This is a genomic window from Pseudomonas panipatensis (assembly GCF_900099785.1).
Taxonomy (GTDB): Bacteria; Pseudomonadota; Gammaproteobacteria; order Pseudomonadales; family Pseudomonadaceae; genus Pseudomonas; species Pseudomonas panipatensis.
In genome coordinates, this window is record NZ_FNDS01000005.1 from 332,933 (window position 1) to 389,650 (window position 56,718).

Below are 56,718 nucleotides of genomic sequence, written 5' to 3' on the forward strand. Positions count from 1 at the left end.
ATCGAGCGCATCGACAACAAGTTCTCTGCCGACTGGATCGTGCAGCTCACACCCACCCAGCGCATCAGCAACATGAATGAAGTCCTCAAGGTGATTGAGGCGGCCAAGATCCCGGCTGAAGTGCTCGCCAGCAAAGCCTTCGATTTCGACCGCAAACAGTTGCAGGACCTACTGGACGGCGCCATCTACGGTCGGCGCTTCGCTCGATATATTCTGCTGCGCCTCGAGTACCTGCTGGCCAGCCATGCTGCGCCGTTGAACCTGCCGGATGATATTAGTGTGGAGCATATCCTGCCGCAGAATCCGGACGGTGCGAGCCAGTGGGTCAAGGACTTCAATGAGGAACAGCGCGATACATGGCTGCATCGACTGGGCAACTTGATGCTGCTCTCGCGGCGCAAGAACACCTCCTTGGGCAATCTGGATTTCGCGAGCAAACGGGTTCGCTATTTCGAGGATCGGGTGGAAAGTCTGCCAAACTCGCAGCGCTTGTTGGCGATGGGGAGCTTTACTCTGACTGACCTGGAGGCACGTCACAATGACCTGTTGCAGCGTCTGAAAGACTCTTACGAGCCGGGTGCCTGACTCAGCGCTCAGTAAAGCCACAGGAGCAGAGAAAATGGGGGTCACAGCGTGAGCAGCTATAGGCTGCTCATGCTGGCTTATTTCGACGTGCTGGAGTGAGTGCCAGGCGCTCTGGATCAGCGCTGCGAAGTGATGCGAAGCCTGGCCCAGTTGAACAGCCAGTTGCTGCTTCACCAACTGGTAATGCACCTAGATTGCCCAACGAGATCTCACAAGCTCGTCTATACGAGGCTAATGTTGGCTCTGCAGCACCCGGCAAACCTCGAGATTTGCGTCAACAAACTCCGCCCAACTGTATAGCGCTGCATAGTGCATCCGGTACTGCCGATCCACCTGGCAGATATCTGGTCGGGTCTGATAAATCAGACAGAGCCGTTCAGCATCACTGTAGTATCGACATGTGCCGTCTCCCCGATCCAGATAGCGAGTTTGCTCAGCCATATGTACATTGCGGCAGCACAGCCCGCATTGCGTACAGGGAAACGCTGGTAACGTCATACTAGCGAGGTCAGCCAGTTACGGGTACTAGCTGCATTCCCTATCTCGAACGGCAGTTCGATACCGCGGGCCTGCACTTCTTGCTGCAACACCACACTGCGCTGCAGTTCATCGTTGCAACTTTGTAGTTCGAGGCTGAAGGCTTGCAGTTCGTCCACGTCTAGGTTGAATTCCAGTCGGCTCAGTTCGGCCAGGTATCGATCCAATTCGGCATTGATCGCCTGAAACTGTTTGATTGTGCCTGCGTGCGGGGGCAGTGATTCGATAAATGCCCACAGCTTGAGCGCCACGCCGCTGTGCAGCAAAAAGTAGTTGAGCCCAAGGGTGATCACACCGGTGACCAAGGCGCTGGCGAAGGCGGCTAGCTCGGCGCCGAACGGGAAGCTGCACACCGGCAGAAGTTGGGCGTAGGCCATGGAGCCGACGACGGTAGCGGCACCTACGGACAACAGCGAAGTGACTGCTTGGCACAATTCAACGAAGCTGAGTTGGTCGGGGTTGAAGATCATCAGTTTGATGGCCTTGACCAGTTGGCCCCAGACTTCGCGAATGATCTTGATCGCCATCACCTGCGTGGTGGCGAGGATGTTGAACACTGTCGTGGTGAGGCTGCCGAGGATGCCTGCGAATAGGCCGTCTTTGAAAGCCACCAAGAAGTCACTGAAGCGTCTTTGCACTCGCTCCCAGATACCTTTGAGTGAGGCGGTGATGCTGTCTACGAATGCTTCGAAGCTGAACTGATGCTTGAGCTTGTCCAGCAGGGCGGGCAGTTGCTCGCGTAGTTCGAACCACACTTCAGCCATGACCATGCCGAGCATCTGCCGAGTGCCCATAGCCAGTCCGGCGGCGCCGGCAGCGCTAGCGGTTTGATGGAAAAACTTGCTGCTGGTGTAGTAGGTGTGGTTGATCTGCTGCTCGTATGGTGCCCGCGCTTCAGCATCGCGTTTGCGCATGGCGTCGGGATCTACCGCTTTGAGTTCGGTGATTTTGTTTTCGGTTTTACGGATCTTGTCTTCCAGTTCGCGGGCCATGTGTTGCTGCTGCGGTGTTTCACGCGGCAGAGCCGCCAGGCGAGCACGGTCTTTGGCTAGTGTTACTTCGTTGTCAGAAATCAGGCCAGGCAGCCTTTGCAGGTACTCGTTGATGGGCGCCTGCTTTTTCGATTTGTTTACGGTTTCGTGGGTGGATTGCAGATTGCTGCTCTGATTGGCCAGTTCTACGCCGCTGAGCCCCGCTAGTACCCGACCGGCATCGTCATGAATTTCCTTGGCGCTGATCACATGGTCGAGGTTGCGCTGTTCGTGTGCGCCCATCACGGCATTGCGATAGGGGTCGCGCAGGACGCCAGCGGCGTGCAGGGTTTTATCCTGCTGGCCGGTGGCGATGTAATTGTCGTGCTGATGGTAGGGGGTACTGTCGTATTCGCCGCGTTGCTCATAATGCTGCTGTTCGGCGGCGGTGGCCCACACGCCGTTGCGCACATTGTGAACTGTGTCTACGTTGCCTCCTTTCTGGTCTTTGAACAGCAGAAAGTCCAGTCCGAAACTGGTTACAAGGCTGTTAACGACAGTTTTCTCGAGCTCTTCAGCCCAGGGGAAGTCTTGCGCTGCGGCGTGCATAGTGGCGTCCGTGACAAGTGAGTAAGGTGCAGGGCGGAGGCGGGGCCGTTTGGCCCCGTACCCGGGTCAAGCCGGCTCTATGCGAGCTGCGCTGGCCTTGGTATCACCAAGTTGCTTATCCAACTGATCCGCGTTGAGGATCATCGATCCGTCTTCGTCCGTGTCCATCACCGGTACGCCATTTTCGTCTTTGATGACTTCGCCGTTGGCGCTCTTGACCTTGAACAGCGGCGTGGTGATCAGGTCGACGAGGATGGTTGCCAGTGCGAAGCCGTTGTTGATCAGGCGCAGAATGGAGTCGCCCAGCTTGGCCAGTTCTCTCTGCGGGTCGAGTTGGCGAGACCTGATGTCTTCGATGTGGCGGGCGATGAACTTGAGATGTTCGAAGTATTGATCGAATTGCGCGTAAACCGACTTCAGCACGTCGCTGATGTCGAACACGTAATCTTCCGTCTTGCTGAGTTGTTGCTGGGCTTTTTCCAGCTTCGCTACGGCGTTATCGACTTCACGGTCGGCCTTGCGCGCGTTCTTCAACGCCTCTTCGCCATGGCTGTCGTATGCCCAACCCGCGATGGCCAGCACCGGTCCGGCCACGGCTGCGCCGAGAATCGCGGTGCCGCCGGCCATGCCCAAGCCGCCGGTGGCCAGCGAGCCGCCTCCAATAGCCGCCAGCGTAGCGTTGGTCGCAGCAACGCCAGCTAACGAGGAGATGGCTGTGCCAGTAGAGGCTGCACCCAATGCCATCACGCCGCCATATACGGCAAATCCAGCCGCAGCGCCGGCTACACCCGCTCCAGCGGCAGCGCCCAGCACTCCGATGGCGGTGTAGCTGTAGTTCTCGACACGCTGCAGTTTGTGCTTGGGAATATTGATTTCCAGCTTGTCTTGGCGGCCGTTGTTGAGTTTTTGCAGCAAGTCTTCGGCGAGAGTTTTGAACTCGTTGAACTGCTGGCCGATGTTTAGTTCTTCCTGGCCCAGCGATTCGAGGGCGTCAGTGGTGGCCTTTTCCTGTACGTCGAACGCTTCCTTCTTCCCGGCGTAACGCTTTTTTGCGGCGTTGACGATGTCGTCGGCTTCGGAATGCTTCTGGTAACCGTCGTAGCCTTTCTTGGCACCGTAGGCTGCACTGGCCAGCGCCGCGGCGCCGAGAATGAGAGGAAGTGGCATGACAATATCCTTTTGAAGTATTGGGATGTTCAGGCAGGTTGCTGGATTGCGCCGGTTTCTCGATAGAGCGCTTGCATCGAGTTCAATCGCTCGCGAATCTCCTCCACCCACACCGCGGGTGCATGCAGGCGAATGTTTTCGTTCAGGGCAAAGATCCACCAGAGCGTTTCGCGGTCCAATGGCACTGTTGCGTGAAGGCGGTGCCAGCCATGACTGGCGGTATCGCTCAAGGTTTGCCGATGGCTCAATGGTGTTTCACTGAGCAAGGCCGCGATCTGTGGGCGGACATCGGCAACTAGCTCCACTTGTGCCTCTGCTTCCCGCTGGCTGAATACGCCGCTGGCGATGTAAGCATCGACATCGAAGCTCTCATGTTCTTGAGCGGCCTGCTCGAGTACGGTCACTTCGGTAATCCGGTGCAAGGCGAACTGACGCAGATCGCTGAAACCGTCAACAGAGGCAAGCAGGTAGCTCACGGCGTGGCGTGAGACCAGGCCGGCCGGGTGTAGACGAAAGTGCTTGAGTTCGCCTTTGCTGCGACTCAGATAAGCCACCTCGAGTTGCTTGCGCTCGAGCAGGCCCGCGGATACTTGCGCCCAGGTGTGTGCTCTGACCTGCGCTGGTAGCAGAGTTTTCCCATAGGGCAGTGTACGAACGCGTTTTGCCCAATCGGCTAGGCCGTTACCGCCCAAGCCGCTGAGGTAGTTGCGGGCTCGGCGAAACTGAGGGGCCAATTGATCCAGAACGCTCTGCGGTAGAATTGGGCTGAGGTGGCTTTCAGATAAGAAAAGCGCCAGGGCGGTCGGCGCGTCCATGTCCTCAAGCTTGAGCGGTGCCTCGCGCGTGAAGCTCCAGCGGAATGGCATTTCGCTGTCGTCGCACTGCAAGGAGAAGGGAACCGACAATCGATTCAGGTCGCGCTGAATCGAGCGCAAGGTCACCGAAAAGCCTCTATCGCGAAGCTTTTCGAGAAGGGTTGGCGTTGCGATACGCTGAGGTTCGGTGGGAATCAGGCGGAGTAATGCAAATAGCCTAAGCAGCGTATCCTTCGCTTGGGACATGATGACTACCTTGTTCTGTGTCACGACTGATCGCCAGTTACCTGACGCCAAGTTGATGTCGATCCTACTGGGTTTGATGGCTTTGTGCCACTGATTGAGTAGGTCCTACGACCAAATTCATTCGGCCGCGCACTTAAAACTTGAGATCTGGCTGCGGCTCGGTGTGTTCGTCAGCTGGAGGAGGGTTGCTGTGCCTCCTTTTCACGCTTCAGGTCGCTGTACTCGCGATACAGCTCATAACCTTTCTTCAGCACTACAACGAATCCGATAGCGGCAAATAGGTTTTTCATACAAGTGACCTCCTAGACTTCTTGGCTAGCTTCTCTGGTGGGTGCGACAGCTTATGTCGCACAGATGGAGGGTTACTCGTCCATATTGAGGAATTGCTCTAGGCGTGCTCTGAGTGCTTCCTTGTGGGTTGCATTGCGACGTTGAGGCGAGGGGGTGTAGCAGTTCGGGCAGACGGAGAACCAGTCGCGATGTAGCACTAATACGTCGCTGTTTGGAAGCATCGTCTTTTTCCAGGAACAGTGCTGGCAGGTAAGAGTAAATGGACGTGGCGGGGGCGGCATGGCTGCACCTTATAACTATCTGATGGCGCCAGATTGCTGCCGGCGGGCGACAATTCTCGTCGCGTCTGTTCATTTTTTTAGCGTGCTAACCGGCAGGCAGAGCCGCTATGGAATCGGAGATGGCACTGGTCGGGTCAAGCTCGGCCAGTGCTGTGATTGGTGGCCTATAGCTGGTCCTGGGCCGCCCTATTGAGGCAGACTAGGAATAACGCCAATTGAGCTCCTTTGCTCGTTACTTCTTATACGTAACGTGGATGCTAGATCCGAAGAAATTTTTGGCAATTTCGTAGTCAGGGTTCCAAGTGGCGATATTGTGGGCGGCAATCGCGATACCTGACAGCGCTCCAAAAATGCCTGTGAATCCACCTGCAACCGTGGCCCCCGCAGCTGCGATCCGGCCAGAGGTGTATATCCGGCACTTGAACCCCTGTGACTCGATGAGTCGTTCTAGAGTTTCAATGGCGGAGTTAAACTTCATTGAGTCAACTTTTTCCAATATAAAGCTTTCTTTCTTTTTGATTTTTTCTAAGATTTTTTCATTCGATATTTCATTGAGGCTGTAGACGTTAACATCCATGCGGCACCGCCATGATCTGAATTTGGTTTGGGGGAGTAAGAAAAATAAAATTCATAATTTTAGGGGCGTTAGCCCCTAAAATTTAGTGTTTATGGTTGTTTTCCTTCTTTGCACAGGCCTGCCCACTCCTGAAGCATGTCGTACATGATAGGAAGATTTTCGCCATTTTGTTTTCGGAAAACGGCCGCCCACTTGTCAACGCATGCTGAAACTTCAGGGCTGTTTTCTTCGTCCGTCGAGTCCGAAACCTTCAAGGGAGCCGCCATTTCACCGCCACTCTCAGGGCCGGTTCCTTTCAGGTAGGCCACAATTCGTCCGTCTTTGGCGTTGCCAAGGTAGTAGCCGCGAAGTAACACTATAAGTGTGCGTTCTTTCTTTTGTATTTGTCCTGCATATTCGCCCGTAGAGTCCCAGAGGCCGCTGGGCCTTTGGTAGTAATACTCGCATGTGCCATCTTTGCAGAATACTGTTCCGCGAGTCTCCAGAACTTGGATACTACCATCGTCCATTTTGTATGGAAGTCTGGCTGGAACATCTTCAGGAACACAGTCCAACCATGCCGAGTTTTGCTTGTTTACAGGGCATTCCAGAACATCTGCCGCCTGCCAAGCAGCTGCATCTAAGGCATAGAGGCTGGCGACCCAGCTGAAGAGAGAAGCTAAGAGGAGTTTCTTGTGCATTCGGACGTGTCCTTGTGCCGGGAGATCAGTGAGAAAGAGCATCAACAGTCGATTATCAACTTTTTGAGGTGATTCTCGACTTGTGATGTTCTTCATGTCAATGAGGGCGATGCCCAACCATTCAGGTTGAATGGGAGAGGCATCATGGTTGGTACAGATCAGAAGGCGCTGGCTGAAGCTGTGGGGCGGGCAATCGCCAAGCAGCGCATGCGCTGTGGAATGACGCAGGACGAGGTGGCGGAGATCCTGGGTGTTGGGAACGAGGCGGTGTCACGTATCGAGCGTGGAATCGTCATGCCCAATATTGCTCGGCTGTTCGAGTTCGCAACGATCTTCAACTGCAACGCGATGGAGTTGCTGAGTGAGGCCAGCTTGCGTGCCGATGATCAGGCCACGCGGATCAGTGGCTTGCTGAATGCCCTGGAGGAGAGCGACCGCCAGTTGGTGGTGGAGATGGTGGAACGGTTGAGCGAGCGGCTCAGTCGCGGGTGAAGGGATTCCGCCACTGCCAGGCGAGATTGAGCTAGCGGCGAGGGATGGGTTCGTCGTTGTACTTCGCTCCGCAGCGAAGGCAGAGGCAGTCGTACTCCATGAACTGGAAGCGGCGCACGTCGCGAATGAAGTCGCCGGTACTGTTCCAGTTCGCCGCCGCGCCGCAAATGCCATCGAGCATCAAGTTGAAGGCGCGCTCCAGCGGACTTTCGCAATGTAGGTCCGAGGTGATTGGTGGTTGCCGGGCTGGCGACTGCTGGATCCCGCGAAGAAAACCTTCCAGCTTGCCCATTAGCCGGGCCAGGGCTTTGGCCGCGTCCTTGGACAGCACCACGGAAGAATTACAGATCAGACACCGTGTGATCATGGTGAGTGCTCCTGTGTCAGGCAGGATGAAATGAGGCGAAATCAGCAAGCGAGCAGGGGGGCGGGTGGCTCCTGCTTATGCTGTCGGACGGATTAGTCGGAGATCCGAACACCGAGCCCCTGGATGAGCCGGTGGAACAGGATTAGCGCCAAGACGGTGACCAGTAGCACCGGCCAGAAACGCACCAAATTCATGGCGCGCTCCTCCTTTTTAGTTTAGCGGTGGTGCCGCGAATATCAGTCCGCGGCTCGTTGGGCCCTGGTTTCGGCGCGGGCTTTCAGCAGCGTCGACAAGGTGGGTTTTGGCGCAGCCTGCGGCTCTGATGCAGGAGCGGTCGAAGGGGGCGATTCAGGAGTTGGTTCCGGAAAGAACTCCTCGGCGATGGAACCGGTCTCCTCGTCACTGTCCTCGAAGGCACCATTGGCAAAGCCCAGCCGCGCAGTGGCATCCAGCGCCTCCTGGTCGAAGCCGGAGGCCTGGCGCGCCTCGTCGAGCTCCCGGGCTTGCAGTAGCGCCTCCTCCATCGACAATCCACTGCGTACTGTGATGTCGACGTAGAAGATCGGCGAGCCGTGACTTTGTCGGGTGGACTTGCCACGCAGACGCAGCTCCAGCGGCAGGCACGCCAGGCGATTGCCGGAGATGGCCTGCAGGTACTGCAGCCGAGCCGCCAGGGTGCGAATGCTGTTGAAACCGGTGGTGCGGAACACGAAGCTTCCCAACGTATCCTCATCGCCGATGGCGACATTGAGGCGACCGTAGGGCTTGCATGCACCGCCCTTGGCCAACGGACAACCATCCGGCGAAGGGCAGGGTAGCGAGATAATGCCGTCTGGGCTCCGACGCTTGCAGGTCTCGCCGTTGCCGACGCACACCGGTCGTCCTGACTGCCGATCGAACAGGCAGTACTCGGCGCGGAAGTTCAGCTCCGGGGCGTTGAACAGCAGGCGGATCGGAATACTGCGGATCTTGCCGCCCTGGGCTGTGCGTAGCTCCTCGTCCAAGGGATGGGCCAGCCAACCGTCGCGCAATTGCACTTGCGAGGTAAGGGTGAATTGATCGTCCTTTTCCGGCAGGCGCTTGCCGTTCTTCTCGACGACCTTGCCGATGGAAATCCGCCCGAGCACCGGCGGGGTAATGGCCAAACCTTTGAGCATGGTGGTTCTCCAGCGAATGAATAAAAAAGACCACCTCGACGCAGGGGAGCGCTGAGGTGGCCAATGGGGAAATGCAATCAGAGGATCAGGAAGCGGCGGCTACCGGTCTTGGTGGTGGGATAGCGTGCCAGCAGGTAGGGCTTTTCCTTGAGCAGCAGCGGTACATCGAGCACCACGCTGTCCTTGGCCTTGCGCCAGGACACCGCGCCGCTGGCAAACTGCGCCCGAGTAGCGTCGCCCATGGCCTGCTGCAGTTGCTGCTTCAGCTCGGCCTCGCGCTTGCCCTGGGCTTCCAGGTTGCCACGTACCGATTGCAGTTCATCGAAGGCCCCCGATAGTACTGGGTTCTGGGTGAAGTCCAGGGTGCTGCCATTGTCCTGCGGGTACAGGCAACGCAGCGCCTGCTCCGCCGAGTCGGAGCCATCCGCTGGTGGCGGCGTATCGCGTTGCACATAGCTCCAGAAGTCCCGCTCCAGTTCGATCAGCCGCGCAATGAGTTCGTCATCGCGTTCAATGCGATGGATCTCCAGATGCTGGCCGCCGAGCAGTACCGCCACGTCGGCGGCCTGCTTGCCAGTCACGGCCAGTTGGTGCATGACCTGCAACTGCACGTACACCGGCACGCCGTCCTTCCACAGACGCGCACCGTTGAGGCCGGCGGTCTTGCACTCCAGCACCTGGACGTCGTCTGCACCGATCACCTCGCGGTCGATGTTGGCGAGCATCCAGTCCAACTTGGGATCGGGATGCTGCAGTACGGCATTGATACGTCGTACTCGGTTGCCGGTACGGCGGGCGTAATGGTTGGCGACGATAGGCTCGAGGATGTTGCCCCAGTAAGTGGGGCTTTCCTCGTCGTTTGGATCGCTCTTGGGTAGCCCAGCATCGCGGCCGGTCTTCTCCAGCCACAGCTCCAGCTGCGATTTGTAGGGATTGAGACCGACCGCGGCGGCGGCATCTGAGCTGCCGATACCGTGTTTGCGTACCGCCAGCCAGTCGTCGCGGGACAAGTCCTTGGTGCCGACCAGGCGCAGGGCAGGGCGCTTCTTGCCGGTACTGCCGTTCAATGACGTTGCTTTCATGGTATTCACCTGCAGACATAAAAATGCCCGACCAGCGCAAGGCTGACCGGGCGCGAGGGGTGATGTGAGTGAGGGTTAAGCTGCGAGCTGCAGCGCGGCATCCAGGGCACGTTGCTTGATCTGCGCCCCCTGGCCGAACCAGGCCGAGTCCATGCGGTACTCGTTGCTGCGGGCGCGACGCTCGTGGTCGACGTACTCGGTAACGGCATTGAGCAACCCCCAGGTCGTGCCGCGTGCCGAGTCCAGCTGACTGCCCCGTCCTCGGCCCTCGTACAGCTCCTGGACTTTGCGCAAGGCGCGTTCGTTGGGCAGTTGCTCTGGCAGCGCGCCGGTCGGGCTGGTCTCGCACAGCACATTCATGAAGAAGCCCAGTGCCTCGTGCCACTGCACCTTGCGCTCGGCCAACGCGCGCATGCGATACATGAAGTCGTCCCATTGCGAGACAGCAATGCCGAGTTGCTTCTTCACTGCCTTCGGATCGAAGCGGGTGTTGTGCGGCACCTTGATCGCGCGACTGGTACCGTCCAGGGCTATGGTCAGGGTGTTGTTGCAGACCACGCGCACGGTGGTCGGCGTTGCCGTGGTGGCCAGGGTGCCGTCGCAGGAGGTGGCTAGCAGCAAGTAGCCGTTGACCTGATCGTTGCCCTTCAGTGCAGCCCCTTGCCCGGTACGCGCCAGCGCCCAGAACTTGCGCCCACCTTTGAGCACGCCAGCCGTTTCCAGCTCGTAACCGGAGACCTCGGTGAGATCCCGATAAAACTCCAGCACCTCGCGAGGTTGCACCGTGTGGTAGCGATTGGAGACCACCGACAGCGGAGCCTTGGTATCGGAGCGGTAGAGCACCTTCTGCTCGGGGAAGGAGTGGATCGTGCCTAGGTGGCCGACGGCATCCGACTTGAAGTGCACGGGGCTTTCCAGGATCTGCCAGTCCATCCCGGCTTCGCGTTGCCAGACTTCGATGGGCTGTTTCTGAGTAAGCTGATTGCCCAGGCCGTGCCACGGGGTAGCGCCAGCGTAGGCCATGGTTTCGACGAGATGCGCCATGTGAGCGATTCCTTTGGGTGCAGGCCGGCATAAAGCGCTGCGCGAGGCGCAGCACCGACCGGCGATTGAAATGAGAGGTGGGTAAGCGTCGATCAGGCCGGCAGGTTGAAGCGATGACCGCAGAGCAGACAGAGGTTGTGGGCGAGAACGTGGCGGTCGAGTGACTCGCCGAGCTGCGCGCCAAGTGCGCAACCGCCAACCCCGCCAGCCAAGCCGCCGAGGATGGCACCAGATACGGAGCCGAGGGTGACGCCGACTGGCCCAGCAATAGCGCCGAGCGCAGCGCCAGCCTGACCACCCGCGAGGGCCGCGCTGACGCCACGTGCCACACCGCCCACGGTACCGATGGCTGCGCCGACTTTCATGGCGTGGTTGAAGGAAGCGACTTTGGGGGAGTGGCAGCGAGGGCACTGCAATGACATGGGGCGAACCTCCTTGGTGCTGATGTCATTACGGTTATGTAGGGCCGAGATTTTTTCGAATCGAATGGCTGTGTTGTGAGTCGATCAGTCAAGTTATCCTTGCTGTCATCAGGGATCGAACTAGGGGCGTTTTACTGTGCTTGAGAAAGTCATCAGCATCGAAAATATCGGTGTCATTAAAAGTGGTGTTCCGCGCCCGCTTACTCTTGAGAAGGTCACGCTTGTATACGCCGACAACGCACGCGGCAAGTCAACCCTGGCTGCCTTGCTAAGTGCGTGTGCAGCGGCGAACGTACCCGAGCTGATCAAGCGCAAGACGGTTGGCGCCCAGAGCGACCAAAAGGTCTTACTGCGATTCAAGGCCCCCGCAGGCGACTTCAATGCCCAGTTCGATGGCAAGGTCTGGGCCGGCCAGCAGCCAAACTTGCACGTTTTCAACCAAGATTTCGTTGAACGTAACGTCTACACCAGCTCCGGCGTGACGCCCGATCAGCGTGCATCACTGTTGGAACTTGCACTTGGTGATGCAGCGGTCGCCGCCCAAGCCGAGTTCTCCAAGCAGAGCGAGCTGCAGCGTACTAAGGCAGGAGCGGTTCGGGAGGCTGAAGGAGCCCTGACCGGCTACCGCGGTGACCTGACTGTGGATCGCTTCATAGCGCTGCCTGAGGCACCTAATGCTGACGACGAAATTCAGGCCCTGGACAAGCAGATTGCGGACGCACAGGGAATTGCAGCCATCCTTGCCAAGCCGAACTTCAAAAAGCTGACTGCCCCCACTTTCGACTTGGCAAAGTTCAAGGCCATCGCGGGCAGCGAGTTCGAGCAAGTGCAAGACGGCGCGGAAGCGCTAGTCAAGAAGCACTTCGAGGCTCACCTTGGGGCGGAGACAGAGCGCTGGGTCTCCACCGGCCTGCATCACAAGCCTGAGCAAGATTGCCCTTTTTGTGGCCAGAAAACTGGAGGACTGGCACTAATTCAGGCCTACAAGGCCTACTTCAACCAAGCATACAAGGACCACCTGGCTGATATCGAGTCCCTGAAAGACCTGGTGATACGGGACATTTCTGTGGCCTCTATCTCAAGCTGGGCAGGCATCCAAGCCTTCAATGAAGGCGCCGCAGGTAACTGGAATGGATTCATTGAGTTCACTCTGCCGGCCATCGACATCGTCGCAGCGGAGAGGGGCATTCAAGAGGCCCAGCAGTCCCTGATTAAACTGGCTGAGCACAAGAAGGCATTCCCTCTAATAGCCATTGAAAGTGGGGCTGTGAGCGAGATTGAAGCCAGTCTGGGCCCCGTCAACGCGTTGGTGACCGCCTTCAACGCCGAAATCGACGCTATCAACGAGAAAATTGTCGCTCACAAGAAGACCTTGGCAGCAGCTGACGTGCAGGCGCTTAATGCAAGCCGAGCGACCATGAGGTTACAGAAAGTCCGCCACGACCCGAAGGTTAAGGCTCTGGTGGCTGTAGTGACGACCGCGCGGAGCGAGCATAAGAATGCGGAGAAGGCCAAGAACGACGCTAAGGCCACTCTCGATGGCTTGATGGCCAATCTGCTGACTACCTTTCAGACAGCTATCAACGGTTGGCTGAGTCGCTTTGGTGCGCCTTTCAGTATCGAGAAACTCACGACCTCCTACGCAGGTGGGGACCCACGCGGGCACTACGTCATCAACGTGCGAGGCGCGAAGGTCAACGTCGGCCCAGGTGCGGCCGGCGAACTTTCTTTTCATGCAGCCCTCAGCGAAGGAGACAAGCGCACCCTAGCGTTCGCCTTCTTCTTAGCTAGGCTGTTTGCCGATCCGAACCGGGCACTCGCTACGGTGGTGCTTGACGACGTGTTCACCAGCCTGGACCACCATCGCCGGCACAACACAGTAGAAGCGGCAGTAAAGATGGCCCAGGAGTGCGCCCAAGTAATCGTTCTGGGGCACGATGCTCACTTCCTGCGTGAGCTGCGCAAGCGTGTTAAGCGCAAGAGTGTCGGGGAGACCCTGGAGCTTTGCCTGCATCGCGACGCCGACAACTATAGCTTGCTCACCGGCTTTGACTTGGACGAGTTTTGCGCTTCGGACTACTACAAGAACTACGTGTTGACCGAGAGTTTCCTTGCTGGGGCAGTGCCCCAGGAGAAACTCTTGGATGTGGCAAAAGCCCTTCGTCCGCTGGTTGAAGGGCATCTGCACAAGTCGTTCCCCAAGCGTTTCAAGGACGGGCAGACAGTTGGACAAATGCTAGAGGTGGTGAAAAACGCCATTAGTCCCAATCCGTTGGTGGCTCTCCAGCCGCTGCATGGGGATCTTTGCGACTTCAATGACTTTGCTGCGTCCTTTCACCACGACACCTCAGGTGGCCATCCGCGAGTAGACATCAATGACGCCGAGCTGCGGCAGTACGCCGAGGCTGCTTTGAAATTCATCCAGTCGCGTAAGCTACGGTAGGCCTCCGAGCTATTTGAAGAGTGCAGTGACACCCGGCAGTTGGCCAAATCCAACGCGCGGGTCAGATTTGGGGCGGATATCAGTGGACGTGGCCATGCCGACATCGCTGAAGGTGGACACAATTGCGACGGCGCCAAGCGCTGAGTCGTGGTCGGACAATGAATTGATGGAGGACGCGCTATGCCAAAACCACTGAAGATTCTCCACCAGAGCTTTTCATCCCAGGCGGAAGCAGAAGAGTTTTTCTACGGCATTCGGGACAAGAACTTGATCAGTGGAGGGGATATCGCTGGTTCTGTTGATTTCGACCTGCTGTGCGAGCTTTATGTCAAATACTGCGAATACACTGATTGGCCTCTGCCAGCAGACCCAGTTGCTTTTTATGCTCGGAATATCGCGCGTGGTGTTGGACCCAACGGCGGCACGACGCAGGGCTTTGTCGTCAAGTTCAACGATGGGAGCGAGCAGGAGTTTTCTGCGAAGAAAGCCATAAAGGCAGTGGCAAGCAGATGAGGCTTTGGCTCAGAGGGTTGGCGGGCGGCTGCTTTCGACGCCACTGGGCTGTCCGTCTCTGCTGGTGAAAGTGGGCGGATGACGCAGGGATCTGAGCTGCTGCCGACATCCATCTGCTACAGATTTCGTGTAGCAACGCCTTAATTGGGCGTTTTCTTGGCTTTGTGCGAGCGAACCGAGACGGCACTGACTTTTTCAACAGAATCAACCCAAAGCAGACATGCACCGACCGCATGGCGTCCGCCCTGAGTATGTCTGCGCACATCTTGGTAGACACAGCGCCGGCCGGCCAAGCTGCTAGTGTAGGAGCGTGCGGATTATGAGCCTGTTGCTAACAGACCAAAGCGCCCGTTGCCTTCAAGGCCAGTAAACGTCTCGATCCTGGCCATATCGCGGACGGCAGTTGGCGGGTCAGAGTTCTCAATTACGATGAACTGCACGTCGCTCTTCAGGCTGTGGAGGTGCTTGTAGAAGTGCTCGGCGAGGCTGGTCGCCTTGAGCACCTCCTCGTCTGCAGCTAGCTCGCCGTGCCTCGATGTCATCGGTTCGCGATAAGTCAGCAGCGGAGTGTCGAGGACAAGGAAGCCTGGATGTGGCAGTCCATTCTCAATGCAATAGACTAAGACGGCGACGTTAAAGGCGGCATGCAGAATCGCCCGCACGCCTTTTCCGTTGGCGGCACGGCGCTTGCCTGCGACGGTGATGTCGTTGGTTTTCCCGTCGAACTGTACCTTATCCGCATCGGGGAAGTGCCAAGCGGTGAGAACTGCCTTCACGGTCTCACCGAACTTGAACAGGGTAGTTGAGTCTGGGCCTACCGGAGGTGCCTCGCCCTCGCGTTTGGTTGGTTCGGCATCGATCTCGGCCCGTCGGGCGACAAGCTTCGCCCGACGCAGGTAGAGGTCGAGGATTTTGCTGATTTCGACTCGCTTCGACGTGTACGCCTCATAGCTTGCTCGCAGTGAGGCTTCGTGCGGGCGTAGCGCCTCGATACTTACATCTAGTCTTTCAGTCTCGATCAAGAGCTGGACGATTGTCCGACGGAGGCCGCCGGCCTCAGCTTCGAGCGATGTAATGGTGTGCACCAACTCGCGCTGCTCCCGCTCGATTTTGCGAGCCTCAGCGGCTGCGGCTTTGTGGGCCATCGCCATTTCTTCGGCCGCGCGATTATGCTTCTGTGCCTCGGGCGGGGCGCCGCACACAGCGCAATCCATGCCGGCCATCGCCACGAGTACGTAGCCGCCTTCCTCGATTGACTGCAGGCGCTCCAGGTCGGAGCTGTAGACTGCCTGCAGCTTGGCGAAGCGCTGCAGCGTAAGATCGAGTTCCCCCGCACGTTCCTGCAACTCGCGGCAGCGATCATTGTCACTCCGCCGTTCGATGATGAGGCTGTCCAATTCCTTCTGGGCATCCTGAAGCCGAGCGAACAGACCCTCGGCGCTTTGATCAAGCCGTTCGAGTTGTTCTTTGGTTTCCTTTTCCTCAGGCGGGTCCTCGCCGAGTTCGGCATCGAGCTGAGCGATCATTTCATCTATCAATTCGATCTTGGCCGCCTTGGCTACCTTTCGTTCCGATGATTTCGGGACTGTTACGGCGGCAGAGTCATCAATTCCGGTGAGGAGGAGCTTGAAGAGGTTCTGTTCGAACGTGCGCTCGGATGGTGTTCCCGAGGCAAGAACGGGACTCTTCTCGGCGATGATGTTTTCCTCGGACACCACAGCGTAGGGAGACAGGAGATAGATAGACAGATTGTCCTTCGCGCCGTTGCCATCGCGAACGATCTGCTTGCCGGCAAGCCCCATGGCGTCGAGCAGAAGGTGCGAGACGGTATCGGTGCGCTTGGAGTCGTGCTGTTGGCGTAGTGCCACGCCGTCGACGGCGTCGTCGCTTTTGACCAAGCCTTCATAGAGTTTGAAGTGGCCGCCCCGGGTAGCGCGATAGAGCGTGACGTCGCGATTGTTGGGCAGCGTCAGGCCCAGCCAAGCAGCGTCGTAAGCTACGATCTGCTCGGTCTCGGGTAGGCTCTTGGAAACACCGAGCATGAACAAAATGGCCTTCGAGCTGAAGGACTTACCGGTGTTCGAGGCACCATAAACGATGTTGAGTCCATCCTCGAATTCAAGTTCGGCAGACTCAATGTTTGGCCCGGTGAATGTGAGGTGGCGCAGCCTGATACCTGTCATTTCGACGTCTCGTCGGCTCGAAATTCGGCAGTCCACCGTCCGATCCGGCTTTCAATTAGTGCCCGCATCTCGGTGGTCTTCAGCCCAGCAAAGTGGTTTGCTATCCACTTGGCTCGCTGCTTGAGGGCGAGTGAATAGGGCGCCTGCAGCAGGTCGAGATAGCTCGGTGCTTCCTCGCTGGCACAGAACTCGATACCGGCCTCAGTCTCAAAGACCTCGACGAGGTGTACCTGCTGCATCATGCGCAGGCTTCGCTCAACCAACTGGCGACGAACGAGGAGCTCGCCGGCGCGATTGGGCAGGTCGGGATGAAGGCTCTCGGGCACATCCTGACCATCGAGGTCGCCGGTATGGACGACAAGGTGGTCGAGCCAGGTCATCTCAATAAGATCACAGTGGCGTGGGTAGAAGGCCTCTAGCACCACCAGTGCCCGGATCCCTGTCTCGAGCGTACTGTTGAAAGGGTGTCCATCCGAAACCTTGCCTTCTAGCGATACCATGGCAGGCGTCCTTCGTTTGCGAACTGATGGCAGGTCCCCTGCTTGACCTGTGGCCCCGCATGCTTACCGAGTATGCCGGACGGTTGGAGGATGGCCGCTTGCCGCATTACTTGGCTGAGCCTTGCAAGGCCGTTTACATGATCGTCGTTATGGATTTCGACGACACCATGGTAGATCTCATCCTTGAAAGCGACCAAGTAGTCCTCCGGCGTGGAATCGCGGTAGAACCGATCGAAGGCTACCGAGTCGAAAAAACGGGTTCGTTGGTCGCGCAGATGCGTACTGAAATCCGGATTGGCCAGGGCTGTTGCAGCGTTAGGGTAAGTTCCGGGCCCTTTTTCCTCGTAAAGCTTGAGTAGCTGGCTGATATAGGCGGACTCGCTAGCCTGAATCTCGACTGGGACGACGCCTCGGGGTGAGGGACCAGGATCTTCGCCAAACCACTTGACAAGTGCGGGTTTGCACGCGGGATCGTCTACGAGCCGCGCCGCGTCAAGCCAATGGATTTGGGTAAAGTCGAAGGCTTGAATTTTCGCCTCTATCTTGGCTGTGAGCAGGATGGTCTTTTTTTCGACGAGCCGCCCGGCGATGTCAGTGTCCCATCGGTCGAGGAAGGCCTGCCTGAATCGCTCCGGGTGCGCAATGAATTGCTGCACGGCGCGGGCAACGCCGCACGGTGCTACAAAGGTGTAGGAATGCGGCAATGTGTACGCGCCGTCCGCCGAGTGCATGAAGATCTTGCCGAGCTCGACGAAGGTGGATGTTTCGGACAGCACTTTGCTGAGTTGCTTGCACTGGAAGTTGTCCCAAGGACCCTCCATGCGCTTGTTCGTCACGTAACCAGTAACGTCACGGCCCATATCACCAGTGCCGCGCCATAGTTCGTGGCTGTGGTAGTCTTTGCAACGCTGAGCTAGCCAGTCATTAACAAAGTCTTCGAGGCGGTCCGCGGGAAGTGCGCGGATCAAGATAGCGTGGTTGATGCGCAAAGATCACCCCCAGATCGCAGGTCCGCATTATGCGGTTCCATTGCAAACGGGGGCAATGATTGGTGTGCTCGCTACCGCCCCTTCTAGACCATTGTGCCTATCAAGGACAAATGTCCTCATCTGGCCGGCAGAAAACCATTGATCAGCGAAGCGACACGACTTTCCTGTCCCGATTTTCCTTGATAGCTGACACCGATAGATTGCCGGTAGCTGCTTCCTGAATGTGCTCGCTCCACCAGGTCATCATTGGGCGTCGGCGTTCGATATAGTCCGCCCGGTTGTAAGCGCTGCGAACCTCATCCTTGTCAACGTGGGCAAGCGCTACCTCGATCAATTCAGGATCCCAGCCGTGTTCGTTGAGGATGGTGCTCGCCATTGAGCGCATGCCATGGCTGACCAGGCGCCCTTCAAAGCCCATGCGCTTCAGCGCCATGTTAGCGGTCTGGCTGTTGCAGTGTGTGCGAGGATTCCGGTCTGCGGGGAACACATACTCGCGATGTCCACTGTAGGGCTTGATTGCTTCCAGGAGCGCGAGAGCCTGCTCTGTGAGCGGGACGATATGCGTACGGCGTTTCTTCATGCGCTCAGCGGGAATCGTCCAAATCTTCTTCTCGATGTCGATGTCCGCCCAGCGTGTGGTTGCCGCCTCCGCTGGCCGGGTCATGGTGTGAAGTTGCCATTCGATCAGGCAGCGAGTGGTCCTTTTGATGCTGGCATTGGCGATCGCCACCATGAGCTCTTTCAGTTCATCAGGGGGAAGCGCCGCCATGTTTTTTTTCTTCGGCTTCTTGAAGACGGAACGGATCCCGCTGAGCGGGTTCGCGTGAATTAGTCCCGAGTTGACCCCGTAAGTCATGATCTCGTTGAGCCGCTGCGTCAGCCGTTTAACGGTCTCAAGGCTGCCCTTGGTTTCGAGCGGCCGGAGCAGGTTGATGACCTGCGGTGCATTGATGGCGGAGATTGGGGTGGTGCCTAGGTCCGGGAAGATGTGCAGGGTTAGGGAGCGCCAGATGTCCTCGGCGTAGGCCTTCGTCACCGAGTCCTTTTTCAACTCATACCAAGCCGTCGCGATATTTTGGAAGGTGTGCTCGGTGGCGGCTTTTTTCGCCTGCCGTTCAGCGTTGCGCTGTTCCTTTGGATCTATCCCTTGAGCGACAAGCTCCCTTGCTTCCACGGTTCGCTTGCGTGCTTGAGCCAGGCTCACCTCTGGGAAGGTACCTAGCCCCATGTTGATCCGCTTCTTCGTTACGGGATGGATATAGTTGAAGTTCCACAGCTTAGAGCCATTGATTCTCACTCGCATCTGAAGCCCGTTGCCATCAGTCAACGTATAGTCCTTTTCCTTAGGCTTGGCAGCTTTGACTTTGAGGTCTGAAAGGCGCGTGGCTTGGGCACCCATGATGTATTCCAGAGCTGTTTGTGTATTCCAAAAAATATCAGCAGAGCGCTTGGAATACCACGTGGAATACACGAAGACGTAGATGTTGCTGGACGCTATCGGATCGTGATGATGCTGAAAGCCCCGTATTTACTGGGTTTCAGGCACAAAAAAAGACGTCCGAGGACGTCTTTAGATGGTTATTTGGTGGAGCCGGGGGGATTTGAACCCCCGTCCGCCAGCTCTCCGCTATTGGTTCTACATGCTTAGCCGTCTCTACTGAGTTAACTCCGCGCCGCCCGAGTGGCAGGGTGCTTGGAGCGAGCTGTATGAGTTTTAGCCGTTACGTCTACAGCGAACTTGGCGGCGATCCCGTTCTATATGACTGACCAAATCTTCGGGTTTACAGGCATCCCCTAGGGTCAGCTGGCGCCCTTAGGCGGCCAGAGCGTAGTTGTCGTCGTTGGCAACTATGAAAGTGTGGCAGCGGATTTACGAGAACTGTCACCTACTCGGCATGCCCCTCAAGTTTCGTTACCGGCGTCGAATCCTAATCGGCCCCAGAAACCTGTGAAGGTCGGGGCCGATTCTACGGGAAAGCCGCTCCAAGGTCCAATCGGAGCGGCGGGTGGTGCGTTTCAGCCGAGCAGCTTGAGCACGGCTTCGGCCACGGCCTCGGAGGAGGCGGGGTTCTGCCCGGTGATCAGCAGGCGGTCGACTTCGACGTGGCTCTGCCAGTCGTCGGCCTTGCTGTAGCGCGCGCCGTTGGCTTTGAGCGCGTCCTGGACTAGGAATGGCACCACCTGGCTGAGGCCGACGGCGTCTTCCTCGCTGTTGGAGAAGCCGGTGACATGGCGGCCGTTGACCAGGGGCAGGCCGTCGCCGTTCTTCGCATGGCGCAGTACGCCGGGGGCGTGGCAGACCGCCGAGACCGGCTTGCCGGCGGCGGCGAAGGCTTCGATCAGGGCGATGGAGTCGCGGTCTTCGGCGAGGTCCCAGAGCGGGCCGTGGCCACCGGGGTAGAAGATGGCATCGTAGTCCTCTTCGCGCACCTCGCTGAGGCGCCGGGTGTTGGCCAGCGCGGCCTGGGCCTCGGGGTCCTGGCGGAAGCGTTCGGTGGCCGGGGTCTGCGCCTCCGGGGCGTCGCTCTTCGGGTCCAGCGGCGGCTGGCCGCCCTTGGGCGATGCGAGCGTCAGGTCGGCGCCGGCGTCCTTGAACACGTAATAGGGCGCGGCGAATTCCTCCAGCCAGAAACCGGTTTTCTTGCCGGTGTCGCCCAGCTGGTCATGGGAAGTGAGCACTACCAGGATTTTCATGGCCTCTCCTTAACACGGTGTGGCGGCAGTCATCCGTGGGATGACTGCCGGACCCCGACAGTTTAGGCGCTATGCCCGAGCTTGCAGGACGCCGCTCAGCGGCTCAGGGTGATCGTCAGGTAGGCGACGTAGAGCACACCGTTGCCCAGCAGCACCCACACCGGCAGGCCGTTCTGGCGCACGTTCAGGCGCAGCCAGAGTGCCGCGCCCAGGGTCACCAGCACGCCGGTGAGGACTTCGATGCGCGGCTCCCAGGGGGTCAGCAGGATGCCGATGGCGGGCAGCAGGGTGCCCTGGAAGACCATGGCGCCGGTGATGTTGCCGAAGGCCAGGGTGTCCTTGCCGCGGCGCACCCAGAGGATGCTGTTGATCTTTTCCGGCAGCTCGGTGGCGATCGGGATGATCAGCAGCGAGAGCAGCAGGGCGGAGACCCCGAGCAGGTGCGACAGGCCTTCCACGCCGTGGATGAAGCCCTTGGCGCCGAGCACCAGCAGGAGCAGGCCGAGGGCCAGTTGCAGGACGATGGTGACGGCGTTGGTCGGCAGGCCGAGGCGCGACAGCAGCATGGGCGCTTCCGCTTCGGTGCCGTGGCCGTCTTCCACCAGGTCGCGCGAGGCGCGCAGGGTCAGGGTGATGTAGCCGATGTAGGTCGCCACCAGCAGGACGCTCAGGCCGATGCGGTAGCTGTGCAGTTGCGAGGGCACGAACATGGCCACCGCGGCGAGGCAGAAGGCGACCAGGAAGAAGTTCAGGTCGCGCAGCAGGCCGCTGCGTTCCGGTTGCACCCGACCACGCAGGCCACGGCGCTTGAGGATGGCCAGGGCCATCAGGCAGGTGGACAGGGTGGAGAGCATCAGGGGCGCGCCGAGGATGGCGCCGACGCCGACTTCCTCGTTGACCGATACGTTGCTGGTGCCGGCCAGCAGTGCCAGCAGCGGCACCAGGGTTTCCGGCAGGGCGGTGCCGATGGCGGCGAACAGGGAGCCGGTGACGCCTTCGGAAATCCCCAGGCGTTCGCCGAAGTGTTCCAGGGCGTTGGTGAAGAGTTCGGCGGCAACCAGGATCAGCAGGAGCATGCCGAGCAGTTCGAGGATGAAGGTCAGCATGCGGCGTACTCCTCGATGGCGAAGAGCGGGGCGGAAGCAACAGGGTGGATCACGGTGGAACTCCCGGCCGGTGTAGTACCCATGACCATGCACCTCCCCGGCCGTTGCGGAGGCTGCATGGTCAAAGGTCTTGCCAGGCTCGCGCTGACCACACCATGGCCTGCGGGCCAAGGATGTTGGCGTGGTCCCCACCGGCGTCTGCCGGTTGGGCGGCTACTCCCCAATGACGCCGCGCATTCTAGCGAATCGCGCGGCATGCTCAAGGCTTTGTTTCACCATGTGTCGATTAGCGGACGTTTCTTACCCGTGCGTCTTTCCGGCTTCGGCGTCGAGGCCAGGCCGCGCAGCAGCCAGCGGCGGGTATCGGCCGGGTCGATGACGTCATCGATTTCAAGGAAGCTGGCCATGTTCAGGCCTTTGCCGTTGCGGTAGGCGGCGGCGACCATCTTGTCGAACAGCGCCTGGCGTTCCTGCGGGTCTTCCACGGCGCCCAGTTCCTTGGCGTAACCCAGGCGCACCGCGCCTTCCAGGCCCATGGCGCCGAACTCGCCGCTGGGCCAGGCCACGGTGAAGAGCGCGGCATGGAAGCTGCCGGCGGCCATGGCCATGGCGCCCAGGCCGTAGCCTTTGCGCAGGACCACGGTGAAGAAGGGCACGCTGAGGCTGGCGGCGGTGACGAACAGGCGCGAGACGTGGCGCACCGTGCCCTGTTTTTCCGCCTCCGGGCCGACCATGAAGCCGGGGGTGTCGCAGAGCGACACGATGGGCAGGTCGAAGGCATCGCAGAGTTGCATGAAGCGCGCGGCCTTGTCGCCGGCGGCGGCGTCGATGGCGCCGCCCAGGTGCGTGGGGTTGTTGGCGATCAGGCCGAAGGGCTTGCCGGCGATGCGCACCAGGGCGGTGAGCATGCCTGGGGCGAACTGTCGGCGCAGCTCCAGCACCGAGTCCTGGTCGGCCAGGGTGTCGATGACCTGGCGAATGTCGTAGGCGCGCAGGCGGTTTTCCGGCACCGCATGGCGCAACCGGCGCTGGTCGGCGCATTGCCAGTCGCTCAAGTCGCCCTGGAAGTAACCGAGGTACTGACGGGCGATGCGGGTGGCTTCGGCTTCGTCCTCGACCAGCACGTCGATCACCCCGTTGGGCGCCTGCACCTGGCTCGGCCCGACCTCCTCGGCGGCGTAGCGGCCGAGGCCGCCGCCTTCGATCATCGCCGGCCCGGCCATGCCGATGCTGCTGTCGCGGGTGGCGATGATCACATCGCAGCAGCCGAGCAGCGCGGCGTTGCCGGCGAAGCAGCGGCCACTGGCGATGCCCACCAGCGGCACCAGCCCGGAGAGCCGGGCCATGCCCATGAAGCTGGCGCAGTCGAGCCCGGCGACGCCGAGGTAGTCCGTGTCGCCGGGACGTCCGCCGCCGCCTTCGGCGAACAGCACCAGCGGCACCCGCCACTGTTCGGCCAGGTGCAGCATGCGGTCGGTCTTCTTGTGGTTCATCACCCCCTGGGTGCCGGCGAACACCGTGTAGTCGTAGGCCAGCGCCAGGCAGCGTGCCTGCTCTTCGCCGAACAGCGCCGCGTTGACGCTGCCCAGGCCGCTGACCAGGCCGTCCGCCGGGCTGATCGCCTGGAGTTCGTCGAGGCTGCGCCGGCGCCGTTGCGCGGCGATGGCCAGGGCGCCGTACTCGATGAAGCTGTCGGGGTCGAGCAGGTCGTCGAGGTTTTCCCGGGCGCTGCGTTTGCCGGCCGCGTGGCGCTTGCCGATGGCCTCCGGCCGCCGCTCGTCGCGGCCCATGGCATGGCGTTCGATGACCTCGGCAAGGTCGGCGCGGATGTGCGCGAGGTCGACTTGCGCGGCCTGATCGACGGCCAGGCTGGCGACGTCCGCCGGCTCGATGAACAGCAGTGGCGTGCCGGCTTCGAGGCTGTCGCCGGGCGTCGCCGCCAGGCTGTGGACGATGCCGCTGGCGCTGGCCTTGACCTCGAATTCCATTTTCATGGCTTCGACCACGGCGATCGGCTGATCCTTGGCCACAGCCTCGCCGGGGGCCGGCAACAGGCTGACCAGTACGCCCGCGCTGGGGGCTTCGAGGGCCTGGCAGCCGGGCGGTATGTCCAGCACTGGCGTGGCGTGAGCCGCCGCGGCCTGGGCGAACCAGCGGTGCGGGTGGGCTTCGGGCTGCGCCGCCAGCAGGGCCGGCAGGCGTTCCTCGATGAGCCGCGTGTGCACCTGGTAGTCGGGCAGTTCGGGTTGGCGCAGCAGGTTGAGCAGCAGCGGGATATTGCTCGCCACGCCCTCCAGGTGGAATTCGCAGAGCGCCCGGTAGGCGCGGCGCAGGGCCTGTGGATAGTCCTCGGCCTGGGCGATCAGCTTGGCCAGCAGCGAATCGTAGCCGGCGCTGGTGCGATAGCCGGCGTAGCCATAGCCGTCGACGCGCAGGCCCGGCCCGCTGGGTGGCTGATAGGCGCTGAGCAGGCCGCTGGCCGGGTGCGGCGTGCCATCGGCGCCAAGGCTTTCCAGGTTGATCCGCAGTTGCACGGCGACACCGCGCGGCGGCGGGATGTCCGCCTGGCTTAGCCTGAGGTCGGCGAGGCTGGCGCCGCCGGCAATGCGCAATTGCGCCTGCACCAGGTCGATACCGGTGACCGCTTCGGTGACGGTGTGCTCCACCTGCAGGCGCGGGTTGGCTTCCATGAACAGGAAGTCGCCGCTGGCGTCGTCGAGGAGGAATTCGAAGGTGCCCAGGCCGCGATAGCGCACCGCTTCGGCGAGGCGCAGGGCGGCGGCGAGGATGGCACCGCGCAGGCGCGGATGCAGGCCGGGCGCCGGGGCGATTTCGACCAGCTTCTGCTGGCGCCGTTGCAGGCTGCAGTCGCGCTCCCAGAGGTGGCTGACCTGGCCGCTGCCGTCGCCGATGACCTGCACTTCGATGTGCCGCGCGCGCTCGATCAGGCGCTCGACGTAGAGCGCATCGCTGCCGAACGCGGCGCGCGCTTCGGACTGGCAGCGCGCATAGGCGTCGGCGATCTCCTCGCGCCGCCGCACCGCGCGCATGCCGCGTCCGCCGCCACCGGCCAGGGCTTTGATCATCATCCCAGCGCCGCTCGGCAGGGTGGCGAAGAAGTCTTCGGCTTCCGCCAGCGAGGTTGGCCGGTTGGTGCCGCTGGCCAACGCAACGCCATGCTGGCTGGCCAGTTCGCGGGCGCGGGCCTTGTCGCCGAGCTGTTCGAGGGTGTCCGCGTCAGGGCCGACGAAGCGCAGGCCGGCGGCCTCGCAGCGGCGGGCGAACTCGGCGTTCTCGGAGAGGAAGCCGTAGCCGGGATGCACGGCGTCGCAGCCCTCGGCCAGGGCCACCGCGATCAGTTGCTGCATGTCCAGGTAGGCGCTGGCGCCGCGCCCGCGCAGGGCCACGGCGGTGTCGGCCTGGCGGGTGTGCAGCGAGGCGGCGTCGTCCTCGGCATAGACGGCGACGCTGCGCAGGCCGAGTTCGCCGGCGGCGCGCGCGATGCGAATGGCGATCTCGCCGCGATTGGCGATCAGCAGGCAGGTGATGGGCGGGCTGGCGATAGGCTGGGGGGAGAGAGGCATGGGAGCGGTCCGTTTCTTGTTCTAGGTGGCCGATGGCCGGGCTCGCCCCATCTTAGGCGCTGGGCCGGGGTGGGGGAGGAACAGCGGAACCGCGAATACCCGATGCTCAGCCCGGCTTATCGTTGCTTGGCCCGGTACTGCCGTCGGCGGACGGCAGCTCGACGCGCACGCCGAGGCCCTGGCCGTCCAGACCGGGGTGCAGGCTGATCTGGCCGTGGTGGATCTCCACGATGCGCTTGACGATCGGCAGGCCCAGGCCGCTGCCTCCGCCGGCGGCGGCCGCGTTGGGGCTGCGGTAGAAGCGGGTGAAGATCGCCGCGTGTTCGCTCGGCGCCACGCCCGGCCCGGAGTCGCGCACCCAGAGGTCGACGCGCGGCCCGTCGGTGCTCAGGCGGATTTCCACCCGGCCGCCTTCGGGGGTGTAGCGCAAGGCGTTGCCGACCAGGTTGCCGAGCATGATGCCCAGCCAGACCGGCACGCCCATGACCACCGCGCCCTGGTTCTCCAGGGTCAGCTCGATGTGCTTGTCGATGGCCTGCGGCGCCAGGTCGGCGATGGTTTCCTCGCTGAGCAGGCCGAGGTCGACGCGATCGAAGTTTTCGTGCAGTTCTTCGTTGTCCAGGCGCGCGAGCAGGAGAATCTGTTCCATCAGCGTGCTGATGCGTTCGACGCTGCGGCTGACCTGCTGCAGGCCGTGGGCATGCACCGCCGGGTCGGCGGAACGCAGGGCGACCTGGGCGTGGGTGCGCAGGCTGGCCAGCGGCGTGCGGATTTCATGCGCCGCGTCGCTGGTCAGGCGGCGCTCGGCCTCCATGGCGATGTTCAGGCGTTCCAGCAGCAGGTTGAGTTCATTGACCAGGCTGTGCACTTCCACCGGCGCGTTGCTCAGGGCCAGTGGGTGCAGGCTGGTGGCGTTGCGCAGGTGGATCTGCGCCGTGAGGCTGCGTAGCGGCGCCAGGCCGCGGCTGACGCCCAGCCAGACCAGCAGGGCGAGCAGCGGCAGGGCGAGGATCAGCGGGAACAGTGCGCTGAGCAGCAGTTGGTGGAGGGTGTGGCTGCGGTGGCGGAGGTTCTCGAAGATCCAGATGCGCGCGTTATGGTCGCTGGTGCTGAGCTGCAGGACGCGCCAGTTGCGCTCGCCATCGCTGACTTCGGAGAAACCGGCGCCTTGTGCCTCGACCCCCATCGGCAGGTCGGGCGTGGAGAACAGGCGCTGGCCCTTGTACCAGAGCGAGTAGCCCAGGGCCGATTCGCGTTTGAGCAGCGGCAGGCCCTCGATGGCCTTGCGGCTGCGGGTGATGAGGTCGCCGAGGCTGTTGGCCTGGTCGTCGTCGTCGGCGATGTCGACCAGGCGCAGGGCGGCCGCGCCGAAGTCGATCATGTCCTCGTCGGAGAGGCGGTTCACCTGGCGCAGCATCAGGTGGTAGGTCAGCGCGCCGGCGAGCAGCCAGCACAGCGAAACGCCGCCGATCAGCAGCAGCAGCAGGCGCCGGCTCAGCGAGCCGACGCGGCGGGGGCGCTTGTTCAGGGAGGTGCCGTTGTTCAAGACGAGGCCTTGTCCGCCGGCCGGTCGATACCGTAGCCGATGCCGCGCACGGTACGGATCAGCTCGTTGCCCAGCTTGCGCCGCAGGTGGTGCACGTGCACCTCGATGGCGTTGCTTTCCAACTCGCCGTCCCAGCCGTACAAGGCTTCCACCAGGCGGGTGCGCGAGAGCACCTTGCCGCGCTGTTCCAGCAACAGGCGCAGCAGGGCGTATTCGCGCGGCGCCAGTTCGACCGGCGCGCCGGCCAGGGTGACCTGGTGGGTGGCGGGGTCGAGGCGCAGCTCGCCGTGCTCCAGCGCCGGCTGCGCGCGGCCGGTGTGACGGCGGGTCAGGGCGCGCACGCGGGCGAGCAGTTCGTCGAGGTCGAAGGGCTTGCTCAGGTAATCGTCGGCGCCGCTGTCGAGTCCGGCGACGCGGTCGGCGACCTTGTCGCGGGCGGTGAGGATCAGCACCGGGGTGAGGTCGCCGCGGCGGCGCATGCCGCGCAATACGTCGAGGCCGTCGCGGCGCGGCAGACCGAGGTCGAGCACCAGCAGGTCGAACTCATCGGTGCTCAATGCCTGCTCCGCGGCCAGGCCGTCGGTGACCCAGTCCACGGTGTCGCCTTCCAGGCCGAGGCCGGCGCGGATGCCGTCGCCGAGCAGCAGGTCGTCTTCGGCCAGTAGGATTCTCATGGTGCCCCCTTGTCGCGTGATGGCTCCGGCCATCCTGGAAAGATCAGGATAGCCGGAGCGTCGCCATGGTGGCACAGCCTCGCAGGGATCGCTTAAGCGTGAGTTAAGAGGCGCGCGGCCGGGTGACCCGATCCACCAGGTAGACCACCCCGTGGTAGTCGATGCCGCCGTGGGCGCTCAGGCCGATCTCGCAGGTGCGGCTGGTGGAAACGCCTTCCGTGCAGTACTGCACGGCATCTTTCAGGCTGCGCAAGGCGTGGGCGTTGAGTTCCGGGGTGGTGAAACCCTTGTCGCCGGCGAAGCCGCAGCAGTGGATGCCTTCCGGGATCACCACCTGGCGGGTGCAGCGCTGGACCAGGTCGATCAGCGCCTGGCTTTCGCCCAGGTGCTGGGTGCTGCAGGTGACGTGCACCGCCACCGGCTGGTCGAGCGGCTGGAACTCCAGGCGCTCGACCAGGTGGGTGCGGATGAACTTCACCGGGTCGTAGATTTTCAGCCGGCTGTCGGCCAGGTCCTGGACCAGGCGCAGGGTGCAGGGGCTGGTGTCGCAGTAGATCGGGTCGAGCCCGCCGCGGCTGGCCTGGAGCAGGGCGGCGAGCAGTTCGTCGCGCTTGTCGTTGGCTTGCCGGGCGTAGCCCTTGGAGGCGAACGGCTGGCCGCAGCAGAGGTTGTCGGCGTTGTCCGGGAAGACCACCTGGTAGCCGGCCTTCTCCAGCAGCTGGCGGGTCTTGTCGATCAGCGGCACCTGTTCTGCGTCGCTCGCCGCCGGGCCCATGGCGCGCGAGACGCAGGCGGTCAGGTAGACCACGCGCGGGCGGCTGTCGTCCAGCGTGCGCGGCGCGGCGGGCAGGCGCACCGCTTGCGGCATGGCTGGCGTCCATTGCGGCAGTTTGCCGTTGCTGGCCTCGTGCAGCGTGCTGCTGAGCCGCGCCAGGCGCGGCGCGCCGAGCAGGCGACGGGCGCCATTGGCGGCGTGGAGCATGAAGCGCGCGCCCTGCATCGCCGTGGCGAAATGGCGTGCCAGCCAGGTGGCGCTGCCGGCGTGCCCGGTCTGTTCGCCACGCAGCTTCTTAACCAGTTCGCCGGTATTGATGTTCACCGGGCAACGCTGGGCGCAGAGGCCGGTGGCGGCGCAGGTGTCGATGCCCTGGTACTGGTAGTCGCGTTCCAGTTGGCGGGTGTCGATGCCGGCGCGGCGCTTGGCCTGGATATCACGCCACATGACGATGCGCTGGCGCGGGCTGAGGGTGAGTCCCTTGGACGGGCACACCGGCTCGCAGAAGCCACACTCGATGCACTTGTCGACGATGGCGTCGGCGGCCGGCAGCGGCTTGAGGTTCTTCAGGTGCAGTTGCGGGTCGTCGGTCAGCACCACGCCGGGGTTGAGGATGCCGCGCGGGTCGAGCAGGCGCTTGAGCTGCCACATCAACTGGTAGGCATCGTGGCCCCATTCCAGTTCGACGAAGGGCGCCATGTTGCGTCCGGTGCCGTGTTCGGCTTTCAGCGAGCCGCCGTATTCCACTGCGACCAGATGCGCCACGTCGTCCATGAAGGCCGAGTAGCGGGCGACCTGCTCGGGCGAATCGAAGCCCTGGGTGAAGACGAAGTGCAGGTTGCCCTCCAGGGCGTGGCCGAACAGGATCGCTTCGTCGTAGCCATGCTTGTCGAACAGCGCGATCAGGCGGTTGACGCCCTCGGCCAGTTGCTCGACGGGGAAGGTGACGTCTTCGATGATCACCGTGGTGCCGGTCTCGCGCACCGCGCCGACCGCCGGGAAGGTGTCCTTGCGGATGCGCCAGAGCTGGTTGTAGACCTGCGGGTCTTCGCTGAAGTCGACCTGCTTCTCCACCGGAAACTCGGCGATGGACTCCATGATCTGCGCCAGTTGCTCGTGCAGCAGCGACTGGCTCGCCGCGCGCGATTCGATGAGCAGCGCGCAGGCGCCTTCGGACAGGCTCTTCACCCAGGCCGGCATGCCCTGCATGTTTTCCACCGAGCGCAGGCTGCGGCGGTCGAGCAGTTCGACGGCGGACACCGGCTGCTGCTTGAGCACCGGTACGGCCTTGCAGCAGGTTTCCACGTCGGGGAAGACGATCAGCGCGCTGGCCTTGTGCGGGTGGTCCGGCACGGTGTCGTAGGTCACCGCGCTGATGAAGCCGAGGGTGCCCTCGGAGCCGACCATCAGGTGGGTGAGGATGTCCAGCGGCTGGTCGAAGTCGACCAGGGCGTTGAGCGACAGCCCGGTGGTGTTCTTCAGCCGGTACTTGTGGCGGATCTTCGCCGCCAGCTCGGTGTTGGCGCGGGTCTGCCGGCCGAGTTCGGCGAGTTGTTCGAGCAGTTCGCCATGGCTGGCGCGGAAGGCCTCGACGCTGGCCGGGTCTTCACTGTCCAGCAGGCTGCCGTCGGCCAGCAACAGGCGCAGCCCGGCCAGGGTGTGGTAGCTGTTCTGCGCGGTGCCGCAGCACATGCCGCTGGCGTTGTTGGCGACGATGCCGCCGATCTTGCAGGCGTTGATCGACGCCGGGTCGGGGCCGATCTTGCGGCCGAAGGGCGCCAGCCAGGCATTGGCCTGGGCGCCGATCACGCCCGGCTGCAGGCGAATCTGCGTGCCGCTCTGGCGGATGTCGCGGCCGTTCCAGTTGTCGCCCAGGACCAGTAGCACCGAGTCGCTCACCGCCTGCCCGGACAGGCTGGTGCCGGCGGCGCGGAAGGTCACCGCGACCTGCTCGGCATGGGCCGCCTTGAGCAGGGTGCGGACCTCGTCCTCGCTCTCGACGCGGATCACCAGCTTGGGAATCAGCCGGTAGAAACTCGCGTCGGTCCCGAAGGCCAGGGTCGACAGGGGATCGTCGAAGCGTCGTTCGCGCGGGATCAGGTGTTCCACGCAATCGACGAACGCGGCGGGCAAGCTCATGCATTCTCCTCGGGCCTGGGCGTCTGTCGCGCCGTGCCCCAACAATCGGGCTTTCTGGTTTTCGCCAGGGCTCAGCGACCCAGCTCGCGAACCAGCGAATCGGCGCTGATTTCGCTGATGGACTTGGCGCCGGTCAGCACCATGGCCACGCGCATTTCCTTCTCGATCAGCTCCAGCAGGTTGCGCACGCCGGCTTCGCCGTCCACCGCCAGGGCATAAAGGAAGGCACGGCCGAGCAGCACGCTGTCGGCGCCGAGGGCGATCATGCGCACCACGTCCAGGCCGGTGCGGATGCCGGAGTCGGCAAGGATAGCCAACTCGCCCTTCACCGCGTCGGCGATCGCCGGCAGCGCGCGGGCGCTGGACAGCACGCCGTCGAGCTGGCGGCCGCCGTGGTTGGAGACGACGATGCCGTCGGCGCCGAACTTGACCGCGTCCTTGGCATCTTCCGGGTCGAGGATGCCCTTGATCACCATCGGGCCCTGCCAGAAGTCACGAATCCACTCCAGGTCCTTCCAGGAAATCGACGGATCGAAGTTGGCGCCCAGCCAGCCGATGTAGTCGGCCAGGCCGGTGGGGTTGCCGCGGTATTTGGAAATGTTGCCGAGGTCGTGCGGGCGGCCGAGCAGACCGACGTCCAACGCCCAGGCCGGATGAGTGACGGCCTGCCACATGCGGCGCATGGGCGCGTTCGGGCCACTCATGCCGGAGTGCGCGTCACGGTAGCGGGCGCCGGGCACCGGCATGTCGACGGTGAACACCAGGGTGGTCACGCCGGCGGCCTTGGCGCGCTCCAGGGCGTTGCGCATGAAGCCGCGGTCCTTGAGCACGTAGAGCTGGAACCACATGGGACGGTCGATGGCCGGTGCGACTTCCTCGATCGGGCACACCGATACCGTCGACATCGTGAAGGGGATGCCCTTGGCCGCTGCCGCGCGGGCGGCCTGGACTTCGCCACGGCGCGCGTACATGCCGGTCAGGCCCACCGGAGCGAGCGCCACGGGCATCGCCAGGGTCTCGTTGAACAGGCGGGTTTCCAGGCTCAGTTCGGACATGTTCTTCAACACGCGCTGGCGCAGCGCGACACCGGCCAGATCTTCGACGTTGCGGCGCAGCGTGTGCTCGGCGTAGGCGCCGCCGTCGGCGTAGTGGAAGAGGAAGGGCGGCAGCTTGCGTTGGGCTGCGGCGCGGTAGTCGGTCGAGGCAGAGATGATCATGGAGAAGCGCACCGAATGAAGGTAACGGCGGGGTGGAGGCGAATCCGCCCGGACGCCGCGCTGACGGAGTCCGGGCGGCGTGGCTTAGTGCACCAGCATGCCCGTGAAGACGTAGGCCTGGGCCAGGGTGATCAGGCCGATCACGCTGGCGAACAGCAGGCTGTGCTTCAGCGTGAAGCGGAACAGATCGGATTCCTTGCCGACCATGCCAGTCGCGGCGCAGGCCACGGCGATGGACTGCGGCGAGATCATCTTGCCGGTCACGCCGCCGGTGGTGTTGGCGGCGACCAGCAGGGTGTCGTTGACCCCGATCTGGTGAGCGGTGGTGCCCTGCAGGGAGCCGAACAGCGCGTTCGACGAAGTGTCCGAACCGGTCAGGAACACGCCCAGCCAGCCAAGGAACGGCGAGAAGAACGGGAAGGCCGCGCCGGTGCCGGCGAGGACCAGCGCCAGGGTGGTCGACATGCCGGAGAAGTTGGTGACGAAGGCGAAGGCCAGCACCATGCCGATGGAAAGAATCGGCCACTTCAGTTCCAGCAGGGTTTCCTTGAAAGTGGTCAGACCAATTTTCGCACCGATGCGCAGGATGCCCATCGAGACGATCGCCGCGATCAGGATCGCGGTGCCGGTGGCGGACAGTGGGTCGAACTTGAACACCGCGGCGATCGGCGTGGCGCTGGCGGCGATGGGCGCGCCCTTGATCACCAGTTGGTCCAGGCCCGGGATCGGCAGGTTGAAGACCAGGCTGTAGAGGGCGCCGCCCGGCAGGAACATGGCCTTGAACGGCTTCAGGGTCCAGATGGTGACCAGGATGGTGAGGATCAGGAACGGCGACCAGGCCTTGATGATCTCGCCGCCGCTGTAGGGCGAGGGTTCGGCGCGTGGTGCGCGTCCGCCGCTGCCGGCCACGGCGGCGCCGCCGGAGACACCGACCACCTCGGCGGCGCTGGCGGGTTGCCAGATCTTGAGGAACAGGGTCAGGGAGACCAGCGAGATCAGCGCGGAGGTGATGTCCGGCAGTTCCGGGCCGATGAAATTGGAGGTGAAGTACTGGCTGACGGCGAAGCTGCCGCCGGCGACCAGCGCGGCCGGCCAGGTTTCCTTCACGCCTTTCAGGCCGTCCATCATGAACACCAGCCAGAAGGGCACCAGCAGCGACAGCAGCGGCAGTTGGCGACCGGCCATGGCGCCGATCTTGAAAGCGTCGATGCCGGATACCTGGCCGGCGACGATGATCGGGATGCCCAGGGCGCCGAACGCCACCGGGGCGGTGTTGGCGATCAGGCACATGCCGGCGGCATACAGCGGGTTGAAACCGAGGCCGACGAGCAGGGCGGCGGTGATCGCCACCGGCGCGCCGAAGCCGGCCGCGCCTTCGAGGAAGGCGCCGAAGGAGAAGCCGATCAGCAGCACCTGCAGGCGCTGGTCGGAGGTGATCGACAGGACCGAGCTGCGAATCACCTCGAACTGGCCGCTCTTCACCGTCAGCTTATAGAGGAAGACCGCGGCGACGATGATCCAGGCGATCGGCCAGAGTCCGTAGAGGAAGCCGTAGACCGCGGCGGCCAGGGCCTTGTCGACAGGCATGCCGTAGGCGGCGATGGCGATGACGATGGATAGCGCCAGGGTGATGGTGCCAGCGATGTGGCCCTTCAGGCGGAAGACGGCGAGCGCGAGGAAGAAGAAGACGATCGGTATCACGGCGACCAGCGCGGACAGTCCGAGACTGCCGAGCGGGGTGTAGATCTGCTGCCAGGTATGCATGCTGGTTAGGCTCCTAATTGTTTTTGGTTTGGAGTCGTGCGCCGTGTCGTGGGATTTCCGTTGCGCGCCCGGCGCGAGGGAAAATTAGGCGGACCACTTGTCTCGGCAATATCCTTCATAAATTGGTAATACCAATTTACAAATGACGATGCTCAGGGTAAAAGCATGCCCGCTGGGCTGTCAATTTGTGCTGCTACAACTTTTGTCGCTCTGGCGGTTGGCGGCGTTATCAGGCTTGTTGTCACTGGTATGGCTGGTTAGGCTGCCGCCCCTTGCGCAATCGCGGGTGTTGGCGAGACGTCTGAAGAGGTAAGAAAAGATGGGCTTCAATCAGGTGCGGCAGCGCCGCTTGTCGGACGACATTGTCGAGCGTCTGGAGGCGATGATTCTCGAAGGCACCTTGAAAGCTGGCGAACGCTTGCCGGCCGAGCGCGTGCTGGCCGAGCAATTCGGTGTATCGCGGCCCTCTTTGCGCGAGGCGATTCAGAAGCTGGTCGCCAAGGGCTTGCTGGTCAGTCGCCAGGGCGGTGGCAACTATATCGCCGAGGCGCTCGGCTCGACCTTCAGCGATCCCTTGCTGCATCTGCTGGAGAGCAACCCGGAGGCGCAGCGCGATCTGCTGGAGTTCCGTCACACGCTGGAAGGCTCATGCGCCTACTACGCCGCGCAGCGTGCCACCGAGGTCGATCACCAGCGCCTGGCCAGTGCGTTCGAAACGCTGCAGGCGTGCTATCAGCGCAACGACAAGGTCAGTGACGAGGAGGGGGCCGCCGATGCCAGCTTCCACCTGGCGATCGCCGAGGCCAGTCACAACACGGTGCTACTGCACACCATTCGCGGTCTCTTCGATCTGCTCAAGCACAACGTGGTGACCAATATCGGTGGCATGTACGCTCAGCGCGAGGAAACCCGCGAAGAGCTGATGCGCCAGCATCGCGAATTGTACGAGGCGATCATGCAGGGGCGGGCGGAAGAGGCCAGGGCGATTTCCCATCGGCACATCCTGTATGTCCAGGAGGTGCTGGAAGAAGCCCAGGATGAGGCGCGACGCTTGCAGCGCGCACAGCGGCGGCTGGGCGTCTAGGGCGGAGCCGGTTGGTTGAGGGGCTGGGATCGCCTGGATGGGCGATCCCCATCGAGGCGCCTGGTCGGCGCTTGATGGGGTGCGTGGCCCGGTGTGCTCCGAGCCGAAGCGGTTTCAGTCGTCCTTGCCGTGACGAATGGCGCGCTGGATCTCGCGATTGGAGTCGCGTTCCTTCTCGGTGTCGCGCTTGTCGTATTCCTTCTTGCCCTTGGCCAAGGCGATCTCGCACTTGATCAGGTGCTTCTTCCAGTACATCGACAGCGCGACGCAGGCGTAGCCTTTCTGCTGCACGGCGCCGAACAGCTTGCCCAGTTCGCGCTTGTGCAGCAGCAGCTTGCGCGTGCGCACCGGATCGGCGATGACGTGGGTGCTGGCGGTGGTCAGCGGCGTGATGTGGCTGCCCAGCAGCCAGGCTTCGCCGTCCTTGAGCAGGACGTAGCTGTCGACCAGTTGGGCCTTGCCGGCGCGCAGGCTCTTGACCTCCCAGCCGGCCAGGGCGATGCCCGCCTCGAAGCGTTGCTCGATGAAGTAGTCGTGCAGAGCTTTCTTGTTCTGCGCGATGGTCCCCGCAGGGTGTTTCTTCTGTTTAGCCATAGGTCGCGCATTATAGGGAGTCGCTCGTCGCGCCGCTATCGGGGCGTTGCGCCGCAGGCGTTTTCCCGAATGGCTGAGGAGGCGAGCTTGAGGGGGCGTGGCTAATCTCGGAGAATGCGCGCTGTTTTTGCGCAGACGGATACCCGATCGGCATTGGCGAGCAGGGCATCCCACTATTGAAGAAAGCGAGACCCTTATGAGCACGCATATCCAGCGTTCGGCGCTGCTGCCGTATCCCGCCAGAGCGCTGTACGACCTGGTCAACGATGTGGCGCGCTACCCGGAGTTCCTGCCGTGGTGCTCGGCCAGCAAGGTGCTGGAGGCGAGCGAAACGGCGATGCGCGCGGAGTTGAGCGTTGCCAAGGGTAATCTGGCGCAGCATTTCAGTACGCGCAATGTGCTGGTGCCGGGTCAGAGCATCGAGATGAACCTGGAAGAGGGGCCGTTCACCGAGTTGCATGGCGTCTGGACCTTCAAGGCGCTGGGCGACAAGGCCTGCAAGATCACCCTCGACCTGACCTTCGACTATGCCGGTGCGCTGGTCAGGGCGACCCTGGGGCCGCTGTTCACTCAGGCGGCCAACACCATGGTCGATGCATTCTGCCAGAGGGCCAAGCAGCTCTATGGCTGAGCCGCGCAGCATCGCCGTCGAGGTGGTCTGTGCGCTACCCGAGCGCCAGCGCCTGATCCGCCTGAGCGTCCCCTGCGGCACGCGAATGCGCAAGGCGGTGGTGTTGTCGGGTATTGCCGCGGCCTTCCCCGAATTGGATGTGCTCAACTGTCCGCTGGGCATCTTCGGCAAGGCCGTCGCTGCGCCGGAGTCCCGCGCGCTGGAGGAGGGTGATCGGGTGGAAATCTACCGTCCGCTGATTGCCGATCCCAAGGAAGTGCGCAAACAGCGTGCGGCGCGTGCCAGGGCGGCCAAGGGCTGAGCGGAGACGGCGGAAACGAAAAAGCCCGGTATCGACCGGGCTTTTTTCATGCTGCTGGCGCTGCCTGTTACTGCGGGCTCTTTTCCAGCGGTTCCGGGGTTGGCACCGGTACCGTCTTGATCTGGTCGACTTCGCGCTGCAGTTGCTCTTCCACGGAGCCTGGCTTGGCCGGTTGCTCCTTGGGTTGCTCGGGCTTCTGCTGTTGCGTCTGGCTCGATGTGCTGGCGGGGCCGGCCTCTTTGCCGAGGATTGCCTCGTCGCGGCTCACGCCCGGGCGGAAGTCGCCGTTCAGGCCGATCAGTTGATCGTTGGCGTTGAACATCAGGCTGACGCGTTCCTGCTGGCGTTGGCCACCGCCCGGCTGAATGCTGTAGAGGTAGTCCCAGCGATTCGGGTGGAAGGTGTCGACAATCAGCGGGTTGCCCATGATAAACCGCACTTGGCGTCGGGTCATTCCCGGCTTCAACTGGTCTATCATGTCCTGCGTTACGACGTTGCCCTGCTGGATGTCGATCTTGTATACCCCCGGGAAAGAGCAACCGGCGAGTGCGGCTAGTCCCATCGCGAAAGCGAGACTGGTCAGCATGAGCTTGGCGTTTTGCATCGGGGTGTGACTTCCACTATCTTGGCTGGGCGATGAAACCCCGATCATACCTGCATTGAGGGATGCTGCGAAGCATCCTGCGCCGAGAAAGCACACATGGTTGAAAATAACGAACTGCGCAAAGTCGGTCTGAAAGTCACGCTGCCGCGCGTCAAGATCCTGCAGATGCTCGATTCCGCCGAGCAGCGGCACATGAGCGCAGAGGATGTTTACAAGGCGCTGATGGAGGCTGGCGAGGATGTTGGTCTGGCCACTGTGTATCGCGTGCTGACCCAGTTCGAGGCCGCTGGCCTGGTGGTTCGTCACAACTTCGATGGTGGTCATGCCGTGTTCGAGCTGGCCGACGGCGGTCACCACGACCACATGGTCTGCGTGGATACCGGCGAGGTCATCGAGTTCATGGATTCGGAGATCGAGAAGCGCCAGCGGGAGATCGTCAAGGAGCGCGGCTTCGAGTTGGTGGATCACAACCTGGTGCTCTACGTTCGCAAGAAGAAGTAAGCGCTTTCTTATTTAGCAAAACGGCGACCCAAGGGTCGCCGTTTTCATGTGTGCCGGCATCCAGTGCGTTCCGCGCGATGCCGTTTGTGCGTCGCTCGATGGTCAGCTCTGCACGGCGCTATCCACCATCTTGCGTGCGTGCGCCAGGGACTCCTTGGTCAGGTCGACGCCACCCAGCATGCGGGCGATTTCTTCGATGCGTTCGGCCTTCTTCAGGTTGGAAACCGCGGTGCGGGTTTCGCTGCTGCCGCGTTCCTTGTGCACGAACAGGTGCTGGTGGCCCTGGGCGGCGACCTGTGGCAGGTGGGTGACGGTGAGTACCTGACCGCCAGCGCCCAGGCGGCGCAGCAGTTGCCCGACCACTTCGGCGGTGGGGCCGCCGATGCCGACGTCGACTTCGTCGAAGACCAGGGTGGGCGTGCGCGAGGTTTGTGCGGTGATCACCTGGATCGCCAGGCTGATGCGCGACAGCTCGCCGCCGGAGGCAACCTTGGCCAGGGCTTTCATGGGTTGCCCGGGGTTGGCGCTGACCAGGAACTCCAGGTTTTCCAGTCCGTTGGCCTGTGGGTCCTCCTGGGTGATCTCGCTCAACTCGATGGCGAAGCGTCCGCCGGGCATGCCCAGGCGTTGCATCTCGGCTTCCACGGCGCTGGCCAGTTGGGGGGCGGCCTGGCGGCGCAGTGCGCTCAGTTCCGCGGCTTTTTCCTGGTAGTGGCGGGCGTAGGCGGCCAGCTCTTCGCCGAGGCGTTCGACGGCTTCGTCGTCGGCGTTCAGGGCCTCCAGCTCTTCCAGCAGACGTTGCTGGAGTTCGAGCAGCTCCTGAGGTTGGACGCGGTGTTTGCGCGCCAGGCTGTAGATGCTGTCCAGGCGCTCCTCCAGTTGCTGCAGGCGATTGGGGTCCGCGTCGAAGTTGTCGACGAAGCGGTTCAGTTCGCCGACCGCTTCTTCTACCTGGATTTGTGCGCTGGAGAGCAGGTTGACCGCTTCGCTCAGGGCGGCCGGCTGGCTCTGGAAGCTGGTCAGCCGGTGCAGGCTGGCGGTCAGTACCGAGAGGACGTTGCCGGCATCGCTCTCGCTGCACATGTCCACCACCTGGCGGCAGGCGCCGATCAGGCTTCCCGCGTTGCTCAGGGTCTTGTGCTCCTGCTCCAGGTTTTCCAGCTCGTTGTCGCCCAGCGCCAGGTTCTCCAACTCATCCAACTGGTAGCTGAGCAGTTGGTGGCGGGCGCGTTGTTCCTCGCCGCTGCGCGACAGGCGATCGAGTTCCTGGCGGGTCTGCTTCCAGCGCTGGGCGGCGAGATGCACCTGGCGCGCCAGTTCCTGGCTGCCGGCGAACTCATCGAGCAGGCGGCGATGGGTGTCAGCCTTGAGCAGGGATTGGTGTTCGTGCTGGCTGTGGATATCGATGAGCAGTTCGCCGAGGCTCTTCAGGTCGCCGAGCGGGCAGGGGCTGCCGTTGATGTAGCCGCGCGAGCGCCCTTCGGCGGTGATCACGCGGCGCAGGATGCACGGGCCGTCCTGTTCCAGGTCGCGCTCGGCGAGCCAGTCGCGCGCCTCGGCGATGGCGCTGACGTCGAAACTGGCGAGGATGTCCGCCTTGTCCGCGCCGGGCCGCACCACGCCGCTGTCGGCGCGGTCGCCCAGGGCCAGGCCGAGGGCGTCGAGCATGATCGACTTACCTGCGCCGGTCTCGCCGGTGATCACGGTCATGCCGGCGGCGAGCTCCAGATCGAGGTGTTCGACGATGGCGTAGTTGTGCACGGACAGGTGAACCAGCATGGTTGGTGGCTCCAGTGAAAGATCTGTTTATTTATACAGTATTTTTTCCGCCTGGCAATTCTCCGCCCTTCCCCCTTGAAGCGACGCAATTGCGCCCCATATAGACGGCAGAGCCGCGAGCCTTCTGGTTCGCTTTGTTTTCAAAGGCTTATTTCTTTTTAGGAGAGTGGCATGTCTGACGAGCAACAGACTCAGGATTCGCACCTGAACGAGCAGCCGGAACAGGTTGCCGGCGACGACCTGAACGCCCGCGTGCTGGAGCTGGAAGAGCAGCTCGCCGCGGCCAAAGACCAGAGCCTGCGCGCCGTCGCTGAACTGCAGAATGTGCGCCGCCGCGCCGAGCAGGATGTCGAGAAGGCCCACAAGTTCGCCCTGGAGAAATTCTCCGGCGACCTGCTGCCGGTGGTCGATACCCTGGAGCGCGCCCTGGAACTGTCCAGTCCGGACGATGAGGCGATCAAGCCGATGCGCGAAGGCATCGAGCTGACCCTGAAAATGTTCCATGACACCCTGAAGCGCTACAACCTGGAACCGGTCGATCCGCACGGCGAGCCGTTCAATCCCGAGCACCACCAGGCGATGGCGATGCAGGAAAGTGCGCATCTGGAGCCTGGCAGCGTGGTCAAGGTGTTCCAGAAGGGCTATCTGCTGCACGGTCGCCTGCTGCGTCCGGCGATGGTCGTGGTCAGCAAGGCGCCTGAACAAACTCCGCCTTCGATCGACGAGAAGGCTTGAAATCCACCACCCGGTCCCCATCTGGGTAATCAACCGAGCACAAGGTCCGCAGCGGGATCAGCACGGAATCTAATTTCTGGAGAGTGAATATGGGCAAAATCATTGGTATCGACCTGGGGACCACCAACTCCTGTGTGTCCATCCTGGAGAACGGTAACGTCAAGGTCATCGAGAACGCCGAAGGCGCTCGTACCACCCCGTCGATCATCGGTTACGCCAACGACGGCGAAATCCTGGTCGGTCAGCCGGCCAAGCGCCAGGCAGTGACCAACCCGAAGAACACTCTGTACGCGGTGAAGCGCCTGATCGGTCGTCGCTTCGAAGAAGACGTCGTACAGAAAGACATCAAGATGGTGCCGTACAACATCGTCAAGGCCGACAACGGTGACGCCTGGGTCGAGGCCAAGGGCCAGAAGATGGCGCCGCCGCAGGTCTCCGCCGAAGTCCTGAAGAAGATGAAGAAGACCGCCGAGGATTACCTGGGCGAGCCGGTCACCGAGGCGGTCATCACCGTTCCGGCCTACTTCAACGACAGTCAGCGTCAGGCCACCAAGGACGCCGGTCGCATCGCCGGTCTGGACGTCAAGCGCATCATCAACGAGCCGACCGCAGCCGCGCTGGCCTATGGCCTGGACAAGGCCAAGGGTGACCACACCATCATCGTTTACGACCTGGGTGGCGGTACGTTCGACGTGTCGGTGATCGAGATCGCTGAAGTCGACGGCGAGCACCAGTTCGAAGTGCTGGCGACCAACGGTGATACCTTCCTCGGTGGTGAGGACTTCGACCTGCGCCTGATCGACTACCTCGTCGACGAGTTCAAGAAAGAGTCCGGCATCGACCTGAAGGGCGACCCGCTGGCCATGCAGCGTCTGAAAGAGGCTGCCGAGAAAGCCAAGATCGAGCTGTCCTCGACCCAGCAGACCGACGTCAACCTGCCGTACATCACCGCTGATGCCAGCGGCCCGAAACACCTGAACGTCAAGGTGTCCCGCGCCAAGCTGGAGTCCCTGGTTGAAGACCTGGTCACCCGTACCATCGAGCCGTGCCGCGTGGCGCTGAAAGATGCCGGTCTGGACGTGTCGAAGATCGATGAAGTGATCCTCGTCGGTGGTCAGACCCGTATGCCGCTGGTGCAGAAGACCGTTGCCGAGTTCTTCGGCAAGGAAGCGCGCAAGGACGTCAACCCGGACGAAGCCGTGGCCATGGGTGCTGCCATCCAGGGCGCCGTGCTGGCCGGTGACGTGAAGGACGTGCTGCTGCTCGACGTCACTCCGCTGACCCTGGGTATCGAAACCCTGGGTGGCGTGATGACCGCGCTGATCGACAAGAACACCACCATTCCGACCAAGAAGTCGCAGGTGTTCTCCACTGCCGATGACAATCAGGGCGCCGTGACCATTCACGTGCTGCAGGGCGAGCGCAAGCAAGCCGCGCAGAACAAGTCGCTGGGCAAATTCGACCTGGCCGACATTCCGCCGGCCCCGCGCGGTGTGCCGCAGATCGAAGTGACCTTCGATATCGATGCCAACGGTATCCTGCACGTGTCCGCCAAGGACAAGGCCACCGGCAAGCAGCAGTCCATCGTGATCAAGGCGTCCTCCGGCCTGTCCGAAGACGAGATCCAGCAGATGGTCCGCGATGCCGAGGCGAATGCCGAGGAAGACCGTAAGTTCGAAGAGCTGGCGGCTGCGCGCAACCAGGGCGATGCGCTGGTCCATGCGACCCGCAAGATGGTCACCGAGGCTGGCGACAAGGCCACCGCGGAAGAGAAAGCGGCCATCGAGAAGGCCCTGGGCGAGCTGGAAGTCGCGGTGAAAGGCGATGACAAGGCTGAGATCGAAGCGAAGATGAACGCGCTGTCCCAGGCGACCACTCCGTTGGCTCAGAAGATGTACGCCGAGCAGCCGCAGCCGGGCGCCGAGGCTCACGCCGAGAACGCCGAGCACAAGGCTGGCGACGACGTCGTCGATGCCGAGTTCGAAGAGGTCAAGGAGAACAAGTAAGCCGCGTGCTTGCTTCCGCTCCGGCGCACCGACCAGCGTGTCGGTGCGTGTGAACCGTCACGCGGGGGCTTGCTCCCGCGTCGACGTGTCTGGGGGAGAGGTTTTCAAGGTGCAGGAAAGTTATGGCCAAGCGTGATTTTTATGAGGTGCTGGGTGTCGAGCGTGGCGCTAGCGAAGCGGACCTGAAAAAGGCCTATCGCCGGCTGGCCATGAAGCACCACCCGGACCGCAATCCCGGCGACAAGGAGGCCGAGGAGAAATTCAAGGAGGCCAACGAGGCTTACGAGATCCTGTCCGACGCCAGCAAGCGTGCGGCCTACGATCAGTACGGCCACGCCGGCGTCGATCCGCAGATGGGTGGTGGTGCGGGCGCTGGCTTCGGCGGCGCGAGCTTCTCGGACATCTTCGGTGACGTCTTCAGCGACTTCTTCGGTGGCGGCGGACGTGGCGGCAGTGGTCGCGGCGGCCCGCAGCGCGGTGCCGACCTGCGCTACACCCTGGATCTGGATCTGGAAGACGCGGTTCGCGGCACGACCGTGACCATTCGCGTGCCGACCCTGGTCGCGTGCAAGACCTGCAGCGGCAGCGGTGCCAAGCCCGGTACGTCGCCGGTGACCTGTACCACCTGTGGTGGTATCGGCCAGGTGCGCATGCAGCAAGGTTTCTTCTCGGTGCAGCAGACCTGCCCGCGCTGCCATGGCAACGGCAAGATGATCAGCGATCCGTGTGGCAGTTGCCACGGCCAGGGGCGTGTGGAAGAGCACAAGACCCTGTCGGTGAAGGTGCCGGCGGGCGTCGACACCGGTGATCGTATTCGCCTGACCGGCGAGGGCGAGGCGGGAGCGCATGGCGGTCCGGCGGGCGACCTCTATGTGGTGGTCAATGTTCGCGAGCACTCGATCTTCCAGCGCGACGGCAAGCATCTCTACTGCGAGGTGCCGATCAGCTTCGCCGATGCCGCGCTGGGCGGTGAGCTGGAAGTGCCGACCCTGGATGGGCGGGTCAAGCTGAAGATCCCCGAGGGCACCCAGACCGGCAAGTTGTTCCGCCTGCGCGGCAAGGGCGTTGCGCCCGTGCGCGGTGGTGGGGCTGGCGATTTGATGTGCCGTGTGGTGGTGGAAACCCCGGTGAACCTGGACAAGCGCCAGCGCGAGCTGCTCGAAGAGTTCCGTGGCAGCCTTCAGGGCGACACCTCCCATTCGCCCAAGGCCAGTGGCTGGTTCGAGGGCATGAAGCGCTTCTTCGACGACCTATGATTATGGCCCGGCGGCAGGCGGACCTTTCGCCTGCCGCCTGAGGCGTGCAGCTTGGAGCTGACTGTATGCGACGTATAGCCGTTATGGGCGCCGCCGGGCGCATGGGCAAGACTTTGATCGAGGCGGTCCAGCAGACGGGTGGAAGCGCTGGCCTGACTGCCGCCATCGATCGTCCGGACAGTACGCTGGTCGGCGCTGATGCTGGCGAGCTGGCGGGTCTTGGCCGCATCGGCGTTCCGCTGTCCGGGGACTTGGCCAAGGTGGTGGATGAGTTCGATGTCTTGATCGATTTCACCCATCCTTCGGTGACCCTGAAGAATCTGGACGTCTGCCGCAAGGCGGGCAAGGCCATGGTCATCGGCACCACGGGCTTCTCGGCCGAGGAGAAGGTGCTGCTGGCCGACGCGGCCAAGGAAATTCCGATCGTCTTCGCCGCCAATTTTAGCGTGGGCGTGAATCTCTGCCTGAAGCTGCTGGATACCGCTGCGCGGGTCCTCGGCGACGAGGTGGATATCGAGATCGTCGAGGCGCATCACCGGCACAAGGTCGACGCACCGTCCGGCACCGCGCTGCGCATGGGCGAGGTGGTGGCCAATGCCCTGGGGCGTGACCTGGAAAAGGTGGCGGTCTATGGTCGCGAAGGTCAGACCGGTGCTCGTGCTCGTGAGACAATCGGCTTCGCCACCGTGCGTGCCGGCGATGTGGTCGGTGATCACACCGTGCTCTTCGCTGCCGAGGGCGAGCGGGTGGAGATCACCCACAAGGCCTCCAGTCGCATGACGTTCGCCCGCGGTGCGGTGCGCGCCGCGCTGTGGCTGGAAGGGCAGACGAATGGCCTGTTCGACATGCAGGATGTGCTCGGTCTGCGCTGAGCGGTATGGCCGCGCGTCGTGCAAAAGGTGGACCATGATGTCGCCTTTCTGTAAACTACAGCTTTAGTGTGTCCACTAAAAGCAGCGCAGCATGAACCATATAAAAAGCGGGATGACCTCTTCAGATGTCATCCCGCTTTTTTACAACCTGCGTACGCCCAGCCAGGCTTGATTTACGGGAGGTCTTCTTGACTAAGCCAGCCATACTTGCACTTGCCGACGGCAGCATTTTTCGCGGTGAAGCCATCGGTGCCGACGGTCAGACCGTCGGCGAGGTGGTGTTCAACACCGCCATGACCGGCTACCAGGAAATCCTTACCGATCCGTCCTATGCCCAACAGATCGTCACCCTGACCTATCCGCACATCGGCAACACCGGGACCACTCCGGAAGACGCCGAATCGAACAAGGTCTGGGCCGCCGGCCTGATCATCCGCGACCTGCCGCTGCTGGCCAGCAGTTGGCGCGACAAGCAGTCTCTGCCGGATTACCTGAAAGAAAACGGTACCGTCGCCATCGCGGGTATCGACACCCGCCGCCTGACCCGCATCCTGCGCGAAAAAGGTTCGCAGAACGGCTGCATACTGGTTGGCGACGACGCCACCGAGGAAAAGGCTCTGGAACTCGCCCGTGGCTTCCCTGGCCTGAAAGGCATGGACCTGGCCAAGGTGGTTTCCTGCACGGAGCGCTACGAGTGGCGCTCCAGCGTGTGGAACCTGGTAACCGACAGCCACCCGGAGATCGCTGCGGCCGACCTGCCGTATCACGTGGTGGCCTACGACTTCGGCGTCAAGCTGAATATCCTGCGCATGCTGGTTGCCCGTGGCTGCCGCCTGACCGTTGTGCCGGCGCAGACGCCGGCCAGTGAAGTCCTGGCGCTGAATCCGGATGGCATCTTCCTCTCCAACGGCCCTGGCGACCCCGAGCCGTGCGATTACGCCATCCAGGCGATTCGCGAGTTCCTCGAGACCGAGATTCCGGTATTCGGCATCTGCCTCGGCCACCAATTGCTGGCCCTGGCCTCCGGCGCCAAGACCCTGAAAATGGGCCATGGCCACCACGGTGCCAACCACCCGGTGCAGGATCTGGATAGCGGCGTGGTGATGATCACCAGTCAGAACCATGGCTTCGCCGTGGACGAGAACACCCTGCCGGGTAATCTGCGTGCGACCCACAAGTCGCTGTTCGATGGCACCCTGCAGGGCATCGAGCGCACCGACAAGGTCGCCTTCAGCTTCCAGGGACACCCGGAAGCCAGCCCGGGCCCGCACGACGTTGCGCCGCTGTTCGACCGCTTCATCGCGGCGATGGCCGAGCGTCGCTGAGGCCGGAGGAGAGATTAGCGAAGATGATGCCGATCCTGGGGATCACCGACCTCTGGACCTACGTTCTGGGTACCCTGTTCATCGTCCTGCTGCCGGGGCCGAACTCGCTGTTCGTGCTCGCTACCGCGGCGCAGCGCGGTGTGGCGGGGGGCTACCGGGCGGCCAGTGCGGTGTTCCTCGGTGATGCGTTGCTGATGCTGCTGTCGGCCCTCGGGATCGCGTCGTTGCTCAAGGCTGAGCCGATGCTGTTCCTCGGCCTCAAGTACGTTGGTGCCGCGTACCTGTTCTACCTGGGTGTCGGCATGCTCCGTGGTGGCTGGCGGACGTTGCGCAGCCCCGTGGCGGATGCCGCTCCGGTGAAGGAAGTGGACGTCGCCCAGCCGTTCCGCAAGGCGCTGCTGCTGAGCCTGTCCAATCCCAAGGCGATCCTCTTCTTCGTTTCCTTCTTCATTCAGTTCGTCGACCCGGGATACGCCTACCCCGGTGTGTCGTTCCTGGTGCTGGGAACGATCCTCGAGATCATCAGCGCCCTTTACTTGAGCTTCCTGATTTTTTCCGGTGTGCGCCTGGCGGCCTGGTTCCGCCGGCGCCAGCGCCTGGCCGCCGGCGCCTCGAGCGGTGTCGGCGCCCTGTTCGTCGGCTTTGGCGTGAAGCTGGCCAGCGCAACCCTTTCCTGAATATTGCAACGAGAGTCCCATGCCCAAGCGTACAGACATCAAGAGCATCCTGATCCTCGGTGCCGGCCCCATCGTCATCGGCCAGGCCTGCGAGTTCGACTACTCCGGCGCACAGGCCTGCAAGGCCCTGAAGGAAGAAGGCTTCCGCGTCATCCTGGTGAACTCCAACCCGGCCACCATCATGACCGACCCGTCCATGGCCGACGCCACCTACATCGAACCGATCAAATGGCAGACCGTGGCCAAGATCATCGAGAAGGAGCGTCCTGACGCGCTGCTGCCGACCATGGGTGGCCAGACCGCGCTGAACTGCGCCCTGGACCTCGAACGCCATGGCGTGCTGGAGAAGTTCGGCGTGGAAATGATCGGCGCCAACGCCGACACCATCGACAAGGCCGAAGATCGCTCGCGCTTCGACAAAGCCATGAAATCCATCGGCCTGGCCTGCCCGCGCTCGGGTATCGCCCACAGCATGGAAGAGGCCTACGGCGTCCTCGAGCAGGTCGGCTTCCCCTGCATCATCCGCCCGTCCTTCACCATGGGTGGCACCGGTGGCGGGATCGCCTACAACCGCGAAGAGTTCGAAGAAATCTGCGCCCGTGGTCTGGACCTGTCGCCGACCAACGAGCTGCTGATCGACGAATCCCTGATCGGCTGGAAGGAATACGAGATGGAGGTTGTCCGCGACAAGAAGGACAACTGCATCATCGTCTGCTCCATCGAGAACTTCGATCCGATGGGCGTGCACACCGGCGACTCCATCACCGTCGCGCCGGCACAGACCCTGACCGACAAGGAATACCAGATCATGCGCAACGCCTCGCTGGCGGTGCTGCGTGAGATCGGCGTGGAAACCGGTGGCTCCAACGTGCAGTTCGGCATCTGCCCGAACACCGGGCGCATGGTGGTGATCGAGATGAACCCGCGTGTGTCGCGTTCCTCGGCGCTGGCCTCCAAGGCCACCGGCTTCCCGATCGCCAAGATCGCCGCCAAGCTGGCGGTCGGCTACACCCTCGACGAGCTGCAGAACGACATCACTGGCGGCCGTACTCCGGCGTCCTTCGAGCCGGCGATCGACTATGTCGTCACCAAGATTCCGCGCTTCGCCTTCGAGAAGTTCCCCAAGGCCGACGCCCGCCTGACCACCCAGATGAAATCCGTGGGCGAAGTCATGGCCATCGGCCGTACCTTCCAGGAGTCGGTGCAGAAAGCCCTGCGTGGCCTGGAAGTCGGCGCCACCGGTTTCGATCCCAAGCTGGATCTGAGCAACCCGGATGCCGCCAGCATCCTCAAGCGCGAACTGACCGTGCCCAGCGCTGATCGTATCTGGTACGTGGCCGATGCCTTCCGCGCCGGCAAGACCATCGCCGAGGTCTTCGACCTGACCCGTATCGACGAGTGGTTCCTGGTGCAGATCGAGGACCTGGTCAAGGAAGAGGAGCGGGTGAAAACCCTCGGCCTGTCCGCCATCGATCACGCCCTGATGTACAAGCTCAAGCGCAAGGGCTTCTCCGATGCGCGCCTGGCTAAGCTGCTCGGTGTCACCGAGAAGAACCTGCGCAGCCACCGGCAAAAGCTGAAAGTGCTGCCGGTGTACAAGCGCGTGGACACCTGCGCCGCCGAATTCGCCACCGATACCGCCTACATGTACTCGACCTATGAGGAAGAGTGCGAGGCCAACCCGACCGGTCGTGACAAGATCATGATCCTCGGTGGCGGGCCGAACCGTATCGGCCAGGGCATCGAGTTCGACTACTGCTGCGTACACGCGGCACTGGCGATGCGCGAAGACGGCTACGAGACCATCATGGTCAACTGCAACCCGGAAACCGTCTCCACTGACTACGACACCTCCGACCGCCTGTACTTCGAGCCGGTGACCCTGGAAGATGTGCTGGAAATCGTTCGTGTCGAGCAGCCCAAGGGGGTCATCGTGCAGTACGGCGGTCAGACTCCGCTGAAACTGTGCCGCGCCCTGGAAGAGGCCGGCGTGCCGATCATCGGCACCAGCCCGGACGCCATCGACCGCGCCGAAGACCGCGAGCGCTTCCAGCAGATGGTTCAGCGCCTGAACCTGCGCCAGCCGGCCAACGCCACCGCGCGCAGCGAAGACGAGGCCCTGGCTGCCTCGAAGACCATCGGCTACCCGCTGGTCGTGCGCCCGTCCTACGTGCTGGGCGGCCGTGCGATGGAAATCGTCTATCAGGAAGACGAACTCAAGCGCTACATGCGCGAAGCGGTCCAGGTGTCCAATGACAGCCCGGTGCTGCTCGACCACTTCCTCAACTGCGCCATCGAAGTCGATATCGATGCGGTGTGCGACGGGGAGACCGTGGTGATCGGCGCGATCATGCAGCACATCGAGCAGGCCGGCGTTCACTCCGGTGACTCCGCGTGCTCGCTGCCGCCGTACTCGCTGCCGGTGCACATCCAGAACGAGATTCGCGAGCAGGTCAAGAAAATGGCCCTGGAGCTCGGTGTGGTCGGCCTGATGAACGTGCAGATGGCCGTTCAGGGCGAAGACATCTTCGTCATCGAGGTCAACCCGCGCGCCTCGCGTACCGTGCCCTTCGTTTCCAAGTGCATCGGCGAGTCGCTGGCCAAGGTTGCCGCCCGCGTCATGGCTGGCAAGAGCCTCAAGGAAATCGGCTTCACCAAGGAAATCATTCCGCCGTTCTTCAGCGTCAAGGAAGCGGTGTTCCCGTTCGCCAAGTTCCCGGGCGTCGACCCGATTCTCGGCCCAGAAATGAAATCCACCGGTGAAGTCATGGGTGTCGGCGACAGCTTCGCCGAGGCCTTCGCCAAGGCCCAACTGGGCGCCAGCGAGATTCTGCCGAACGCTGGTTGCGCGTTCATCAGTGTGCGCGACGATGACAAACCGTTCGTCGAGCAGGTCGCCCGCGACCTGGTCGGCCTCGGTTTCGAGGTTGTCGCCACCGCTGGCACCGCGCGCGTGATCGAGGCCGCCGGCCTGCCGGTGCGTCGCGTCAACAAGGTGACCGAGGGCCGTCCACACGTGGTGGACATGATCAAGAATGACGAGGTCACTCTGATCATCAACACCACCGAAGGCCGCCAGGCGGTTGCCGACTCTTACTCCATCCGTCGTAACGCCCTGCAGCACAAGATCTGCTGCACCACCACCATCGCGGGTGGTCAGGCGATCTGCGAGGCGCTCAAGTTCGGTCCCGAGAAGACCGTTCGCCGGCTGCAGGATCTCCATGCAGGAATCAACGCATGAGCAAATTCCCGATGACCGTCCAGGGCGCTCGCGCCCTGGAAGAAGAACTGAAGCACCTGAAGACCGTTCTGCGCCCGCAGATCACCCAGGCCATCGCCGAGGCGCGTGAGCTGGGTGACCTCAAGGAGAACGCCGAATACCATGCCGCCCGCGAGCAGCAAGGGATGTCGGAAGCGCGGATCCGCGATATCGAAGCCAAGCTGTCCAATGCGCAGATCATCGACGTCACCACTATCCCGCATACGGGCAAGGTGATCTTCGGTACCACCGTGGATATCGCCAACATCGATACCGACGAGACGGTGACCTACCAGATCGTCGGCGATGACGAGGCGGACATCAAACGCGGCAAGATTTCGGTCAACTCGCCCATCGCTCGTGCGCTGATCGGCAAGACCGAAGGTGATTCGGTGCTGGTGAAGACGCCGGGTGGCGACGTCGAGTACGAGATCGTTGAAGTCCGCCACAGCTGACTTGCGTCCTTTCAAGGCGGCCACGGCCGGTTGGCTGCTGGCCCAGACATTCTGGGTCGGTGGCCTCTGGCTATTGCGCTTCGTACTGTTGCCGGCGCTGCAGCAGATAGGTCTGGCGCCATTGCTGGTGCAGTCGGTGGCGGACGCTTTGAGCCCCTTGCTGGTTGGGTTCGCGGGCGTTTGCGCGCTGTTGCAGGGAGTGGTGCTGGTGGCGGAAAGAGGCGTTTCCAGCCTCTGGCGCGACCTGCGCGGCCAACTGCTGTTGACGGTACTGGCATTCGTGCTGAGTTATCTGTCGGTCAGCCGGATGGCGCCGGATGCGCAGCGTTGGTTGTTGTTCAACTACCTGGTTCTTGCGCTTTGCGGTGTGCTGCTGGTGCTGCAGCCAGTGCCGGGAAGGGATGGGCGAAACTGAGGGAGCCTCGCAGGGGCGTCTCTTGGATGGCGCTGAGGGACCGCCGGGCGCCAGGGCGCCCGGCCCGTCCTACACTGTCACAGGCCGCTGTAGCGGCTGATATTCGACAGGTTGCGGTTCGGCTTGGGATTGCGGCGATAGACCAGAGCCATCTTGCCGATGACTTGGATCAGCTCGCAACTGCCGTTCTGGCACAGCTCGTCGATCAGCGCGCGACGGTCGTCGCGTTCGGTGATGCGGAACTGCACCTTGATCAGTTCATGATCATTGAGCGCGCGCTCAAGCTCGGCCATGACACCCTCGGTAAGACCGTTCTCTGCAACGATCAACACGGGTTTCAGATGGTGGCCGATAGATTTGAACTGTTTCTTCTGCTCCTGAGTGAGCGCCATAATCAGACCCCTGGGAAAAAAGGCGGATATCTTACCCGAGTTTCGGTTATACCGGGTGCCGCTCAGACGAGGTAATACGTGGCCCGTTCCAAGACTAGCCATCGCTGGCTGAAAGAACATTTCGACGATCCTTACGTGAAGATGGCGCAGCGCGACGGTTATCGCTCGCGCGCCAGCTACAAATTGCTGGAAATCCAGGAAAAGGATCGCATCTTGCGTCCGGGGATGACGGTGGTTGACCTGGGTGCCGCTCCAGGCGGCTGGTCTCAGGTCACCAGTCGGGTGATCGGCGACAAGGGCCGGCTGGTCGCATCGGACATCCTGCCGATGGATAGCATTCCGGATGTCACCTTCATCCAGGGCGACTTCACCGATGACGCAGTCTTTGCACAGTTGCTCGAAGCCATCGGGGAAAATCCGGTAGACCTTGTGATTTCCGATATGGCCCCCAATATGAGTGGTCTGAGTGCCGTGGATATGCCGCGGGCCATGTACCTGTGCGAATTGGCGCTGGACCTGGCGGGGCGTGTGCTGCGCCCGGGTGGCGACTTCCTGATCAAGATCTTCCAGGGCGAGGGGTTCGATACCTACCTGAAGAGCGTGCGGGAGAACTTCGACAAGGTGCAGATGCGCAAACCGTTGTCTTCCCGTGACAGATCCCGTGAGCAGTATCTGCTCGCGCGTGGCTTTCGCGGCGCCTAGACTGCGACGAATGGTCCGGTTGTCTGTCTACAGCACGCAAGTAGGGCTTGTGCCGGTTCGTGCCGGAGTTCATAAAGGGTTACAGACGGCTCCTGTCCAGGCTGGGGTTGTGTAGTAATTTTGGCCGGAAGGAGTCTGGCCGTCGTGCGAAGCGGTTTCCAGGGCGGAGCCGGCTTCAGAGGGTAGTCAATTGAACGACATGGCAAAGAACCTGATCCTGTGGTTGATCATCGCAGCGGTGCTGGTCACCGTGATGAACAACTTCTCCAGTCCGAGCGATCCGCAGACGCTGAACTACTCGGACTTCATCCAGCAGGTGAAGGAAGGCAAGGTCGAGCGGGTGACCGTCGACGGCTACGTCATCACTGGCAAGCGCCAGGACGGTGACACCTTCAAGACCATCCGCCCGGCGATCCAGGACAACGGCCTGATCGGCGATCTGGTCAACAACAACGTGGTCATCGAGGGCAAGCAGCCTGAGCAGCAGAGCATCTGGACTCAGTTGCTGGTCGCCAGCTTCCCGATCTTAGTGATCATCGCTGTCTTCATGTTCTTCATGCGCCAGATGCAGGGCGGCGGCGGTGGTCGCGGCGGTCCGATGAGTTTCGGCAAGAGCAAGGCGCGCCTGCTATCCGAGGATCAGGTCAAGACTACCTTTGCCGACGTCGCCGGTTGTGACGAGGCCAAGGAAGAAGTCAGCGAACTGGTGGAGTTCCTTCGTGATCCCGGCAAGTTCCAGCGCCTGGGTGGCCGTATTCCGCGCGGTGTGCTGATGGTCGGTCCGCCCGGGACCGGTAAGACCTTGCTGGCCAAGGCGATCGCTGGCGAAGCAAAAGTGCCGTTCTTCACCATTTCCGGTTCCGACTTCGTCGAAATGTTCGTGGGCGTGGGCGCTTCCCGGGTTCGCGACATGTTCGATCAGGCGAAGAAGCACGCACCCTGCATCATCTTCATCGATGAGATCGACGCCGTCGGTCGCCATCGTGGCGCTGGCCTGGGTGGCGGTCACGACGAGCGCGAACAGACCCTCAACCAGTTGCTGGTGGAGATGGACGGCTTCGAGATGAATGACGGCATCATCGTCATCGCCGCGACCAACCGTCCGGACGTGCTCGACCCGGCGCTGCTGCGTCCTGGCCGTTTCGACCGCCAGGTCGTGGTCGGTCTGCCGGATATCCGTGGTCGCGAGCAGATCCTCAAGGTGCATATGCGCAAGGTTCCGCTAGGCGATCACGTCGATCCGGCGGTGATCGCTCGCGGTACCCCGGGTTTCTCCGGTGCCGATCTGGCCAACCTGGTCAACGAGGCCTCGCTGTTCGCCGCTCGCGCCAACAAGCGCATCGTCGATATGCGTGAGTTCGAGCTGGCCAAGGACAAGATCATGATGGGCGCCGAGCGCAAGACCATGGTCATGTCCGAGAAAGAGAAGAAGAACACCGCCTTCCACGAGGCCGGCCACGCTATCGTCGGTCGTTTGGTTCCGGAGCATGACCCGGTTTACAAAGTCTCCATCATTCCGCGCGGCCGTGCCTTGGGCGTGACCATGTTCCTTCCCGAGGAAGATCGTTACAGCCTGTCCAAGCGTGCTTTGGAGAGCCAGATTTGCTCGCTGTTCGGCGGTCGTATCGCCGAAGAGATGACGCTCGGTTTCGAGGGTGTGACGACGGGCGCGTCCAACGACATCATGCGTGCTACCCAGTTGGCGCGAAACATGGTGACCAAGTGGGGGCTGTCCGAAAAGCTCGGTCCGCTGATGTATGCGGAAGAGGAAGGAGAGGTGTTCCTCGGGCGTAGCGCTGGCAGCCAGCATGCCAATGTTTCTGGTGAGACCGCCAAGTTGATCGACCAAGAGGTGCGCCGCATCATCGATGACTGCTATGGCACCGCCAAGCGTCTGCTGGAAGAAAACCGCGACAAGCTCGATATGATGGCCGATGCATTGATGAAGTACGAAACCATCGATGCGGATCAGATCGATGACATCATGACCGGGCGCGAGCCCCGCGAGCCGCGCGATTGGCAGGGTGGTGGCACGGGTTCTTCGGGGTCTGCCACGCCCAGTCGTGATGATGGCGGGCGCAAGGAAAATCCCATCGGTGGCCCCGCCGGCGAGCACTGAGAGCATTCAATGAGTTTCGAGCTGTACCCAACCCGGTTGCCTTGCGGCAACCGGGTTCTTGATTTAAAGCGTACCCATGTCATGGGGATTCTTAACGTCACCCCGGATTCGTTTTCCGATGGAGGGTGCTTCAATCAGTTGGATCAAGCGTTGCGGCATGCGGCCGAGATGGTTGCGGCTGGGGCTACGCTGATTGACGTTGGCGGCGAGTCCACCCGTCCGGGGGCGCGCTTGGTGTCGCCGACCGAGGAGTTGGAGCGTGTTGCGCCAGTCGTCGAAGCGATCTCCCGTGAGCTGGATGTGGTGATTTCGGTCGACACCTCTACGCCTGCGGTGATGCGAGAGACTGCGCGCCTCGGTGCGGGGCTGATCAACGATGTCCGCTCGTTGCAGCGTGATGGTGCTCTGGATGCGGCCGTCGACAGCGGTCTGCCGGTCTGTCTGATGCACATGCGCGGTGAGCCAGGCAACATGCAGGATGACCCGCGCTACCCAGACATAGTCGCTGAGGTGCGTGAATTTCTTGCTGGGCGCATCAGCGCTTGCGCGTCCGCGGGCATTCCGCGAGAGCGTCTGGTACTGGATCCGGGTTTTGGATTCGCCAAGACCCAGGTGCATAACCTGGTGCTTTTCCAGCGCATGGAGCAGTTGTTGGAACTGGGCTGCCCGTTACTGGTCGGAGTGTCGCGCAAGAGCATGATCGGTCGTGCGCTCGGGCGTGAAGTGGGCGAACGCTTATATGGCAGTCTGGCCCTGGCGGCGTTGGCCGTGGCAAAAGGCGCGCGCATCATTCGAGTGCACGACGTGGTCGAGACGGTGGACGTGGTCCGCATGATCGATGCGGTGGAACAAGCTAAGGAAGAAGGTCTACAGGCATGAGCAGGAAATACTTCGGCACCGATGGCATTCGTGGTCGGGTCGGCACGCCGCCGATCACTCCGGATTTCGTGCTCAAGCTGGGCTGGGCGGTGGGCATGGCCTTCCGTCAGCAGGGAAAATGCCGTGTACTGGTTGGCAAGGACACGCGGATTTCCGGCTACATGTTCGAATCAGCGCTCGAGGCTGGCCTTTCCGCTGCCGGCGCTGACGTGATGCTTTTGGGGCCCATGCCGACACCGGGTATCGCCTACCTCACCCGCACCTTCCATGCTGAGGCCGGCATTGTCATCAGTGCTTCGCACAATCCGCATGACGACAACGGCATCAAGTTCTTCTCCGGGCAAGGTACCAAGCTGCCCGATGAGGTCGAGATGATCATCGAGGAACTGATCGATACGCCGATGACGGTGGTCGACTCGGCTCGCCTCGGTAAGGTTTCGCGGATCAACGATGCCGCGGGCCGCTATATCGAATTCTGCAAGAGCAGCGTACCCACCAGCACGGACTTTGCGGGTCTAAAGCTGGTCCTGGATTGCGCCCATGGCGCGACCTACAAAGTGGCTCCCAGCGTATTCCGCGAGCTTGGTGCGCAGGTATCCGTGCAAGGTGTGCAGCCCAATGGCCTGAACATCAACGAAAACTGCGGTTCCACCCACATGGCCTCTTTGCAGGCGGCGGTCATTGCCGAGCAGGCCGACATCGGCATTGCCTTCGATGGCGATGGCGACCGGGTGATGATGGTCGACCATACCGGCGCAATTGTGGATGGTGACGAGATTCTTTTCCTGATCGCGCGTGACATGCTGGATCGGGGGCGCTTGCAGGGTGGGGTGGTTGGCACGCTGATGAGCAATCTGGGGCTGGAGCTGGCACTGGCTGATCTGCACATCCCGTTCGTGCGGGCCAAGGTAGGTGATCGCTATGTCATGGCCGAGCTGTTGGCGCGCAACTGGCATTTGGGTGGGGAGAATTCCGGACACGTGGTTTGTGGTCAGCACACCACTACTGGCGATGCGATCATTGCCGCGCTGCAGGTGCTGATGGCCTTGAAAACTCGCGGCCAGACTCTGGCCGAGGCGCGCCAGGGTCTGCGCAAGTGCCCACAGGTGCTGATCAACGTGCGCTACCAGCGCGGTGATCTGGACCCCATCGAGCATCCGGCGGTCAAGGAAGCCTGCGCGCGAGTCACGGAGAGCATGGCTGGTCGCGGTCGAGTGTTGCTGCGCAAATCCGGCACCGAGCCCCTGGTGCGGGTGATGGTGGAGGGGGATGACGAGAAACAGGTGCGCGCCTACGCCGAACAGTTGGCGAACGTGGTGACTGAGGTATGTGCTTGATTTCGCTTGCCAGTCTCGAATCTGTTGAGTAACATCTGCGCCCACTTTGCTCAGCGAGGTACAGCATGCGTCGACCCTTAGTGGCCGGTAACTGGAAAATGCACGGTACCCGCTCCAGCGTGACAGAGCTGATCAAAGGGTTGCGTCAATTGGCTTTACCGAGTGGTGTTGATGTGGCGGTGCTGCCGCCTTGTCTGTACATCAGTCAGGTTCTAGATGGCCTGCAAGGTAAAGCGGTTGCGGTGGGTGCGCAAAATTGCGCAGTCGAGCCGATGCAAGGCGCGCTAACGGGTGAGGTTGCTGCTAGTCAGTTGGTCGATGTGGGATGTTCGCTGGTTTTGGTTGGGCATTCCGAGCGTCGCCAGCTGTTAGGTGAAAGCGATGCTGTCGTGAGTCGCAAATTCGCCGCGGCGCAATCCTGTGGACTGGTTCCGGTGTTGTGCGTAGGGGAAACCCGCGAGCAGCGTGAGTCGGGCAGAACACTCGAAGTGGTAGGTCGTCAGCTGGGTTCGGTGATCGAGAGTTTGGGCGTTGGGGCGTTTTCCCGCGCCGTTGTGGCTTACGAGCCGGTTTGGGCCATCGGGACTGGGTTGACTGCCTCTCCCGAGCAGGCGCAAGAAGTACATGCGGCCATCCGTGCGCAATTGGCGGCAGAAAATGCCGAAGTCGCCCGCGGGATTCGTCTGCTCTATGGCGGTAGCGTCAAGGCGGCGAGTGCGGTCGAGCTGTTCGGCATGCCGGACATCGATGGGGGGTTGATCGGTGGTGCCTCCCTCAATGCGGATGAGTTCGGTGCGATTTGTCGCGCCGCGGGAAGCTGAGAAATGCTGGAAACAGTTGTAATCGTGATTCACTTGCTGATGGCGCTGGGTCTGGTTGTGCTGGTCCTGCTGCAGCATGGCAAGGGTGCTGATGCCGGTGCCTCTTTTGGTTCCGGTGCTTCGGGTACGGTGTTCGGTAGTCAGGGTTCTGCTACTTTCCTGAGTCGTTTCACTGGTGTACTTGCAGCGATTTTTTTTATTACTAGCTTGGGTTTAGCGTATTTCGCTAAAGAAAAATCTGATATGCTACGCCACGTTGGACTTCCTGATCCGGCAGTGATGGAGCAGAAGCAAGAGAAGGCTCCGGCAGCAAGCGATGTGCCTGCTTCTCAAGCGCAGAAGCCCGCTGGCAACGGTGACGTTCCAGTAGCTCCCGAGCAGAAGTAAGACGATTTTGCCGAGGTGGTGGAATTGGTAGACACGCTACCTTGAGGTGGTAGTGGCCATAGGCTGTAGGGGTTCGAGTCCCCTCCTCGGTACCATATTCGAAGGCCCGCGATGCGGGCCTTTCGTTTCAAGTGCGT

50 protein-coding genes, 1 tRNA gene, 1 other RNA gene and 1 riboswitch (1 of these 53 running past the window's edge) are annotated in these 56,718 nt (G+C 62.1%); of the genes, 24 read left to right on the forward strand and 28 right to left on the reverse strand.

All coding sequences use genetic code 11. The annotated features are described in order from the left end of the window. Window positions 1-585, forward strand: the 3' end of a protein-coding gene (locus BLQ74_RS14190; protein ID WP_090263228.1) for a DUF262 domain-containing protein. The gene continues 1,140 nt to the left of window position 1, outside the view; only the last 585 of its 1,725 coding nucleotides appear in the window; its start codon lies off the left edge, out of view; the stop codon is at window positions 583-585. Between the two features lie 231 nt (window positions 586-816). On the opposite strand, the gene BLQ74_RS28035 is transcribed toward BLQ74_RS14190, so the two are convergent. From BLQ74_RS28035 to BLQ74_RS27045, 6 genes are all read right to left on the reverse strand, one after another. After that, a complete protein-coding gene (locus BLQ74_RS28035) occupies window positions 817-1,083 on the reverse strand; it encodes a YkgJ family cysteine cluster protein (RefSeq protein ID WP_090263229.1) in 267 nt (88 codons plus the stop codon). Beyond that, window positions 1,080-2,702 carry a hypothetical protein gene (locus BLQ74_RS14200; protein ID WP_090263230.1) on the reverse strand — a complete coding sequence of 541 codons (1,623 nt, stop codon included), beginning with the start codon at window positions 2,700-2,702 and terminating at the stop codon, window positions 1,080-1,082. The genes BLQ74_RS28035 and BLQ74_RS14200 overlap by 4 nt, the downstream gene beginning before the upstream one ends. Window positions 2,703-2,768: 66 nt before the next feature. Next, entirely contained in the window at window positions 2,769-3,869 is a 1,101-nt protein-coding gene (locus tag BLQ74_RS14205; protein WP_090263231.1) for a chemotaxis protein, read from the reverse strand. 29 nt (window positions 3,870-3,898) lie between these two features. Next, the gene (locus tag BLQ74_RS14210) at window positions 3,899-4,930 is read right to left on the reverse strand and encodes a helix-turn-helix transcriptional regulator (protein ID WP_058487211.1); all 1,032 of its coding nucleotides are present in this window, start codon (window positions 4,928-4,930) and stop codon (window positions 3,899-3,901) included. A gap of 804 nt (window positions 4,931-5,734) precedes the next feature. Next, window positions 5,735-6,079: a hypothetical protein gene (locus tag BLQ74_RS14220; RefSeq protein ID WP_090263233.1), complete on the reverse strand. Its 345-nt coding sequence runs from the start codon at window positions 6,077-6,079 to the stop codon at window positions 5,735-5,737. A gap of 89 nt (window positions 6,080-6,168) precedes the next feature. Continuing rightward, a complete protein-coding gene (locus BLQ74_RS27045) occupies window positions 6,169-6,759 on the reverse strand; it encodes a hypothetical protein (protein ID WP_139199066.1) in 591 nt (196 codons plus the stop codon). Window positions 6,760-6,903: 144 nt separating this feature from the next. Here BLQ74_RS27045 and BLQ74_RS14225 point away from each other — a divergent pair, with 144 nt between their 5' ends. Further along, window positions 6,904-7,251: a helix-turn-helix domain-containing protein gene (locus BLQ74_RS14225; protein ID WP_090263234.1), complete on the forward strand. Its 348-nt coding sequence runs from the start codon at window positions 6,904-6,906 to the stop codon at window positions 7,249-7,251. Window positions 7,252-7,282: 31 nt separating this feature from the next. Here BLQ74_RS14225 and BLQ74_RS14230 read toward each other — a convergent pair whose 3' ends face one another. The 5 genes from BLQ74_RS14230 to BLQ74_RS14250 all read right to left on the reverse strand — a co-directional run bounded on the left by BLQ74_RS14230 (window position 7,283) and on the right by BLQ74_RS14250 (window position 11,323). Continuing rightward, a complete protein-coding gene (locus BLQ74_RS14230) occupies window positions 7,283-7,585 on the reverse strand; it encodes a hypothetical protein (protein WP_170842805.1) in 303 nt (100 codons plus the stop codon). A 269-nt stretch (window positions 7,586-7,854) separates the two neighbouring features. Then, on the reverse strand, window positions 7,855-8,775 hold the full coding sequence (locus BLQ74_RS14235) for a recombination directionality factor (protein ID WP_090263236.1): 921 nt from the start codon (window positions 8,773-8,775) through the stop codon (window positions 7,855-7,857). 77 nt (window positions 8,776-8,852) lie between these two features. Beyond that, the gene (locus BLQ74_RS14240; RefSeq protein ID WP_090263237.1) at window positions 8,853-9,857 is read right to left on the reverse strand and encodes a YqaJ viral recombinase family nuclease; all 1,005 of its coding nucleotides are present in this window, start codon (window positions 9,855-9,857) and stop codon (window positions 8,853-8,855) included. Window positions 9,858-9,932: 75 nt separating this feature from the next. After that, a complete protein-coding gene (locus BLQ74_RS14245) occupies window positions 9,933-10,901 on the reverse strand; it encodes a DUF932 domain-containing protein (protein ID WP_090263238.1) in 969 nt (322 codons plus the stop codon). Window positions 10,902-10,993: 92 nt separating this feature from the next. Next, on the reverse strand, window positions 10,994-11,323 hold the full coding sequence (locus BLQ74_RS14250) for a hypothetical protein (protein ID WP_090263239.1): 330 nt from the start codon (window positions 11,321-11,323) through the stop codon (window positions 10,994-10,996). A gap of 136 nt (window positions 11,324-11,459) precedes the next feature. On the opposite strand from BLQ74_RS14250, the gene BLQ74_RS14255 reads away from it, so the two are divergent. Continuing rightward, window positions 11,460-13,766, forward strand: a complete 2,307-nt coding sequence (locus tag BLQ74_RS14255) for an AAA family ATPase (RefSeq protein ID WP_090263240.1) — start codon at window positions 11,460-11,462, stop codon at window positions 13,764-13,766. A 180-nt stretch (window positions 13,767-13,946) separates the two neighbouring features. Then, window positions 13,947-14,279, forward strand: a complete 333-nt coding sequence (locus BLQ74_RS14260; protein ID WP_090263241.1) for a hypothetical protein — start codon at window positions 13,947-13,949, stop codon at window positions 14,277-14,279. 317 nt (window positions 14,280-14,596) lie between these two features. Here BLQ74_RS14260 and BLQ74_RS14265 read toward each other — a convergent pair whose 3' ends face one another. From BLQ74_RS14265 to BLQ74_RS14325, 13 genes are all read right to left on the reverse strand, one after another. Continuing rightward, a complete protein-coding gene (locus tag BLQ74_RS14265; RefSeq protein ID WP_090263242.1) occupies window positions 14,597-16,462 on the reverse strand; it encodes an SMC family protein in 1,866 nt (621 codons plus the stop codon). Then, the gene (locus BLQ74_RS14270; protein WP_090263243.1) at window positions 16,459-16,962 is read right to left on the reverse strand and encodes an ABC-three component system middle component 2; all 504 of its coding nucleotides are present in this window, start codon (window positions 16,960-16,962) and stop codon (window positions 16,459-16,461) included. The genes BLQ74_RS14265 and BLQ74_RS14270 overlap by 4 nt, the downstream gene beginning before the upstream one ends. Continuing rightward, window positions 16,950-17,951, reverse strand: coding sequence for an ABC-three component system protein (locus BLQ74_RS14275; RefSeq protein ID WP_212633143.1), 1,002 nt, complete (start codon window positions 17,949-17,951; stop codon window positions 16,950-16,952). The genes BLQ74_RS14270 and BLQ74_RS14275 overlap by 13 nt, the downstream gene beginning before the upstream one ends. A 142-nt stretch (window positions 17,952-18,093) precedes the next feature. Then, window positions 18,094-19,350, reverse strand: coding sequence for an integrase domain-containing protein (locus tag BLQ74_RS14280; protein WP_090263244.1), 1,257 nt, complete (start codon window positions 19,348-19,350; stop codon window positions 18,094-18,096). Between the two features lie 184 nt (window positions 19,351-19,534). Beyond that, window positions 19,535-19,891: a transfer-messenger RNA gene (ssrA, locus tag BLQ74_RS14285) on the reverse strand. Window positions 19,892-19,967: 76 nt separating this feature from the next. Then, window positions 19,968-20,645: a type 1 glutamine amidotransferase domain-containing protein gene (locus BLQ74_RS14290; protein WP_090263245.1), complete on the reverse strand. Its 678-nt coding sequence runs from the start codon at window positions 20,643-20,645 to the stop codon at window positions 19,968-19,970. A gap of 95 nt (window positions 20,646-20,740) precedes the next feature. Next, window positions 20,741-21,751, reverse strand: coding sequence for a sodium:calcium antiporter (locus BLQ74_RS14295; RefSeq protein WP_090263246.1), 1,011 nt, complete (start codon window positions 21,749-21,751; stop codon window positions 20,741-20,743). A gap of 63 nt (window positions 21,752-21,814) precedes the next feature. After that, window positions 21,815-21,985: riboswitch (yybP-ykoY riboswitch) on the reverse strand. A gap of 38 nt (window positions 21,986-22,023) precedes the next feature. Continuing rightward, window positions 22,024-25,335: an acetyl-CoA carboxylase family protein gene (locus BLQ74_RS14300; RefSeq protein WP_090263247.1), complete on the reverse strand. Its 3,312-nt coding sequence runs from the start codon at window positions 25,333-25,335 to the stop codon at window positions 22,024-22,026. A 106-nt stretch (window positions 25,336-25,441) separates the two neighbouring features. After that, on the reverse strand, window positions 25,442-26,881 hold the full coding sequence (locus BLQ74_RS14305) for a sensor histidine kinase (RefSeq protein ID WP_244507196.1): 1,440 nt from the start codon (window positions 26,879-26,881) through the stop codon (window positions 25,442-25,444). After that, on the reverse strand, window positions 26,878-27,555 hold the full coding sequence (locus tag BLQ74_RS14310; protein WP_090263248.1) for a response regulator: 678 nt from the start codon (window positions 27,553-27,555) through the stop codon (window positions 26,878-26,880). Before BLQ74_RS14310 ends, BLQ74_RS14305 begins: the two co-directional genes overlap by 4 nt. Window positions 27,556-27,658: 103 nt before the next feature. Next, window positions 27,659-30,469 carry an FAD-binding and (Fe-S)-binding domain-containing protein gene (locus BLQ74_RS14315; RefSeq protein ID WP_090263249.1) on the reverse strand — a complete coding sequence of 937 codons (2,811 nt, stop codon included), beginning with the start codon at window positions 30,467-30,469 and terminating at the stop codon, window positions 27,659-27,661. A gap of 71 nt (window positions 30,470-30,540) precedes the next feature. After that, window positions 30,541-31,686 carry an FMN-dependent L-lactate dehydrogenase LldD gene (gene lldD / locus BLQ74_RS14320; RefSeq protein ID WP_090263371.1) on the reverse strand — a complete coding sequence of 382 codons (1,146 nt, stop codon included), beginning with the start codon at window positions 31,684-31,686 and terminating at the stop codon, window positions 30,541-30,543. Between the two features lie 84 nt (window positions 31,687-31,770). Then, window positions 31,771-33,450 carry a lactate permease LctP family transporter gene (locus tag BLQ74_RS14325; RefSeq protein ID WP_090263250.1) on the reverse strand — a complete coding sequence of 560 codons (1,680 nt, stop codon included), beginning with the start codon at window positions 33,448-33,450 and terminating at the stop codon, window positions 31,771-31,773. 319 nt (window positions 33,451-33,769) lie between these two features. On the opposite strand from BLQ74_RS14325, the gene BLQ74_RS14330 reads away from it, so the two are divergent. Continuing rightward, the gene (locus tag BLQ74_RS14330; protein ID WP_090263251.1) at window positions 33,770-34,534 is read left to right on the forward strand and encodes an FCD domain-containing protein; all 765 of its coding nucleotides are present in this window, start codon (window positions 33,770-33,772) and stop codon (window positions 34,532-34,534) included. Window positions 34,535-34,648: 114 nt separating this feature from the next. On the opposite strand, the gene smpB is transcribed toward BLQ74_RS14330, so the two are convergent. After that, entirely contained in the window at window positions 34,649-35,128 is a 480-nt protein-coding gene (gene smpB / locus BLQ74_RS14335; protein ID WP_090263252.1) for an SsrA-binding protein SmpB, read from the reverse strand. Window positions 35,129-35,324: 196 nt separating this feature from the next. On the opposite strand from smpB, the gene BLQ74_RS14340 reads away from it, so the two are divergent. Both BLQ74_RS14340 and BLQ74_RS14345 read left to right on the forward strand, forming a co-directional pair. Continuing rightward, complete coding sequence (locus tag BLQ74_RS14340) at window positions 35,325-35,759, forward strand: type II toxin-antitoxin system RatA family toxin (protein WP_090263253.1); 435 nt, start codon at window positions 35,325-35,327, stop codon at window positions 35,757-35,759. After that, a complete protein-coding gene (locus BLQ74_RS14345) occupies window positions 35,752-36,060 on the forward strand; it encodes an RnfH family protein (RefSeq protein ID WP_090263254.1) in 309 nt (102 codons plus the stop codon). The genes BLQ74_RS14340 and BLQ74_RS14345 overlap by 8 nt, the downstream gene beginning before the upstream one ends. A gap of 67 nt (window positions 36,061-36,127) precedes the next feature. On the opposite strand, the gene BLQ74_RS14350 is transcribed toward BLQ74_RS14345, so the two are convergent. After that, complete coding sequence (locus tag BLQ74_RS14350; protein ID WP_090263255.1) at window positions 36,128-36,664, reverse strand: outer membrane protein assembly factor BamE; 537 nt, start codon at window positions 36,662-36,664, stop codon at window positions 36,128-36,130. A 96-nt stretch (window positions 36,665-36,760) separates the two neighbouring features. On the opposite strand from BLQ74_RS14350, the gene fur reads away from it, so the two are divergent. Beyond that, a complete protein-coding gene (gene fur / locus BLQ74_RS14355) occupies window positions 36,761-37,165 on the forward strand; it encodes a ferric iron uptake transcriptional regulator (protein WP_090263256.1) in 405 nt (134 codons plus the stop codon). Window positions 37,166-37,267: 102 nt separating this feature from the next. Here fur and recN read toward each other — a convergent pair whose 3' ends face one another. Beyond that, window positions 37,268-38,944: a DNA repair protein RecN gene (recN, locus tag BLQ74_RS14360; RefSeq protein ID WP_090263257.1), complete on the reverse strand. Its 1,677-nt coding sequence runs from the start codon at window positions 38,942-38,944 to the stop codon at window positions 37,268-37,270. Window positions 38,945-39,115: 171 nt separating this feature from the next. On the opposite strand from recN, the gene grpE reads away from it, so the two are divergent. From grpE to BLQ74_RS14405, 9 genes are all read left to right on the forward strand, one after another. Then, complete coding sequence (grpE, locus tag BLQ74_RS14365; RefSeq protein WP_090263258.1) at window positions 39,116-39,679, forward strand: nucleotide exchange factor GrpE; 564 nt, start codon at window positions 39,116-39,118, stop codon at window positions 39,677-39,679. Window positions 39,680-39,768: 89 nt separating this feature from the next. Beyond that, window positions 39,769-41,685: a molecular chaperone DnaK gene (dnaK, locus tag BLQ74_RS14370; protein WP_090263259.1), complete on the forward strand. Its 1,917-nt coding sequence runs from the start codon at window positions 39,769-39,771 to the stop codon at window positions 41,683-41,685. Between the two features lie 122 nt (window positions 41,686-41,807). Further along, on the forward strand, window positions 41,808-42,941 hold the full coding sequence (dnaJ, locus tag BLQ74_RS14375) for a molecular chaperone DnaJ (RefSeq protein ID WP_090263260.1): 1,134 nt from the start codon (window positions 41,808-41,810) through the stop codon (window positions 42,939-42,941). Window positions 42,942-43,006: 65 nt separating this feature from the next. Beyond that, window positions 43,007-43,813 (forward strand): 4-hydroxy-tetrahydrodipicolinate reductase, encoded by an 807-nt coding sequence (gene dapB / locus BLQ74_RS14380; RefSeq protein WP_090263261.1) that lies wholly within the window; start codon window positions 43,007-43,009, stop codon window positions 43,811-43,813. 188 nt (window positions 43,814-44,001) lie between these two features. Further along, window positions 44,002-45,138: a glutamine-hydrolyzing carbamoyl-phosphate synthase small subunit gene (carA, locus tag BLQ74_RS14385; RefSeq protein ID WP_090263262.1), complete on the forward strand. Its 1,137-nt coding sequence runs from the start codon at window positions 44,002-44,004 to the stop codon at window positions 45,136-45,138. 26 nt (window positions 45,139-45,164) lie between these two features. Continuing rightward, a complete protein-coding gene (leuE, locus tag BLQ74_RS14390; protein ID WP_090263373.1) occupies window positions 45,165-45,815 on the forward strand; it encodes a leucine efflux protein LeuE in 651 nt (216 codons plus the stop codon). Between the two features lie 19 nt (window positions 45,816-45,834). Next, complete coding sequence (gene carB, locus BLQ74_RS14395; RefSeq protein WP_090263263.1) at window positions 45,835-49,056, forward strand: carbamoyl-phosphate synthase large subunit; 3,222 nt, start codon at window positions 45,835-45,837, stop codon at window positions 49,054-49,056. Next, entirely contained in the window at window positions 49,053-49,529 is a 477-nt protein-coding gene (gene greA / locus BLQ74_RS14400) for a transcription elongation factor GreA (RefSeq protein ID WP_090263264.1), read from the forward strand. The genes carB and greA overlap by 4 nt, the downstream gene beginning before the upstream one ends. Before the next feature lies 1 nt (window position 49,530). Beyond that, entirely contained in the window at window positions 49,531-49,944 is a 414-nt protein-coding gene (locus BLQ74_RS14405; protein WP_244507197.1) for a DUF4149 domain-containing protein, read from the forward strand. A gap of 77 nt (window positions 49,945-50,021) precedes the next feature. On the opposite strand, the gene BLQ74_RS14410 is transcribed toward BLQ74_RS14405, so the two are convergent. Continuing rightward, a complete protein-coding gene (locus tag BLQ74_RS14410; RefSeq protein WP_090263266.1) occupies window positions 50,022-50,336 on the reverse strand; it encodes a YhbY family RNA-binding protein in 315 nt (104 codons plus the stop codon). Between the two features lie 78 nt (window positions 50,337-50,414). Between BLQ74_RS14410 and rlmE the strand changes: the two genes are divergently transcribed. The 7 genes from rlmE (at window position 50,415) to BLQ74_RS14445 (ending at window position 56,676) form a co-directional block, all read left to right on the forward strand. After that, window positions 50,415-51,038, forward strand: coding sequence for a 23S rRNA (uridine(2552)-2'-O)-methyltransferase RlmE (gene rlmE, locus BLQ74_RS14415; protein ID WP_090263267.1), 624 nt, complete (start codon window positions 50,415-50,417; stop codon window positions 51,036-51,038). Between the two features lie 199 nt (window positions 51,039-51,237). Continuing rightward, the gene (ftsH, locus tag BLQ74_RS14420) at window positions 51,238-53,157 is read left to right on the forward strand and encodes an ATP-dependent zinc metalloprotease FtsH (protein ID WP_090263268.1); all 1,920 of its coding nucleotides are present in this window, start codon (window positions 51,238-51,240) and stop codon (window positions 53,155-53,157) included. Window positions 53,158-53,166: 9 nt separating this feature from the next. Further along, a complete protein-coding gene (gene folP, locus BLQ74_RS14425; RefSeq protein ID WP_090263269.1) occupies window positions 53,167-54,036 on the forward strand; it encodes a dihydropteroate synthase in 870 nt (289 codons plus the stop codon). After that, window positions 54,033-55,373, forward strand: a complete 1,341-nt coding sequence (gene glmM, locus BLQ74_RS14430; protein ID WP_090263270.1) for a phosphoglucosamine mutase — start codon at window positions 54,033-54,035, stop codon at window positions 55,371-55,373. The genes folP and glmM overlap by 4 nt, the downstream gene beginning before the upstream one ends. A gap of 65 nt (window positions 55,374-55,438) precedes the next feature. Next, complete coding sequence (gene tpiA, locus BLQ74_RS14435; protein ID WP_090263271.1) at window positions 55,439-56,194, forward strand: triose-phosphate isomerase; 756 nt, start codon at window positions 55,439-55,441, stop codon at window positions 56,192-56,194. A gap of 3 nt (window positions 56,195-56,197) precedes the next feature. Continuing rightward, window positions 56,198-56,581, forward strand: a complete 384-nt coding sequence (secG, locus tag BLQ74_RS14440) for a preprotein translocase subunit SecG (protein ID WP_090263272.1) — start codon at window positions 56,198-56,200, stop codon at window positions 56,579-56,581. A 9-nt stretch (window positions 56,582-56,590) separates the two neighbouring features. Continuing rightward, a tRNA-Leu gene (locus BLQ74_RS14445) sits at window positions 56,591-56,676 on the forward strand. The last annotated feature ends 42 nt before the right edge of the window (window positions 56,677-56,718 follow it).

Excerpts from the sequence above, each read along its gene's own strand:
- BLQ74_RS28035 (WP_090263229.1), bottom strand. The coding sequence starts at position 1,083 with ATGACGTTACCAGCGTTTCCCTGTACGCAATGCGGGCTGTGCTGCCGC.
- BLQ74_RS14200 (WP_090263230.1), bottom strand. The coding sequence starts at position 2,702 with ATGCACGCCGCAGCGCAAGACTTCCCCTGGGCTGAAGAGCTCGAGAAA.
- BLQ74_RS14205 (WP_090263231.1), bottom strand. The coding sequence starts at position 3,869 with ATGCCACTTCCTCTCATTCTCGGCGCCGCGGCGCTGGCCAGTGCAGCC.
- BLQ74_RS14210 (WP_058487211.1), bottom strand. The coding sequence starts at position 4,930 with ATGTCCCAAGCGAAGGATACGCTGCTTAGGCTATTTGCATTACTCCGC.
- BLQ74_RS14220 (WP_090263233.1), bottom strand. The coding sequence starts at position 6,079 with ATGGATGTTAACGTCTACAGCCTCAATGAAATATCGAATGAAAAAATC.
- BLQ74_RS27045 (WP_139199066.1), bottom strand. The coding sequence starts at position 6,759 with ATGCACAAGAAACTCCTCTTAGCTTCTCTCTTCAGCTGGGTCGCCAGC.
- BLQ74_RS14225 (WP_090263234.1), top strand. The coding sequence starts at position 6,904 with ATGGTTGGTACAGATCAGAAGGCGCTGGCTGAAGCTGTGGGGCGGGCA.
- BLQ74_RS14235 (WP_090263236.1), bottom strand. The coding sequence starts at position 8,775 with ATGCTCAAAGGTTTGGCCATTACCCCGCCGGTGCTCGGGCGGATTTCC.
- BLQ74_RS14240 (WP_090263237.1), bottom strand. The coding sequence starts at position 9,857 with ATGAAAGCAACGTCATTGAACGGCAGTACCGGCAAGAAGCGCCCTGCC.
- BLQ74_RS14245 (WP_090263238.1), bottom strand. The coding sequence starts at position 10,901 with ATGGCGCATCTCGTCGAAACCATGGCCTACGCTGGCGCTACCCCGTGG.
- BLQ74_RS14250 (WP_090263239.1), bottom strand. The coding sequence starts at position 11,323 with ATGTCATTGCAGTGCCCTCGCTGCCACTCCCCCAAAGTCGCTTCCTTC.
- BLQ74_RS14260 (WP_090263241.1), top strand. The coding sequence starts at position 13,947 with ATGCCAAAACCACTGAAGATTCTCCACCAGAGCTTTTCATCCCAGGCG.
- BLQ74_RS14265 (WP_090263242.1), bottom strand. The coding sequence starts at position 16,462 with ATGACAGGTATCAGGCTGCGCCACCTCACATTCACCGGGCCAAACATT.
- BLQ74_RS14270 (WP_090263243.1), bottom strand. The coding sequence starts at position 16,962 with ATGGTATCGCTAGAAGGCAAGGTTTCGGATGGACACCCTTTCAACAGT.
- BLQ74_RS14280 (WP_090263244.1), bottom strand. The coding sequence starts at position 19,350 with ATGGGTGCCCAAGCCACGCGCCTTTCAGACCTCAAAGTCAAAGCTGCC.
- BLQ74_RS14290 (WP_090263245.1), bottom strand. The coding sequence starts at position 20,645 with ATGAAAATCCTGGTAGTGCTCACTTCCCATGACCAGCTGGGCGACACC.
- BLQ74_RS14295 (WP_090263246.1), bottom strand. The coding sequence starts at position 21,751 with ATGCTGACCTTCATCCTCGAACTGCTCGGCATGCTCCTGCTGATCCTG.
- BLQ74_RS14300 (WP_090263247.1), bottom strand. The coding sequence starts at position 25,335 with ATGCCTCTCTCCCCCCAGCCTATCGCCAGCCCGCCCATCACCTGCCTG.
- BLQ74_RS14310 (WP_090263248.1), bottom strand. The coding sequence starts at position 27,555 with ATGAGAATCCTACTGGCCGAAGACGACCTGCTGCTCGGCGACGGCATC.
- BLQ74_RS14315 (WP_090263249.1), bottom strand. The coding sequence starts at position 30,469 with ATGAGCTTGCCCGCCGCGTTCGTCGATTGCGTGGAACACCTGATCCCG.
- lldD (WP_090263371.1), bottom strand. The coding sequence starts at position 31,686 with ATGATCATCTCTGCCTCGACCGACTACCGCGCCGCAGCCCAACGCAAG.
- BLQ74_RS14325 (WP_090263250.1), bottom strand. The coding sequence starts at position 33,450 with ATGCATACCTGGCAGCAGATCTACACCCCGCTCGGCAGTCTCGGACTG.
- BLQ74_RS14330 (WP_090263251.1), top strand. The coding sequence starts at position 33,770 with ATGGGCTTCAATCAGGTGCGGCAGCGCCGCTTGTCGGACGACATTGTC.
- smpB (WP_090263252.1), bottom strand. The coding sequence starts at position 35,128 with ATGGCTAAACAGAAGAAACACCCTGCGGGGACCATCGCGCAGAACAAG.
- BLQ74_RS14340 (WP_090263253.1), top strand. The coding sequence starts at position 35,325 with ATGAGCACGCATATCCAGCGTTCGGCGCTGCTGCCGTATCCCGCCAGA.
- BLQ74_RS14345 (WP_090263254.1), top strand. The coding sequence starts at position 35,752 with ATGGCTGAGCCGCGCAGCATCGCCGTCGAGGTGGTCTGTGCGCTACCC.
- BLQ74_RS14350 (WP_090263255.1), bottom strand. The coding sequence starts at position 36,664 with ATGCAAAACGCCAAGCTCATGCTGACCAGTCTCGCTTTCGCGATGGGA.
- fur (WP_090263256.1), top strand. The coding sequence starts at position 36,761 with ATGGTTGAAAATAACGAACTGCGCAAAGTCGGTCTGAAAGTCACGCTG.
- recN (WP_090263257.1), bottom strand. The coding sequence starts at position 38,944 with ATGCTGGTTCACCTGTCCGTGCACAACTACGCCATCGTCGAACACCTC.
- grpE (WP_090263258.1), top strand. The coding sequence starts at position 39,116 with ATGTCTGACGAGCAACAGACTCAGGATTCGCACCTGAACGAGCAGCCG.
- dnaK (WP_090263259.1), top strand. The coding sequence starts at position 39,769 with ATGGGCAAAATCATTGGTATCGACCTGGGGACCACCAACTCCTGTGTG.
- dnaJ (WP_090263260.1), top strand. The coding sequence starts at position 41,808 with ATGGCCAAGCGTGATTTTTATGAGGTGCTGGGTGTCGAGCGTGGCGCT.
- dapB (WP_090263261.1), top strand. The coding sequence starts at position 43,007 with ATGCGACGTATAGCCGTTATGGGCGCCGCCGGGCGCATGGGCAAGACT.
- leuE (WP_090263373.1), top strand. The coding sequence starts at position 45,165 with ATGCCGATCCTGGGGATCACCGACCTCTGGACCTACGTTCTGGGTACC.
- carB (WP_090263263.1), top strand. The coding sequence starts at position 45,835 with ATGCCCAAGCGTACAGACATCAAGAGCATCCTGATCCTCGGTGCCGGC.
- greA (WP_090263264.1), top strand. The coding sequence starts at position 49,053 with ATGAGCAAATTCCCGATGACCGTCCAGGGCGCTCGCGCCCTGGAAGAA.
- BLQ74_RS14410 (WP_090263266.1), bottom strand. The coding sequence starts at position 50,336 with ATGGCGCTCACTCAGGAGCAGAAGAAACAGTTCAAATCTATCGGCCAC.
- ftsH (WP_090263268.1), top strand. The coding sequence starts at position 51,238 with ATGGCAAAGAACCTGATCCTGTGGTTGATCATCGCAGCGGTGCTGGTC.
- folP (WP_090263269.1), top strand. The coding sequence starts at position 53,167 with ATGAGTTTCGAGCTGTACCCAACCCGGTTGCCTTGCGGCAACCGGGTT.
- glmM (WP_090263270.1), top strand. The coding sequence starts at position 54,033 with ATGAGCAGGAAATACTTCGGCACCGATGGCATTCGTGGTCGGGTCGGC.
- tpiA (WP_090263271.1), top strand. The coding sequence starts at position 55,439 with ATGCGTCGACCCTTAGTGGCCGGTAACTGGAAAATGCACGGTACCCGC.
- secG (WP_090263272.1), top strand. The coding sequence starts at position 56,198 with ATGCTGGAAACAGTTGTAATCGTGATTCACTTGCTGATGGCGCTGGGT.